Source organism: Nitratidesulfovibrio sp. HK-II (assembly GCF_003402415.2).
Classification (GTDB): Bacteria; Desulfobacterota; Desulfovibrionia; order Desulfovibrionales; family Desulfovibrionaceae; genus Cupidesulfovibrio.
In genome coordinates, this window is record NZ_AP036014.1 from 3,998,616 (window position 1) to 4,056,286 (window position 57,671).

45 protein-coding genes (2 of these 45 cut by a window edge) are annotated in these 57,671 nt (G+C 68.2%); 20 read left to right on the top strand and 25 right to left on the bottom strand.

The window, feature by feature from the left end; genetic code table 11:
- The 11 genes from RVX_RS16740 to RVX_RS16790 all read left to right on the top strand — a co-directional run.
- A protein-coding gene (locus RVX_RS16740; protein WP_116307551.1) for a TonB-dependent receptor plug domain-containing protein crosses the window boundary here: on the top strand, window positions 1-2,458 show its 3' portion. 116 nt of this gene lie to the left of the window's left edge; 2,458 of the gene's 2,574 nt are visible here — the last part of the coding sequence; its start codon lies beyond the left edge, outside the window; its stop codon occupies window positions 2,456-2,458.
- A gap of 61 nt (window positions 2,459-2,519) precedes the next feature.
- The gene (locus RVX_RS16745; protein ID WP_420192388.1) at window positions 2,520-4,361 is read left to right on the top strand and encodes an extracellular solute-binding protein; all 1,842 of its coding nucleotides are present in this window, start codon (window positions 2,520-2,522) and stop codon (window positions 4,359-4,361) included.
- A gap of 29 nt (window positions 4,362-4,390) precedes the next feature.
- Window positions 4,391-5,500: a microcin C ABC transporter permease YejB gene (gene yejB, locus RVX_RS16750; RefSeq protein ID WP_116307840.1), complete on the top strand. Its 1,110-nt coding sequence runs from the start codon at window positions 4,391-4,393 to the stop codon at window positions 5,498-5,500.
- Window positions 5,497-6,576: an ABC transporter permease gene (locus RVX_RS16755; protein ID WP_116307547.1), complete on the top strand. Its 1,080-nt coding sequence runs from the start codon at window positions 5,497-5,499 to the stop codon at window positions 6,574-6,576. The genes yejB and RVX_RS16755 overlap by 4 nt, the downstream gene beginning before the upstream one ends.
- The gene (locus tag RVX_RS16760; protein WP_116307545.1) at window positions 6,573-8,258 is read left to right on the top strand and encodes an ABC transporter ATP-binding protein; all 1,686 of its coding nucleotides are present in this window, start codon (window positions 6,573-6,575) and stop codon (window positions 8,256-8,258) included. Before RVX_RS16755 ends, RVX_RS16760 begins: the two co-directional genes overlap by 4 nt.
- A gap of 55 nt (window positions 8,259-8,313) precedes the next feature.
- The gene (locus RVX_RS16765; protein ID WP_116307543.1) at window positions 8,314-9,027 is read left to right on the top strand and encodes a MotA/TolQ/ExbB proton channel family protein; all 714 of its coding nucleotides are present in this window, start codon (window positions 8,314-8,316) and stop codon (window positions 9,025-9,027) included.
- On the top strand, window positions 9,011-9,451 hold the full coding sequence (locus RVX_RS16770) for a biopolymer transporter ExbD (RefSeq protein WP_116307541.1): 441 nt from the start codon (window positions 9,011-9,013) through the stop codon (window positions 9,449-9,451). Before RVX_RS16765 ends, RVX_RS16770 begins: the two co-directional genes overlap by 17 nt.
- Before the next feature lie 116 nt (window positions 9,452-9,567).
- The gene (locus tag RVX_RS16775; RefSeq protein WP_116307539.1) at window positions 9,568-10,371 is read left to right on the top strand and encodes an energy transducer TonB; all 804 of its coding nucleotides are present in this window, start codon (window positions 9,568-9,570) and stop codon (window positions 10,369-10,371) included.
- A gap of 188 nt (window positions 10,372-10,559) precedes the next feature.
- Window positions 10,560-10,955, top strand: a complete 396-nt coding sequence (locus RVX_RS16780; RefSeq protein WP_116307537.1) for a hypothetical protein — start codon at window positions 10,560-10,562, stop codon at window positions 10,953-10,955.
- Window positions 10,956-11,088: 133 nt separating this feature from the next.
- Complete coding sequence (locus RVX_RS16785) at window positions 11,089-11,406, top strand: hypothetical protein (protein WP_116307535.1); 318 nt, start codon at window positions 11,089-11,091, stop codon at window positions 11,404-11,406.
- A 120-nt stretch (window positions 11,407-11,526) separates the two neighbouring features.
- A complete protein-coding gene (locus tag RVX_RS16790; protein WP_216362354.1) occupies window positions 11,527-12,543 on the top strand; it encodes a DMT family transporter in 1,017 nt (338 codons plus the stop codon).
- Between the two features lie 265 nt (window positions 12,544-12,808).
- Here RVX_RS16790 and RVX_RS16795 read toward each other — a convergent pair whose 3' ends face one another.
- Entirely contained in the window at window positions 12,809-13,414 is a 606-nt protein-coding gene (locus RVX_RS16795) for a bacterioferritin (RefSeq protein ID WP_116307533.1), read from the bottom strand.
- Window positions 13,415-13,730: 316 nt separating this feature from the next.
- On the opposite strand from RVX_RS16795, the gene RVX_RS16800 reads away from it, so the two are divergent.
- A complete protein-coding gene (locus RVX_RS16800; RefSeq protein WP_230404746.1) occupies window positions 13,731-16,604 on the top strand; it encodes a PAS domain S-box protein in 2,874 nt (957 codons plus the stop codon).
- Window positions 16,605-16,717: 113 nt separating this feature from the next.
- Here RVX_RS16800 and RVX_RS16805 read toward each other — a convergent pair whose 3' ends face one another.
- Window positions 16,718-17,437 carry an HAD family hydrolase gene (locus tag RVX_RS16805; RefSeq protein ID WP_116307531.1) on the bottom strand — a complete coding sequence of 240 codons (720 nt, stop codon included), beginning with the start codon at window positions 17,435-17,437 and terminating at the stop codon, window positions 16,718-16,720.
- Window positions 17,438-18,035: 598 nt separating this feature from the next.
- Here RVX_RS16805 and RVX_RS16810 point away from each other — a divergent pair.
- From RVX_RS16810 to RVX_RS16820, 3 genes are all read left to right on the top strand, one after another.
- Entirely contained in the window at window positions 18,036-19,283 is a 1,248-nt protein-coding gene (locus tag RVX_RS16810; protein WP_172596635.1) for a sulfite exporter TauE/SafE family protein, read from the top strand.
- Between the two features lies 1 nt (window position 19,284).
- Entirely contained in the window at window positions 19,285-20,004 is a 720-nt protein-coding gene (locus RVX_RS16815) for a hypothetical protein (protein WP_116307528.1), read from the top strand.
- A gap of 387 nt (window positions 20,005-20,391) precedes the next feature.
- On the top strand, window positions 20,392-21,108 hold the full coding sequence (locus tag RVX_RS16820) for a superoxide dismutase (protein WP_172596634.1): 717 nt from the start codon (window positions 20,392-20,394) through the stop codon (window positions 21,106-21,108).
- A gap of 105 nt (window positions 21,109-21,213) precedes the next feature.
- Here the strand turns inward: RVX_RS16820 and RVX_RS16825 are convergent, their stop codons facing one another.
- From RVX_RS16825 to RVX_RS16845, 5 genes are all read right to left on the bottom strand, one after another.
- A complete protein-coding gene (locus RVX_RS16825) occupies window positions 21,214-23,955 on the bottom strand; it encodes a PEP/pyruvate-binding domain-containing protein (protein WP_116307525.1) in 2,742 nt (913 codons plus the stop codon).
- A gap of 135 nt (window positions 23,956-24,090) precedes the next feature.
- Entirely contained in the window at window positions 24,091-24,450 is a 360-nt protein-coding gene (locus RVX_RS16830) for a response regulator (protein ID WP_116307524.1), read from the bottom strand.
- 203 nt (window positions 24,451-24,653) lie between these two features.
- Complete coding sequence (locus RVX_RS16835) at window positions 24,654-26,354, bottom strand: PAS domain-containing sensor histidine kinase (RefSeq protein WP_116307523.1); 1,701 nt, start codon at window positions 26,352-26,354, stop codon at window positions 24,654-24,656.
- A gap of 420 nt (window positions 26,355-26,774) precedes the next feature.
- Window positions 26,775-29,525: a PEP/pyruvate-binding domain-containing protein gene (locus tag RVX_RS16840; RefSeq protein ID WP_116307521.1), complete on the bottom strand. Its 2,751-nt coding sequence runs from the start codon at window positions 29,523-29,525 to the stop codon at window positions 26,775-26,777.
- A gap of 174 nt (window positions 29,526-29,699) precedes the next feature.
- Window positions 29,700-30,173, bottom strand: a complete 474-nt coding sequence (locus tag RVX_RS16845) for a response regulator (protein ID WP_116307520.1) — start codon at window positions 30,171-30,173, stop codon at window positions 29,700-29,702.
- A 258-nt stretch (window positions 30,174-30,431) separates the two neighbouring features.
- Between RVX_RS16845 and RVX_RS16850 the strand changes: the two genes are divergently transcribed.
- From RVX_RS16850 to RVX_RS16860, 3 genes are all read left to right on the top strand, one after another.
- Window positions 30,432-31,550: a sensor histidine kinase gene (locus RVX_RS16850; RefSeq protein WP_116307518.1), complete on the top strand. Its 1,119-nt coding sequence runs from the start codon at window positions 30,432-30,434 to the stop codon at window positions 31,548-31,550.
- Window positions 31,535-33,001, top strand: a complete 1,467-nt coding sequence (locus RVX_RS16855) for a sigma-54-dependent transcriptional regulator (RefSeq protein ID WP_116307517.1) — start codon at window positions 31,535-31,537, stop codon at window positions 32,999-33,001. The genes RVX_RS16850 and RVX_RS16855 overlap by 16 nt, the downstream gene beginning before the upstream one ends.
- Before the next feature lie 400 nt (window positions 33,002-33,401).
- Window positions 33,402-34,133, top strand: a complete 732-nt coding sequence (locus RVX_RS16860) for a GntR family transcriptional regulator (RefSeq protein WP_116307515.1) — start codon at window positions 33,402-33,404, stop codon at window positions 34,131-34,133.
- A 142-nt stretch (window positions 34,134-34,275) separates the two neighbouring features.
- Here the strand turns inward: RVX_RS16860 and RVX_RS16865 are convergent, their stop codons facing one another.
- The 18 genes from RVX_RS16865 to fliR form a co-directional block, all read right to left on the bottom strand.
- On the bottom strand, window positions 34,276-35,304 hold the full coding sequence (locus tag RVX_RS16865; protein ID WP_116307512.1) for an Ldh family oxidoreductase: 1,029 nt from the start codon (window positions 35,302-35,304) through the stop codon (window positions 34,276-34,278).
- 281 nt (window positions 35,305-35,585) lie between these two features.
- Window positions 35,586-37,619, bottom strand: a complete 2,034-nt coding sequence (locus tag RVX_RS16870; protein ID WP_116307511.1) for a HAMP domain-containing methyl-accepting chemotaxis protein — start codon at window positions 37,617-37,619, stop codon at window positions 35,586-35,588.
- Between the two features lie 361 nt (window positions 37,620-37,980).
- The gene (gene larA / locus RVX_RS16875) at window positions 37,981-39,231 is read right to left on the bottom strand and encodes a nickel-dependent lactate racemase (protein WP_116307509.1); all 1,251 of its coding nucleotides are present in this window, start codon (window positions 39,229-39,231) and stop codon (window positions 37,981-37,983) included.
- 117 nt (window positions 39,232-39,348) lie between these two features.
- A complete protein-coding gene (locus RVX_RS16880) occupies window positions 39,349-39,810 on the bottom strand; it encodes a tripartite tricarboxylate transporter TctB family protein (RefSeq protein ID WP_116307506.1) in 462 nt (153 codons plus the stop codon).
- Window positions 39,803-41,347, bottom strand: a complete 1,545-nt coding sequence (locus tag RVX_RS16885) for a tripartite tricarboxylate transporter permease (protein ID WP_116307503.1) — start codon at window positions 41,345-41,347, stop codon at window positions 39,803-39,805. The genes RVX_RS16880 and RVX_RS16885 overlap by 8 nt, the downstream gene beginning before the upstream one ends.
- Window positions 41,348-41,410: 63 nt before the next feature.
- Window positions 41,411-42,373 (bottom strand): tripartite tricarboxylate transporter substrate binding protein, encoded by a 963-nt coding sequence (locus tag RVX_RS16890; protein ID WP_116307501.1) that lies wholly within the window; start codon window positions 42,371-42,373, stop codon window positions 41,411-41,413.
- Between the two features lie 334 nt (window positions 42,374-42,707).
- Window positions 42,708-43,871, bottom strand: coding sequence for a UxaA family hydrolase (locus RVX_RS16895; RefSeq protein ID WP_116307499.1), 1,164 nt, complete (start codon window positions 43,869-43,871; stop codon window positions 42,708-42,710).
- 4 nt (window positions 43,872-43,875) lie between these two features.
- Window positions 43,876-44,160, bottom strand: a complete 285-nt coding sequence (locus RVX_RS16900) for a UxaA family hydrolase (protein ID WP_116307497.1) — start codon at window positions 44,158-44,160, stop codon at window positions 43,876-43,878.
- Window positions 44,161-44,850: 690 nt separating this feature from the next.
- Window positions 44,851-45,267 (bottom strand): hypothetical protein, encoded by a 417-nt coding sequence (locus tag RVX_RS16905; RefSeq protein WP_007525195.1) that lies wholly within the window; start codon window positions 45,265-45,267, stop codon window positions 44,851-44,853.
- Between the two features lie 144 nt (window positions 45,268-45,411).
- Complete coding sequence (locus RVX_RS16910; protein WP_116307495.1) at window positions 45,412-45,741, bottom strand: hypothetical protein; 330 nt, start codon at window positions 45,739-45,741, stop codon at window positions 45,412-45,414.
- A gap of 396 nt (window positions 45,742-46,137) precedes the next feature.
- Window positions 46,138-46,914 (bottom strand): flagellar basal body-associated FliL family protein, encoded by a 777-nt coding sequence (locus RVX_RS16915; RefSeq protein WP_230404745.1) that lies wholly within the window; start codon window positions 46,912-46,914, stop codon window positions 46,138-46,140.
- A 280-nt stretch (window positions 46,915-47,194) separates the two neighbouring features.
- Complete coding sequence (locus RVX_RS16920) at window positions 47,195-47,575, bottom strand: chemotaxis response regulator CheY (RefSeq protein ID WP_043609287.1); 381 nt, start codon at window positions 47,573-47,575, stop codon at window positions 47,195-47,197.
- A gap of 31 nt (window positions 47,576-47,606) precedes the next feature.
- Complete coding sequence (locus RVX_RS16925) at window positions 47,607-48,404, bottom strand: FliA/WhiG family RNA polymerase sigma factor (RefSeq protein WP_116307492.1); 798 nt, start codon at window positions 48,402-48,404, stop codon at window positions 47,607-47,609.
- On the bottom strand, window positions 48,358-49,173 hold the full coding sequence (locus RVX_RS16930) for a MinD/ParA family protein (protein WP_007525213.1): 816 nt from the start codon (window positions 49,171-49,173) through the stop codon (window positions 48,358-48,360). Before RVX_RS16930 ends, RVX_RS16925 begins: the two co-directional genes overlap by 47 nt.
- Before the next feature lie 104 nt (window positions 49,174-49,277).
- Window positions 49,278-50,531 (bottom strand): flagellar biosynthesis protein FlhF, encoded by a 1,254-nt coding sequence (locus RVX_RS16935; protein ID WP_116307489.1) that lies wholly within the window; start codon window positions 50,529-50,531, stop codon window positions 49,278-49,280.
- Window positions 50,531-52,645: a flagellar biosynthesis protein FlhA gene (gene flhA, locus RVX_RS16940; RefSeq protein WP_116307486.1), complete on the bottom strand. Its 2,115-nt coding sequence runs from the start codon at window positions 52,643-52,645 to the stop codon at window positions 50,531-50,533. The genes RVX_RS16935 and flhA overlap by 1 nt, the downstream gene beginning before the upstream one ends.
- Window positions 52,646-52,700: 55 nt before the next feature.
- On the bottom strand, window positions 52,701-53,771 hold the full coding sequence (gene flhB, locus RVX_RS16945; protein ID WP_116307484.1) for a flagellar biosynthesis protein FlhB: 1,071 nt from the start codon (window positions 53,769-53,771) through the stop codon (window positions 52,701-52,703).
- A 76-nt stretch (window positions 53,772-53,847) separates the two neighbouring features.
- Window positions 53,848-54,642, bottom strand: a complete 795-nt coding sequence (gene fliR / locus RVX_RS16950; RefSeq protein ID WP_116307481.1) for a flagellar biosynthetic protein FliR — start codon at window positions 54,640-54,642, stop codon at window positions 53,848-53,850.
- Between the two features lie 281 nt (window positions 54,643-54,923).
- On the opposite strand from fliR, the gene RVX_RS16955 reads away from it, so the two are divergent.
- Both RVX_RS16955 and RVX_RS16960 read left to right on the top strand, forming a co-directional pair.
- Window positions 54,924-56,885 (top strand): SulP family inorganic anion transporter, encoded by a 1,962-nt coding sequence (locus tag RVX_RS16955; protein WP_230404744.1) that lies wholly within the window; start codon window positions 54,924-54,926, stop codon window positions 56,883-56,885.
- Window positions 56,882-57,671: the 5' portion of a hypothetical protein gene (locus RVX_RS16960; protein WP_116307479.1), read on the top strand. It continues 287 nt past the right edge of the window; only the first 790 of its 1,077 coding nucleotides appear in the window; its start codon is at window positions 56,882-56,884; the stop codon falls past the right edge of the window. Before RVX_RS16955 ends, RVX_RS16960 begins: the two co-directional genes overlap by 4 nt.

Consider the following 57,671-nt stretch of genomic DNA (forward strand, 5'->3'; position numbering starts at 1 on the left):
GCCGGGCGAAAACGCCACCAACCGCAATGCCACGATGCGGAACGGGACCCTGCACAACGCCACGGCGGCACAGGCCGACGATTCGGGCGTGTACCGGCTGGACCCTCTGAAGGTCACCGGCGAGCAGGAGCAGATGGGCAAGGTGGTGCTGGACGGCAAGCTGGTGAACAGCCTGCCCTCGCCGGGCAGGACAATCAACGACGCCTTGCGCACCCAGTCCGACGTGCAGTTCGACGAAAGCGCCTATTCCAGCATGCAGGGTGGCGAAATCCGCCCGCCGCGCGTCTCCATCGCGGGCAGCCGCCCTTATGAAAACAGCTACCTGATCGATGGCATCAGCACCGAAAACCGGCTCGACCCTTCCGGCGAGGACGAAACCACCGCCGACGGCACGGCCCCCACGGGCGAGGCTCAGTCGTTCTACATCGACACGGATCTTTTGGACAACATCACCCTGTTCAAGAACAACATACCGGCCGAATACGGCGGCTTCACCGGCGGCGTGGTCAGCGCCGACATCAAGAAACCTCGCACCGATGGCTGGCACGGCTTCTTCAAATACCGGCACACCCGCAACAACTGGGCGGAAATCAAGACCGAGGACAGCGAGGATCTGGACAGTTCATCGACCAGCGTGGACGAGCAGATATTCTTCCAGCGCCATGACACATCAATGGCGCTGGAAGGCCCCATCAATGACAACCTGGCCATCCTGCTGAACTACAGCATCAAGCATTCGATCATTCCGCTGAACACCACATGGGGCGACACCAAGAACCAGTACCGGACCAACGAGAACTTCCTGACCAAACTCGCCCTGACGCCCGATGACAGCCCCTTCGAGGGCACACTGACCCTCGGTTACGCCCCGTATTCCCGCGAAATGTACGTGGCCCTGCGCCGCGACAGCGAATTCGACGTGACCGGTGGCGGTTTCATTTCCGCCCTTGAGGGCACCTACGACTTCGGCCCCGTGTCGTGGAAGAACACGCTCGGCTTCACACGCTACGAATTGTCCCGCTACGGCAGCGGTGAGGAAAACTACACCTGGCGGCGCGCCTCCACCACCGGACAGGCCAGCCAGTACGCCACGTGGGCCAGCAATACCACCTACGCCATGGAAGGCTCGTTCGGCGACTACGAGCAGATGCAGGACGAGATCACCTGGAAGTCCGTACTGGAAGGCGATTCGTTCGAAACGGCCTTCTTGTCGCACGTGCTACAAACCGGTGTGGAGTTGAGAAACACGCGAGTAGCTACCGACGTAACCGGAAGCAAGTCATACTCCAGCCCCATCTTCCCCACCTCCGCCGCGCAGCAGGCATGGATCAACGCGGCTGACGGCGCCATCGCCGGGGAACAGTACGCATCGCGCCTGGCGGTGCTTGATCCGTACTCGCGCGAAACCTCGGCCAACGCCCTTGCCTGGTTCGGGCAGGACACCATCAAACTCGGGCGGCTCACCCTGCGGCCCGGCCTGCGCGTTTCCTACGACGATGTGAGCGGCAACGTGGACCCGGCGTGGCGTTCCATGGCCGACCTCGACGTGTTCGACGACGACGTGTTCCACCTCATCGGCGGGTACAACCGCTACTACGGCACGCAGATCCTCACCTACGCCCTGCGCCAGACCCAGGGCTACGACAGGTACTCGCGCACGCTCAGCGCCTCGGGCCTCAGCGACTGGACCCAGTACCAGACGGGCAGCAACAGTTATTACAACCTCGGCGACCTCAAGACCCCCTACGCCGATGAATTGACCGGCGGATTCACCCTGCGGCTGTGGGACATCCTGTTCGGCATGCGCGTGGAAGAACGCGAGCACCGCGACCAGATCCGCACGAAGACGGAAGACGACGGCACGAAAGTGCTCTTCAACGGTGGCGAGTCCGATTACTGGGGCATCACCTGGGAGGCGGAACGCGCTTTCACCAACACCCCTGTTGGCGACCATACCCTGAAAATCGGCATCACCCGGTCGCACACCAAGACAGACGGGACCGACTTCGACAGTTCATTTCTGGAAGGTGACACCTCCAGCGCCGTGGAGTGGGAAACCGTATACTTCAACGGCGCGCTCATTCCCCGCTCCAACCTGCCCGCGGGCAACTACAACCGCCCGTGGATAGGCACCCTGACCCACACCGGAAGTTTCTATGAGAACTACCTGCGCTGGTTCAACATCCTTCGCTACAAAGGGCCCGGAAAATCCCTCGTAAGCGACGGCTACTACTACGATGCGGACGGGCTGCGCTACAACGCCTACGAAGTGAAGACCTTCGGGGACAGCGTGACCATAGACACGGCTGTCGAATGGGACGTGTTCCGCAAGGAAGAACACACCCTCACACTGACGCTCGAAATCACCAACCTGCTCGATGCATACAGCCGGACGGACACCGACGGCGGCTACATCATGGGCCGCCAGTACTACGCCGGTTTCAAGTACTCGTTCTGACGCCATACGGCGAAGCGGCACGGGCGCGCCAGCGCGCCCGGCCGCCTTCGCGGAGAACACGATGACGCAATGTCTGCGCCGTTTCGCGGGGGCCCTGGCCCTCTGCCTGTTCTGGGCCACCGCCGCCGTGGCCGGGCAGCCCGTGCCTGCCCTGACCATTTCCGGCGCGCCCGGCCTGCCCGCCGACTTCGCCCACCTGCCCCATGTACGCCCGGACGCCCCCAAGGGGGGCACCCTGCGCATGGGCAGCATCGGCACATTCGACAGCTTTCACCCGTTCATCATGCGCGGCATGCCTGCGGCCCAGATTTCACTCACGTACGAAACCCTGGGCGAATCGAACCGCAACGAAGACTTCGCCATCTACGGGCTGTTGGCGAACAGCTTCGAACTGGCCCCCGACCGCACTTGGCTGATCTGCCGCCTGCATCCCGAGGCCCGCTTCAGCGACGGCAAACCCGTGACCGCCGACGACGTGGCTTTCACCTTCCGTGCCCTGGTGGAGCACGGCTCCCCCTTCTACCGCGACTACTACGCGCAGGTGGCTGGCGTGGACGTGCTGGATGCGCATGCGGTGCGATTCCGATTTGCCACGCGCGACAACCCCGAACTGCCCGTAATCGTGGCGCAACTGCCCGTGCTGCCCGCCCACTGGTGGCAGGGGCGCGATTTTTCCGCACCGCAGCGCGAGGCCGCGCCCGGCAGCGGTCCATACCGGGTGCGCGAACACCGCCCCGGCGCCAGCATCACCTACGAACGCGTGCCCGGCTGGTGGGGAGAGCGCCTGTCCATCAACAGGGGGCGCTACAATTTCGACGCGGTGCGCTGCGACTACTACCGCGACGTCACCGTGGCCCGGCAGGCCTTCCTGGGCGGCGAATTCGACCTGTGGTCCGAAAGCACCATCAAGGACTGGGCGGAATCCTACGATGTCCCCGCGGTGCGCGACGGGCGCATCGTCCGCGAGGAAATACCCCACGGCCGCACCGAGGGCATGTCCGGGTTCATCTTCAACACCCGGCAGCCCCGGTTCGCCGACGCGCGAGTGCGCAGGGCCGTGGCCATGGCCTTCGATTTTGAATGGACCAACAAGGCCCTGTTCCACGGGGCCTACCTGCGCTGCCCCAGCTATTTCACCAACTCGGAATTCGCTGCGCCGCCCCTGCCTGGCGAAGGCGAGCTGGCCCTGCTCGAACCGTTGCGGGACAAACTGGACCCGGCCGTGTTCGGCGAGATTTCCCGTCCCACCGCCGGAGACGGCAGCGGCGACATCCGCCCCCGCCTGCGCGAGGCCCTGGCCCTGCTGCGCGGGGCGGGTTGGGATCTGCGCGACGGCGTGCTGCGCAATGCCCGGGGCGAACAATTGCGCTTCACCCTGCTGCTGTCGTCCAAGGGACTGGAGCGGGTTGTCCTGCCCTACCGCCGCAATCTGGAACGGATGGGCATCGCCATGGACGTGCAGGTCGCCGACCAGACGCAGTACGTGGCGCGCATCCGCGCCTTCGACTTCGACATGATGTACGCCACGCTCCGCCAGTCCAACAGCCCGGGCAACGAGCAGCGTTCCTTCTGGACCTCGGCGGCCGCCGAACGCCCCGGCTCGCGCAACTACGCGGGCATCCGTGATGCCGCGGTGGACGCGCTGGTGGAGCGCATCGTGGCCGCGCCCGACCGGACAACGCTGACGGATGCGGTTCGCGCGCTCGACCGTGTCCTGCTGCACGGCGCCTACGTGGTGCCCGGCTGGTACAGCGACAAGCTGCGCGTGGCCCACTGGAAGACACGGGTGGCGCACCCGGCCACCCCGCCCAGGGGCGGCATGGACGTGCACACGTGGTGGGCAACCGATGCGAACCCTGCCCCCGGCGAAGGCACCACACCCCATACGGAGGCGGCGCGATGAAGACCACAGCCCGCGTCCCGTCGTCCGGCATGGCGGCCTACATCCTGCGACGCCTGCTGCTGGTGCTGCCCACGCTGCTCGGCATCATCACCGTGAACTTCTTCGTGGTGCAGCTTGCGCCGGGCGGCCCCGTCGAACAGTACATCGCCAGGCTGGAAAACGGCGGCGCAGGCTACATGGAACGCATCGGAGCGGCTCCCGCCAATGACGGCACGCATGCCGCAACCACGCAAACAGACGGATCGGCTCCAACCTACCGGGGTGCCGCCGGGCTCAGCCCGCAAGCCGTGGAGGCCGTGCGCAAGCAGTACGGCTTCGACCGCCCCATCGGCGAACGCTATCTGACCATGCTGGGCGACTTTGCCCTGTTCCGCTTCGGCGACAGCCTGTTCAAGGGGCGCGGCGTGCTGGAACTGGTGGGCGAAGCCATGCCCGTTTCGCTGTCGCTGGGGCTGTGGAGCACCCTGATCATCTACGCCGTGTCCATTCCCCTGGGCATGGCCCGGGCAGTGCGGCGAGGCAGCCGGTTCGACACCGCCTCGGGCGTGGCGGTCATCGCGGCGCATGCCATACCAGCCTTCCTGCTGGCCGTGCTGCTGGTGGTGCTGTTTGCCGGGGGCAGCTATTTCAAGTGGTTTCCCCTGCGCGGCCTGACATCGCCCCACTTCGCCGAACTTTCGGCCATGGGCAAGATGGCGGACTACGCCCACCACATGGTGCTGCCCATCGGCTCCATGGTCATCGGCGGGTTCGCGGGGCTCACGGCCCTCACCCGCAACGCCTTCCTTGACGAACTGGGCAAGGCCTACGTGGAAACGGCCCTGGCCAAGGGGCTGTCGCGCAAGGCGGTGCTGTGGCGGCACGTATTCCGCAACGCCATGCTGCTGGTCATCAGCGGCCTTCCCGCCGCCTTCGTACGGGTGTTCTTTACCGGGGCGCTGCTCATCGAGACCATCTTCTCGCTCAACGGCCTTGGCCTGCTGGGCTTCGAGGCGGCCATGCAGCGCGACTACCCGGTGATGTTCGCCACCCTGTACGTGTTCACGCTGATCGGTCTCGTCATGTCACTGGTGGGCGACGTGGTGTGCATGCTGGTGGACCCGCGCATAGACTTCGAACGCCGCGAGGTGTCCGCATGAGCGCCACGCGCCGCAGATGGGACGCCTTTCGGGTCAACCGCCGGGCATGGTGGTCGCTGATGCTGTTCCTGGCCATGTTCTGCGCCAGCATGGGCGCGGAATTCATCGCCAACGACCGCCCCCTGCTGGTCGTGGTCAACGGGCGGGTGTTCCTGCCCGTGCTGCGCGACCATTCCGAGCGGGAATTCGGTGGAGAATTCGACGCCCCGGCCGACTACCGCGACCCCGTGGTGGCGGATTTCATCAGCCGCAACGGGTGGGCCCTGTGGCCACCGGTGCGATTTGCCGACGCCACCATCAACTACGACGCGGGCACCTTTCCCGCGCCGCCCAGCCGCCACAACTGGCTGGGCACCGACGACCAGGGCCGCGACATACTGGCCCGGCTGCTGTACGGCTTTCGCCTGTCCGTGCTGTTCGGCCTTGCCCTGACCCTTGTAGGCGCGGCCGTGGGCATCGTGGTTGGCGCTGCCCAGGGCTTTCTTGGCGGCAAGGTGGACCTGATCGGCCAGCGGATGATGGAAATATGGTCCGGCATCCCCGTCCTGTACCTGCTGATCATCGTATCCAGCATGGTCCGGGTCACCTTCTGGACCCTGCTGGCGGTCATGCTGCTGTTCGGGTGGATGCGCCTGGTCCCGGCAGTGCGCCTGGAATTCCTGCGCGGGCGCAACCTTGACTACGTGCGCGCAGCCCGTGCCCTGGGCGTGCCGGAATGGCGCATCATGCTGCGCCATGTGCTGCCCAACGCGATGGTGGCCGTGGTCACCTACCTGCCGTTCTACCTGAACGGCTCCATCGTCACCCTGACCTCGCTCGACTTTCTCGGCTTCGGCCTGCCGCCCGGCTATCCGTCGCTGGGCGAACTGGTTTCGCAGGGGCGCGGCAACCTGCACGCCCCGTGGATAGGGTGTTCGGCCTTCGGGGTGCTGGCGGGCCTGCTGATGCTGCTGGTGTTCATCGGCGAAGGGGTGCGCGACGCCTTCGACCCCGCCGTGGCCGTACCCCGTGCGCGGCCTGACGCCCGCACGGCAAACGCCCGCAACGCGCAAGCCGCACAGGAAGGCACGGCATGATCACACCCCTGCTCGAAGTGCGCGGCCTGCGCATGGAATTCGGCACGGGTCCGGCCGCCCACCCGGTGCTGCATGGCGTGGACCTGACCCTTGAGCGCGGTCGCGTGGCCGCACTGGTGGGGGCCAGCGGTTCCGGCAAGTCGCTTACCGCCCGCGCCCTGCTGGGGTTGCTGCCCGCCGGGGCCCGCATCACCGGGGGCAGCGCGCTGTTCCACGCGGGCATGGCGGGCGGCGCGGCATCGCCCTCGCCAGCCCCGTGCGTTGATCTGCTGCGCGCGGGTGAAGCCCTGCTGCAAACGCTGCGCGGGCGGCGCATCGGCATGATCTTCCAGGATCCGCTGTCCAGCCTCAACCCGCTGCATACCGTGGAGCGCCAACTGACCGAACCGCTCGCCCTGCACCGGGGCATGCGCGGCCCGGCCGCCCGCGCACGGGCGCTGGAACTGCTGGACCTGGTGCGGCTGGACGCGCCGGAATCCCGGCTGCGCGCCTTTCCCCACCAGCTTTCGGGCGGACAGCGACAGCGCGTCGCCTTGGCCATGGCGCTGGCCAACGAACCGGACCTGCTCATCGCGGACGAGCCCACCACCGCCCTCGACACCACCGTGCAGGTGGAAATCCTGCGCCTGCTCGACGACCTGCGCGCCCGCCTGGGCATGGCCGTGCTCATCGTCAGCCACGACCTTGGCGTGGTGCGCAGCCTGGCGGACGCCATCCACGTCATGGACGACGGCCGCGTGGTGGAGGCCGCCCCGGCGCACACCCTGTTCACCGCGCCCACCCACCCGGTGACCCGCGCCCTGCTGGGGGCGGAAGGTCCGCCCGGCCCCGCGCCCCTGCCCGGCAACACCGATGGCGCGCCCGAACTGTTGCGGGCCGAGGGCCTTGGCGTTTCCTTCGCCCCGCGCGGCGGCCTGTTCCGTCGGCACCGGCCCGCGCCGCGCGCCCTTGCCGGTGTGTCGTTCCACCTGCGGCGGGGCGAATGCCTGGGGGTGGTGGGCGAAAGCGGGTCGGGCAAAAGCACGCTGGCCCTTGCCGTGCTGCGGCTGCTGGACGCCGAGGGTCGGGTGGCGCTGGACGGCCTGCCCCTGCACGACCTGCCCCCCGCGCGCCTGCGCCCGCTGCGCAGACGGATGCAGGCCGTGTTCCAGGATCCCTTCGCGTCGCTCAGCCCACGCATGACCGTGGGCGAAAGCATTGCCGAGGGGCTGGCCGTCCACGGCGTGGCCCGCGCGGAAGAACGGAGGCGACGCGCGCTGGCCTCGCTGGAAGAAGTGGGCCTGGATGCGGACTTTCTGTACCGGTACCCCGGCGAGCTCTCCGGCGGGCAATGCCAGCGGGTGGCCATCGCCCGCGCGCTGGCGCTCGAGCCGGACCTGCTGGTGCTGGACGAACCCACCTCGTCGCTGGACAGGGCGTTGCAGTTCCAGATCGTGGCGCTGCTGCGCCGGTTGCAGCAACGCCACGGCATGGCCTGTCTGTTCATCACCCACGACCTCTCGCTGGTGCGCAGTTTCTGCCACCGCATGCTGGTGCTGCGGGCGGGCCGGATAGTGGAACACGGCGCCTCGGCGGCCCTGTTCCAGAACCCCGCGTCGGACGAACTGCGGGCGCTGCTGGACGCCGCCCGGCTGTGCGACCCGACCGCACCCACCGGCCCGCCGTCCACAACGGCGGGGTGACGGCGGGCTGACCCCGGCGCGCGACTTTTCAGACAGTACCTTCAAGGAGATTCAGATGGATACCGGCATTATCGGAATGTACGCCCAAGCCACGCCCGTGGCCAAGACGGTGATGGTGGCCCTGCTCGGCATGTCCGTGGCCAGCTGGGGCATCATCTTCCGCAAGGCCCTGCTGCTGCGGGGCGCGGCCGAACGCATCGACGGCTGCATGCACCTGCTGGGCCGCATGGAAAGCCTGGAGCAGGCCATGTCCCGGTTTCGCGATTCCGGCGACAGGATGGCCTGGAGCCTGCTGCGCGCAGGGTACGACGAATATCGCCGCATGAGCGCGTGCAACGCCCCCGCCGCCCTGGTGGCCGACAACGTGCGCCGTTCGCTGCGCCACGCCGTGTCCGACGAGGGCGGGAGGCTGGGGGCCCAACTGCCCCTGCTGGCCACCACCGCCAACATCGCCCCGTTCGTTGGGCTGTTCGGCACCGTGTGGGGCATCATGGACGCCTTCCACGACCTGGCCGGGGCCAAGTCCGCCTCCATCGCCGCCGTGGCCCCGGGCATCTCCGAGGCGCTCATCGCCACCGCCGTGGGCCTTGGCGTGGCCATACCGGCGGCCATAGGCTTCAACCTGCACACCGCCGCCCTGAACAGGGTCAAGGCCCGGCTGGTGAACCTGGCGGGGGTGATCCTGAACCACGTCATGCACGACGTGGGCGCGGCGCTGGGCGGCAACGGCGCGCAACTGGCGGAGGCGGATGATGCGGGCGGCATCTGACGAGGACGGCGGCGTCGTTTCCGAGATCAACGTCACGCCCTTCGTGGACGTGATGCTGGTGCTGCTGGTGATCTTCATGATCACCGCGCCCATGATGCAGTCGGGGCTGGACGTCTCGCTGCCGCAGACCAAAACAGTGGACGCCCTGCCCACCGAAAGCGACCACGTGGTGCTGACCATCCGCGCCGACGGCAGCCTGCTGTTGGACGAGGACGCCGTGGCCGACGCGGACCTGGCCGCCTTCGCGCAGGAACGCGTGGTGACGCCGAACCGCCTGCTGTTTTTGCGCGCGGACGAGACCGTGCCCTACGGCCGGGTGGTGCGGGTGCTGGGTATGGTGCGCGCCGCCGGGGTGCAGAAAATGAACGTCATGGCCGAAGAGGAGCAGCCCGGGGGCGACCAGACGCCAGGGGCGCGGCCATGACCACACGCACGGTTGCGTCCGCATGCCGCGCGGAGGGCGGGACGAGGGGCGGCACATTCGTAGCCACTCGGGACAGCAGCGGTTCCGGAATATTCGACGGTTTCACGCTGTGGGCCGTGGTTGCGCACTGCCTGCTGGCGGCGGCGCTGCTGTTCGAGATGCCGCTGGATGCGGCCAGCGGGCTGGAAGGTGGCGGGCTTGGCGGCGGCAGCCAGATGATGGAACTTACCCTGGGCGGACCAGGCGGCAAGCGCGCGGCCCCGCCCCCGGCGGCGGTGCAGGCGAAGGACGCGGCCAGCGCGCCCACCCTCACGCCGCCACAGGCCAGGGAGGTGAAGCCCGACGCCAAGGCCGTCAGCGCCCGCAAGCGGGACAAGGCGCGCCAGCCCAAACCCGTTGAACGGCAGGCCCCGCCACCGGCTGCCGCGACGTCCCCGGCAGCGCCCCACCAGCCCGCCACCGAGGTGGACGCCCAGGGCAGCCCCACCGCGTCGGGCGAACTGGAAGGAACGGCCCCCGGCAGCGGCGGCACGGACAAAGGCGTGGCCTTCGGGGCCGGGGGCGGCACCGGGGGCGGATCATCCGGCAAATCCGGCCCCGGCGGCGAGGGATTCGGCACCGACGGGCAGGGCGGCGGCGATGGATACGACCGCAAGCCGCGCGCCCTGTACGCGCCGCGCCCCCCCTACCCGGCCGAAGCCCGCAGCAGAGGCGTGGAGGGCATGGTGGTGGTGCGCCTGCGCATCGACACCAAGGGGCGCGTGGTGTCCAGCCGCGTCGTGGGCGGCGAGGCCACCGAACTGTTCGCGGACACCACCCTTGACACCGTGGAGCGCTGGCGCTTTCGTCCCTGCGGCCGCGACGGCCGCGACGTATCCTGCGAAGTGGAGATGCCGGTGGTGTTTCAGATGGCCAGGTAACCGGGGCACCTTCACGCAGCAGGAAGCCTTGGCCCCCTATGCGGCCTTTCCCACGGATACGAGCGGGCACGAGCGGACACGTGCGGCACGTCACCGTCATCGCCGCGCCCGGCACCTGCGTGGGGCACGTTGCGCGCGGCCCTGTTTGCGGTATGGTGCTTCAACCATCCCCCGTCAGGAGGCCCGCCATGCCGCATGCGTCCCCCGACCCCGCCACCCCCCGCATCCACGGCCCCGAAGGCCCGCGACCGCGCAAGCCCCTTCTTCGCGTCCCGCGCCTTCCCCCTCCCCTCGGGCGGCTTGCGGCATGGGTTTCCGTGCTGGCCCTGCTGGCGTCGCCCGCCCTGCTCGCGGGCTGCGGCGACAAGACGCCGCCCGGAGAGACCGTGGTCATGCGGGCCTGCCGCATCTGCCACGGAGCGGAGCGCATCTGCGCGGACATCGGCAAGCTGGACCGGGCGGGCTGGGAAAAGACCGTGGACCGCATGATCACGGGCGGGGCCAACGTTGGGCCGGACGAGCGCGCCGCCGTCATCGACTGGCTGGCCACCCGCAAGCCGGGCGACAAGCCCTTGTGCCCATAGGTCCGCTGCCCCTCCCCCACGCGCTTGTCCTCATCGGCCCGCCCGATTTTCCCCTTTTCCGCATCCCCCCATTGCGCCCGGCGCGCGCCCGCGTGTATACTGGCGGCAATCCCCTTCAACCAAGGAGTTGCCCATGCCCCGCCTGTCCGCCTTCCGTGGCCGGATTCCGGCCGCCCTGCTCATCGCCGCCGCGTTCGTCGGCCTGGCCGCCCTGTCCTTCACCGCGCCAGCCAGCGCGCAGGACCCGGCGGGCACCGTCATGTCCGCCTGCTCCAAGTGCCACAACACCCAGCGCATCTGCGCCAACCTGGGCGTGAAGGACAAGACCGCCTGGAACACCACCGTCACCCGCATGATGGGCAAGGGCGCGCAGGTCAGCGAGGCCGATAAGCCCGCCGTGGTGGAATGGCTGGCCGCGCAGCAGGCTGGCGCAAAGCCCGTCTGTCAGTAACGCGACGCCTGCCCTGACGTGACGTGATGTGATGTGACGTGACGTCAGGCCCGGCGCACCGCCGCGCCGGGCCGGAGACGGCACCCTTGCCGCGCGCCCCCGTACGGCGTAGCAGGGGGCATGCCCACGCCGCAGCACGCCCCGCGCCTGTCCGCCGTCCCCGTCCTGACCCCGCGCATGCTGGCCCAAGGATCCCTGTGCGCCCTGGGCGCGGGCCTGGCCTGGGGGCTGGTGTTCATCGTGCCGCTGCTGCTGGGCGACTACCCGCCCGCCCTGCTCTCGTTCGGCCGGTACACGGCGTTCGGGGCCATCGCGCTGGTGCTGGGCCTGCGCGACCGCGTCCGGCTGCGCCAACTGGACCGGGCCGACTGGCTGCGCGCGCTGGAACTGGCCCTGACCGGCAACATCCTGTACTACCTGTGCCTTTCCGCGGCCATCCAACTTGCGGACGCGCCCCTGCCCACGGTGATCATCGGCACCCTGCCCATCATCATCGCCATCATCTCCAACCTGCGCGACCGGCGGCTGCGCTGGAGGCGGCTGGCCCCGCCGCTGGCGGCCATCGCCGCCGGGGTGCTGCTGGTGAACCGCCACGAAATCGGCCGCCTCGGCTTCGACCGGCCCATGGCCGACTACCTGACCGGCGTGGCGCTGGCCTGGGGGGCCGTGGCCTGCTGGACGTGGTATCCGCTGCGCAACAGCCAGTGGCTGGCGCAACGCCCGCACCTGGGGTCCGGGCTGTGGGCCACGGCGCAGGGGCTGGCCACCCTGCCGCCCGCGCTGCTGGGCATGGCCTGCGCCATGGCGTGGTACGCCCTTGCCGGAAACGGAGCCGTCGGCATGGCGGGCGGCGGGTTCGCCGTCCCGCTGGGCCCCCGGCCGTGGACCTTCGCGGGGCTGATGTTCACCTTGGGGCTGCTGGCCTCGTGGCTGGGCACCACCCTGTGGAACCGGGCCAGCCGCCTGCTGCCCGCCGGGCTCGCGGGGCAGCTGATGGTCTGCGAGACGCTGGCCGCCCTGACCTACGCCTATTGCTGGCGGGGCGAAGCGCCGGACCCCGGCAGCCTTGGCGGCGTGGCCCTGCTGATGGCCGGTCTGCTGCTGGGGCTGCGCGCCTTCCGGTCCGGACGGCCCTGACCCGGCGGCGTTGAGGGGCGACATCGGCAGGCGACACGGACTGGCGATATTGACGGGCGATATTGACGGGCGGCAACCCGGCCGTTCCAGCGCCCCGGCACGTGCCCCGGCCTCCTTGCCGCTTCGCCCGCCGCCCCTTGCGCTGCGGCGCGCCCCCCCTCGTCGGCCAACAAATCCGCCAGACGCGAAAACGGCGGCACGCATGCGTGCCGCCGTGTGGCGCAATGCAGGAAGACGGCCCTTGGGGCCGCAACCGCAGCCGGGGCTAGCCCGCCGCGGCGCCGCCCTTGCTGATCAGGAAGCCCTTGGTGGAAGGACCGGTGGAGGCGGAGGTGCCCGCGATCTTCGACAGGAAGGTGTCGCCCAGATTCTTCAGGTGCTCGCCCACGTTGTCGAAGTAGTTGAAGTGGGTCTGTTCCTCTTCGATGATGGTTTCGAACAGCTTCATGCTGATGCTGTCGCCGTTTTCGCGACACACCAGCAGGTACTGGTTGTAGAAGTCGATGGTGTCGTCCTCGAGCCCGGCGTCATAGGGAAATATGGTCCGCACGTCCTGGCCCTTGACCAGATCACCCGCGCGGTCGGTGCACGGTTCGCCGCCCAGTTCCTTGATGCGTTCCGCGAACATCTCGGCGTGGCGCATCTCGTCGATGGCGATGAGCTTCATGTTGGCCGCCAGTTCGCCGTAGTCCATATTGTCCAGCCCGTAGTGCTGGTTCATGTACTGGGTGATGGCGTTCAGCTCCATGGCGCGCGCCTTGTTCAGCACCTCGATGACCTTGGCCTTGCGGGCATCGCGCGGGGAGGGCGCCGCCGTGGGTTTGGCGGGCTTCGCGGGCTTGGCCTTTGCCGGTTTCGTCGCCTTGTTCATGCGTCCGCTCCTTTGCTTCGATTATGATTTTGCTGTCGCGGGGTTGGCCGCCTTGCCCCCGGCATACCACAGGCATGGCCCCGGCGCATCAATTTCGTGCGCGGGCGGCTCTGCCCGTATCCCCGTGTAGGGGGCGGGTGACGGGGCGGATCGGATTGCACCCCCGCGCGCCCCGATTCATCCCCCAGCACGACGCCGACACCCCACATCACCGCAATTTTCATGTCGCTCCGCGCGCGGTTTCGCGTATACTCCCCACACGCACCACCTTGCGCCGCGCACGGCGCGGCGCGCCACCCGCGCACGGGGAGCCGCCATGCCCAGCATGCATCATTTCGGGGCCGCATCCGCTGTCGTCCGGTTCGTCGCCCTTGCGATGGCGGTCTCCCTGTGCTGGCCGACCGCGCTGGCCCCGGCCGCGCCCTTGGCAACGGCCCGGATCGCAGTGCAAGCCGCCTCGCGGGCAACGGACAACGCCGCCCCCCAGCCTCCCTCGCCCCCCTCCGCCCCGTGGTGGAGCGACGTCGCCGACGACGCCGCGCTGGTCATACCCGCCGCCGCCCTGCTGTTGTGGCTGGCCCTGCGCCTGCACCAAGCCCGCCGCGCCCTGGGCCGGGCCGAAAGCACCCTGCGCAGCATCGTGCAGGTCACCTCGCCGCTGGTGGAGGAAGAGTTCTTCCAGATGCTGGTGCAGCAGCTGGCGCGGGGGCTGGGGGCGCGCTACGCCCTGGTGGGCGAGCTGCGCGACGACGGGGACTACCTGCGCGTGCTGGCCGCGTGGCTGGGCAACGCGCCCGCCGAACCCTTCGACTACGCGCTGCGCGGCACGCCCTGCGCGCAGGCCCTCAATGCACCCGACCTGTGCGTGTTCGCCGACGGGGTGCAGAACACCTTTCCGGAAGCCGAACTGCACGTTTCGCTGGGCATACGCTCTTACATGGGCCTCGGGCTGCGCGACGCACGGGGCAACGCCCTGGGTGTGCTGGCGGTGTTCCACGACCTGCCCATGGCCCTGCCATCGGGCGAGGGCACCGCGATCATGCGCATCCTGGCCGGGCGCGCCACGGCCGAACTGGAGCGACTGCGCGCCGGGCGCACCCTGCGCGAAAGCGAGGCCCACTACCGAAGCCTGTTCGAGAACAACCACGTGGTGGCCCTGCTCATCGACCCGGCCACCAAGGCCATCCGCGACGCCAGCCCCGCCGCCGCCGAATTCTACGGCTGGCCGCGCACCGTGCTGCGCACCATGCACATCTCGGACATCAACACCCTGCCGCCCAACGCGCTGCGGGGCGAACTTTCTTCCGCGGCTCGGGGCGAGAAGCAGCGCTTCCGCTTTCGCCACCGGCTGGCCGACGGCTCCACCCGCGACGTGGAATCCAACACCGGCAACCTGGTCCTGCACGGCGAGGCGCTGCTGTACTCCATCATCACCGACGTCACGGAGCAGCGCCGCGCCGAAGAAGCCCTGCGCCGCAGCGAACTGCGGCTGCGCATGCTGGTGGAAAGCGCGGGCGACGCCATCTATCTCATTGATGGCGCGGGCCGCATCCTGGACGCCAACCCCGAGGCGGAACACCAGACTGGCCACACCCGCGAACAGTTGCTGCGCATGAACCTGATCGACATCGACGAACGGTTGGACCGGCGCGCCTTCGCCCGGCTGCGCGCCAACCTGGAGAAACGGCGCAAGACCACGTTCGAAACCACCCACCGCACCCAGGGGGGAATCCCGCTGCCGGTGGAGATGCGTATGGCCCTGATGGAGGAAGAAGAGGGCGACCCGCTGCTGCTGGCCATCGTGCGCGACAGTTCCACCCGCAAGCAGGCCGAATGCGAACTGCGCCGCGCCAAGGAGGCGGCAGAGGCCGCCAACCGCACCAAAAGCGAATTCCTGGCCAACATGAGCCACGAGATACGCACGCCCCTCAACGGCATCATGGGCATGCTGCAACTGCTGCTGGAAGACCCTGCCGCCGCCATGCGCAAGATGTACGCGGGCGCGGCCATGCAGTCGTGCCGCCGCCTGGGGCTGCTGCTGGGCGACATCCTGGACCTTTCGCGCATCGAGGCGGGCAAGCTGGAATTGCACGACGAGCCGTTCGAGGCGCGGGCGGTGCTGGACGAGGTGCGCGGCCTGTTCGAGGGCCCGGCCGCCGAACGGGGCCTGGCCCTGCGGGTGGTCGTGGACGAGCGCATACCCCGCCACCTGAGCGGCGACGCCATGCGCCTGCGCCAGGTGCTGTTCAACCTGGTGGGCAACGCCGTGAAATTCACGGACGAGGGCGAGGTGGCGGTGGAGGCGTGGCGGGTGCAGGCCACGCGATCGCGGGGGTGCCGCGTGCTGTTCACCGTGCGCGACACCGGCATCGGCATTGCTGACGACCGGCTGGACGACATCTTCAAGCCGTTCGTGCAGGGCGAGACGGCCTCCACCCGGCGCTACCAGGGCGCGGGGTTGGGGCTGCCCATCGTGCGGCGGCTGGTGCGGCTGATGCGCGGCACCATCGCCGTGGAGAGTGCGCCCGGCCAGGGCACCGCCTTCAGCGTCAGCCTGCCCTTCCGGTTCGTGAACAAGGTGGAGGAGACGGCGACGGACCTGTCGACGGCGGACGTCATGACGCTGCGCGGGCGGTCCATCCTGCTGGCCGAGGACGACGCGGTGAACCGCCTGGCGGTTACACGTCTGCTGGAAAACATGGGGGCGCGGGTGACCACCGCCGACAACGGCGAACGCGCCGTGCAGGCCCTGATGGCCGCCGACTACGACTGCGTGCTCATGGACATCCAGATGCCGGTCATGGACGGAATGGAGGCCACCCGCAGGGTACGCGCGCTGGCACGGGGCGAAACGGCGCACCTGGCCGCGCCTGGCGGCGCGCCAGGCACAATGCCGCCGGACACAATGCCACCAGACGAGCCCCCGGCTGCGGAAAGGCGGCACGCCCGCGCAACCCCCGCCGCGCAGGGCTCGCCGGGCCTGGACCCGCGCACCCTGCGGACGCGCTCGACAACGCCCATCATCGCCCTGACCGCGCACGCCATGCGCGGCGACCGCGAACAGTTTCTGGCGGCGGGCATGGACGGCTACCTGACCAAGCCCGTGGAGGCGGCCACCCTGGTCAACGCCATCGCGCGGGCCATCCGCGAGCAGGGACTGCGGGAATACGACCCCGAGGCCACGGCCTGATCTTGCCCCGATATTGCCCAGACCCGGCCCAGGCATTGCCGATCTGGCGTTTCAGCCGCTGGCGTCCGCCCCGAAGGCCGCCAGCAGCCAAACGGATGATGCGGAAACAGGCCCTACAGGTGGCGGAGCAGGTCCAGCGGATGGGACAGCAGCACCGCCGCCCCACTCTCGCGCAGCTCCGCCTCGCCCCGGAAGCCCCACAGGCAGCCCACGGCCAGCATGCCCGCGCCGTGGGCGGTGCGCATGTCCACGTTGCTGTCACCCACGAAGGCCGCGTGCGCCGGGTCCACCCCCAGCGCGCGGGCCGTGGCGATGGCCGCCGCCGGATCGGGCTTGCGGGGCACGCCGGGACGAGCCCCGGCCACCACCGCGAACGGGCCCAGCGGAACATCGTCGCCCGCCGCATCCCCCATGCTGCCCTTCGCGCCTCCCCCGGCCTGGCCAAAAAAACTCGCCACCATCAAGCGGGTGAAGGCGTGCGGCTTGTTGGACAGCACACCCAGGGGCAGCCCGGTGGGAGTCAGCGCGGCCAGCAGTTCACGTATGCCGGGGTAGGGGCCGGTCTTGGCCGACCAGCGCGCGCCGTATTCCTCGCGCATGCGGGCCACCAGCGCGGCCACTGCCTTGTCGGCAGCGCCGCCGGGGGGGATGCCGGGCGGCAGCGCGCGTCGGAACAGGGTTTCCACGCCGTCGCCCACGAAGTGGCGGTAGGCGTCCACGGGGTGCGCTGCAAGTCCCTCGGCCAGCAGGCAGGCGTTGGCCGCGTCGGCCAGGTCCTCCAGCGTGTCCAGCAGGGTGCCGTCAAGGTCGAAGATAAGGGCGCGTATGGGCATGGGCCTCACCTACCGCGTCCGCCCCGGCCTGTACAGGCCGGGTGAACAGAGCGACCGGCGTGGAACCGGCCGCGCGGGACGCGCCAGTCGTTCGCGCCGCTCCGGGCTGAACGCCGGATTCCTTGCTGCCGTGTAAAGAAAGCTGACACCCCGCCCCGTCCGCGTGCCACCAACGCCAACCGCAACCACGAAAACGCACGGGCCGAAGTAGCAACATACTTGTTTCAAACAATTATTCATGAAAAATCGCGCATGTCACCCACCCTCCACCACACCGCAATGCGCAGTCGCCCCCGTTGGGCCGCCCCGCACCGCGCGCGCCCAAATGGTGGTATTGGCCGACTGACGGGCCACTGCAAAGATTCCGGACAGCCGCAGCCCACCGCCACCGCAGTCACACCCCAAGGGGCACGCCAAAACCTGACCACCCTTAACAAGAAATCATTCATTCCACCGGGATATCCGAGATATGCCAATCTCGTTCGTTTTGGCACAACCATTGCTCTCTCCGGTGCGTCCCACTGCGCCGCGAGGGGTGCATGGGGGCGGAGGCTGGGTAGAAGGGTATGCATCACGCATCGTGTTTCACGGAGGAACCATGAGCTTTCCAAGACAAGTCTTCGAATTCCTGAAGGCGAGCTCCATCGCCCACGCGCAGTGGGATATCGAGGTGTCCACGTCCATCATCAAGAACCGGAAGAAACTGATCATCCTCGGCATCCTGCTGCTGCCGATCCTGATGTTCAGCTTCGCCGAGGCGGGCTCCATGCTGGGCAGCAAGACCGCCTACGCGCCCGCGTTCTACTCCACCAAGATCTTCCTGGTCTCCATCGCGGTGGGCCTGGCCGCCGGCCTGATCACCGGCTGCATCGGCGCGGGCGGGGGCTTCATCATCACGCCGGCACTGATGGCCGCCGGGGTCAAGGGCATCCTGGCAGTGGGCACCGACCTGTTCCACATCTTCGCCAAGGCCATCATGGGCACCACGGTGCACAAGAAGCTGGGCAACGTGTCGGTGAAGCTGGCCATCGCATTCCTGGTGGGGTCGGGCGCGGGCACGTTCATTGGCGGGGCCATCAACAAGGGCCTGTACAACAAGGACCCGCTGCTGTCGGAAATGTTCATCAGCTCCATCTACGCGGTGCTGCTGGGCTTTCTGGGCTTCTACGCCCTGTTCGACTTCATCAAGTCCAGCCGCTCCGGCGGCGGCGGTGACGCCCACGGCGGCAGCAGCGGCGCAACCGGCCTGTCCGTCAAGCTGCAGGCCATGAACGTGCCGCCCATGATCACCTTCGACGAAGACCTCGTGCCCGGCGGCCGCCGCATTTCCGGCTGGATCGTCGCCGCGGGCGGCGTGGTGGTGGGCATTCTGGCGGCCATCATGGGCGTGGGCGGCGGCTTCATCACCTTCCCCATGTTCGTGTACATCTTCGGCGTGTCCTCCATGACCACCGTGGGCACCGACATCCTGCAGATCATCTTCACCGCCGGTCTCGGCGCCATCGCCCAGTACGCCATCTACGGCTACGTGTTCTACACCCTGGCCATGGGCATGCTGATCGGCTCGCTCCTGGGCATCCAGGTGGGCGCGCTGACCACCAAGGTGGTCAAGGGCATCCACATCCGCGGCTTCTACGCCATGTCGATCATCGCGGGCTTCATCAACCGCGTCGCCACCCTGCCCAAGAAGATGGTGGAACTGGAAATGATCTCCATGTCCAAGGACCTGGTGAACAACATCGAATTCGTGGGCAACATCGTGTTCTGGGTGGTTGTTGCCATCTTTGGCGCCTGGGTGTTCGGCAAGTTCTTCGCCAACATCGGCAAGCTGAGAGCGGAGGCGTAACATGCTTATCCATAGCAAGAGCAGTTTCATGAAGGGCCTGCTGCTGATGGGCTCCTTCTGCGCGGTCTTCTTCCTGATCTTCATGCCACTGTTCCCCGGTGACGGCGGCAAGGCCATGAACGGCCTGGAATACTCGGATGATCTGTTCAACAAGCTTTCCAAGGGTTCTTCCTACTTCATTCCTGAAGTGCAGAAGCGCGTCGAACCGCTGAAGGGCAAGGCCGTCGAGGTATCCTACTCCTCCAAGAAGGCCGCCGACGCCGCCAAGGTCTTCGCCGCCGCTGGCATCACCGCCACCGCCGACGGCGCAACCCTGAAGGTGCAAGGCGACCTGGGCACCCTGCTTGCCGCCGCTGTGCTCGACGCCGACGCCATGTACAAGAACGACGGCAAGGCCGTTGCGGCCCGCTACGCCGGGATGGACCACATGGTGGTCATGGAAGCGTGGTGGGAAGGCCTGAACCCCATGATCAAGGCCCTGCAGAAGAACAAGATGGTGGAAGAAGCCAACGTCGTGGACGCGGTGCTGAAGCGCGCCGTGGAGACCGGCTACAACTTCTACGGCATCCCGGCCGCCAAGGTCATGGACAAGATGGGCGTGATGGTCGGCCTGCTGATCTTCTACGTGCTGTACACCGTGTGGTACGGCTTCGCCATCTTCGAACTGTTCGACGGCATCGGCCTGACCATGAAGAAGTCCAAGATCAAGCAGGAAGCCTAGCCTCCTGCCCGAGACGGCAAACCAAGGCCCCTTCGCCCCTGGCGGAGGGGCCTTTTCGTTTTCCTCGCCCACGCCCACCGCTGCGTCCACCAGGCCGGACCAGCCCGGGCCCCATGCCCCGGGCCCGGACCACCGCCCTCGGCCGCCGTCCGCTTCGCACGGCATCCACCTGTTGCGACGCACACGTTTCGTGCTATGGTGGTGGTACTTGCCCGCGTTTCCATCGCTCCCGCAGGCTCCCGCCCCGCGACCTTGCACATCTTTCCCACGCGGGCCCTGGCATTCCGGCCCATGCGGGGCCGTCCGCGCCCCGATCCGCCCTGCCGTCCAGCCTTCCGGCCCTGCCGCCCGGCAGAGCGGCCCACCATCATCCACAAGGAGAACGCCATGCCGTCCAATTTCACCCGTCGCTGCTTCATGTCCCTGTGCGCCTCCGCCGCCGTCGTGGCGGCGGGCACCCGCCTGCTTGGACCCACCGTTGCCCACGCCGCCGACGCCCCCGACGCCTTTCCCATGCCGCCGCTGCCCTACCCTGAAAACGGGCTGGAACCCGCCATCAGCGCGCGCACCATCTCGTTTCACTACGGCAAGCACACGGCGGCCTACTACGGCAACATGAACAAGGCCGTGGCAGGCACCCCCATGGCCAGCATGAAGCTGGAAGAACTGGTCAAATCCGTGGCGGGCGACCCGGCCAAGGCCGCGCTGTTCAACAACGCCGCCCAGTCCTGGAACCACACCTTCTACTGGGCGGGCATGAAACCCGGCGGCGGCGGCAAGCCCCCGGCCAAGGTGGCCGACGCCCTGTCCGCCGCCTTCGGCTCCGTGGACGCCTGCGTCACCCAGCTTTCCGACGCCGCCAAGACCCAGTTCGCCAGCGGCTGGGCCTGGCTGGTCAAGGGCCGCGAAGGCGGCAAGGACGTGCTGAAGGTGCTGAAGACCGGCAACGCCGACACCCCCCTCACCCAAGGCTATACCCCCATCCTCACCATCGACGTGTGGGAACACGCCTACTACCTGGACTACCAGAACAAGCGCCCCGACTACGTCCAGGCCTTCTTCGACAAGCTGGTGAACTGGGACGAGGTGGCCAAGCGGTTGTAGCATTACGCTCTTTAAGGTTTTTTAAAGAACAAACCGGGGAGGGGACCTTTTAAAAAAGGTCTCCCTCCCCGGTTCCTTCTTCTCAACTCTTCAACTTCTCAAAAGCTAGGCAACTGGCGCAATCCTCGCCAGGTCGGCGGCGATGCGGTCGCGGATGGGGCCGAACACGCGTTCGTTGTGGGCCACCATGTCGATCTGGCGGGTGTGGATGAGCAGGTAGCCCACGCCGCGCACCAGGGTGAGGATGCGGTCCTTGGGCAACCCTTCGAGGGAGGCGAACAGGGCGTCGTCCTTGACGTCGGCGCGGAAGCCGCGCGCCTCCAGCACCTCGCCCACGAAGCGGGCGCGCAGGGCGCGGCGGTCGGCGCTGGCGGCGCCGCCCTTGAACTGGAAGGTCACGTAGTTCTCGTGCGGGTTGTCGGCGGCCATGGCTTCCACGGTGCAGAAGTGGTAGCCAAAGCGCGCCTGAAGGTTGCAGTAGTCGCGCGAGATCATGAGAAAGTTGCGATTGGCCAGGGTGGTGGCGGCGGTGGGCTCCAGGTCCGGGTTCACGGTGGATTCCAGCATGACGGACAGGAACCCGCGTGCGTCGGTGGCGGGCGGCCCGGCCCAGGGCACGGCGGTCATGCCTTCCCACAGGGCCAGCATGGGCGCGGAGGCGATGTCGGCCAAGTCCACCACGGGGCCGGGCACGGGCTTGCGGAAGCCGCCGTCGATGTCCAGCAGCCAGTACTGCAACTTGGTGCCGTTGACCCGCAACTGCTTGCCCAGCCGCTGGGCCGCGGGGGACGTGGCGTCGGGCGCGCCGAACAGCACCTCCACGGACTTCTCGTGGCAGAAGCGGGTGATGTCGTGCAGGGTGCGGCAATGGGCGGGGGCGAACCGGGGCGATTCCGGGTCCAGCAGATGCAACGGCAGGATGAGCTGCGCGGCGGCGGCCAGCGCGCCATGCACGGGGCTGCCCTCCATCAGGTTGCGGCGCGGGGCGTGGCCCAAAAGGTCTTCGATGCGGCCGGGGTGCACGCGGCGGTTGTCGGCATCCACGGTGACGATGCCCGCATGCTCCAGAAGCTCCGTGGCGCGAGGCAGCCCGAACAGGGCGGGCACGCCGTACTCGCGGGCCACACTGGCCAGGTGCCCGGCGGCACCGCCCGCCTCGGCCACCACGGCGGCGGCACGGGACAGCAGCGGCGCCCAGCGGGGCAGAGCCCGCTCTATGACCAGCACCCCGCCGTCGGGGAAGGACAGCAGGTCCATGTCCTTGCGCACCACGTGGGCCAGACCCGCGCCCGCGCCGGGGCTGACCGGGGTGCCGCCCAGCAGCAGCACCGGCGGGCCGGATTCACCGCAATTGTAGCCGCCCGGCAAGGGGCCGGTTTCGGTCGTCCCGCCGGGATGGGCGTCCGGCCCTTGCTCCCCTTCGGCCCCGCCCGTCGGGACGCATTCGCCCTCGGGCAGTTCATCGTGGCGCGCCTCGCGCAAGGGGCGGCTTTGCAGGATGGTCAGCACGCCTTCGGGGCATACCGCCCATTCGATGTCCTGCGGCTCTCCGTAGAACACCTCGAACCCGGCGGCCAGCGCGGCTATTTCCAGGGCGCGGGCATCGTCGATGCACGGGGCGTCCACGAGGTGGGCGGGCATGTCTTCCAGCCGCACGCCCTCGATGGGGTCGCGCACGAAGCGCTGGGGCTTGGACGCGATCTGCCGCACGGCCACCTGCATGGGCACCTCGCGCGAGACCACGAACACGTCGGGGCTGAAGCTGCCGTCCACCACGGCCTTGGGCAGGCCGGGCACGGCGTTGATGACCACGGTGTTGTCGCGCAGGTCCAGCGGGTTGCGGCTGTAGGCCACGCCGCCCGCCACCGCGTCCACCATGACCAGGCAGCCCACGCACATGGGCACGTCCTCGTCGGGGATGCCGCGCGCCAGGCGGTAGGTCATGGCGGTGACGCCGTACTTGCTGGCCACGATGTCCTTGAAGGTGTCCAGCACGTCTTCGGGCGGCACGTTAAGTTCCGAGCGGTACTGCCCGGCGAAGGAGGCATCCAGCGAATCCTCGCCCACGGCGCTGGAACGCACGGCAAAGCGCACCTCGGCCCCCATGCAGGTTCCGGTGCCGGGATGGGGAGCGTGCAGCGGCCCGGCCAGGCGCTCCACCTGCGCGGTGACGGCGGCGGCCAGGTCGTCGGGCACGGGCGCGGCCAGGATGAGCTGCTGGATGGACGCCGACAGGGCGAACACCTCGTCGAGCCGCGTGGCGTCGGCCGCCTGCACCCGCCGGTCGATCTCCTCCTGCAGGCCGCCCGCCTCCATGAACCGCTGGTAGCCGGTAGCCGTGACCACGAAGCCGTCGGGCACGGTGATGCCGAGGCGGCGGCGGATTTCGCCCAGGTTGGCCATCTTGCCGCCGGTCTGGTCGGCCAGGTCCACGCCGGTTTCGGCAATGGGCAGCACCAGCGGCCCGCCGCCCGCGCGCACGTGGGGTGCCACCACGGCCTCGATGCCCGCGCGGATCTCGTCGAACTTCGCTTCCAGTTCGGGCCAGCGGTCGTCGGACAGCACGTTCAGGTGCCGGACGATCTGGAACACGCTGGCGCACGCGCGGGTGCACGCCCCGCGCACGTAGGTCATGCCGAAGGGGCGCACCCCGCGCAGGGCGTCCTCCATGTCGGCCATGATCTCGAGGGCGCTCTTGTTGGCGGACAACAGCAGCCGGAACCGCGAGCAGCGCTCGCGGTACAGCGCGCGCAGCCGTTCGGTTTCGGCGTCGGGCACGCCGTCGCCCGGGGCAGGTGCGTCCTGCCGCCGGAACAGCGCGCCAAGTGTGTGGAAGAATCCGCCCATATGCTGCCCGCCGTGGTCTGCGTCGTGGCCTGAACCGTGATGTGGCCCGTGACCGGCCTCATGGCGTCCGCCGCCAGCCGGAATGCCGCCGGTTCGCTACGTCCCCGTCCGTGTCCCCTGGGCCGTCCTGCCCGCTCAGGCGTGGCGCACGGCCTCGCCCAGCTTGAAGATCAGCTCGTTGATGGCCACGGGTTTGAGCATGTAGTCGAACGCGCCCAGCTCCATGCCCGTCAGGGCCGCGCCCAGGCTGGCGTGCCCGGTCAGCAGCACCACCGGCACCTCGGGCCGCAGGGCCTTGATGCGCCGCAGCGTCTCCAGCCCGTCCATGCCCGGCATCTTCACGTCCAGCACCACGGCGTCGTAGCCGCCCTGCTCCACGCGCGACACCGCGTCCGTGCCGTTGTCCGCCGTGTCCACCTCCATGCCGCGCCGCGCCAGCCGCTTGTGCATGAGGTCCAGGAATTCCGTCTCGTCATCCACGATGAGAATCTTCATGGCTCCGCCCCGTATGGTTCCCCAAAAATTCTATGCTTCGCACCGGTGGAACGCGGGGCTCTGCCCCGCACCCCGCAAGGGGCCATGCCCCCTTGACCCCTTCCAGGGTTGTCCCCCCGACCAAAAAGTTTGGGGGGATGGGGGTCCGGGGGAAGGAGACCCTTTCCAAAGGGTCCCTTCCCCCGGTCAAATCGGTGCAGGCTCTACCGCAAGTTGAGCAGGGTATCCTGCGTGAAGGCGGGCGGCGCGGTGGGCAGGAACACGGTGAAGGTGGCCCCGTTGCCGGGGGTGCTTTCCGCCACGATGCGGCCGCCGAGTTTTTCCATGATCGAATAGCAGATGGCGAGGCCGAGGCCGGTGCCTTCGCCTGCCTTCTTGGTGGTGTAGAACGGATCGAAGATATGCTCGAGCACTTCGGGCGCGATGCCGCCGCCGGTGTCGCTGACGGCCACGAACACTTCGTCGCCGCGCTCGGTGGCTCCGGTGCGCACGGTGATGGAGCCGCCCTGGCCCACGGCGTCGATGGCGTTGTCGAGCACGTTCAGGATCACCTGCTGCACCTGGGCGGTGTCGGTGGTGATGGCGGGCAGGTCGGCGTCGAAGTCCTTGATGATGGTGATGCTGCGATGCAGGGCCTCGCTTTCCAGAAACTTCACGGTCTGCTCGGTCAGCACGTTGAGGGGCACGTCTTCCTGCATGGGTTCCATGCGGCGGCCAAAACCCAGCATGCGGTGGGTGATGCCCTTGGCCCGGTCCACGTGCTGCTCGATCTTGTTGGCGGCCTCCTCGATCTCGGCGTGGTGGGCCATGCGGGCGGCGTCCTCTTCGGACAGCAGGTCGCGGATCCACCCGGCGTTCTCGCGGATGAGCATGAGCGGGTTGTTGACCTCGTGCGCCACCCCGGCGGCCAGCTTGCCGAGGGCGGCCATCTTGCTGGACTGCATGAGCGAGGCGTCGAGCCGGGACTGCCTGCGGTCGGCCTCGATGACCTTGTTCACGATGACCCGGGTGGTGAAGAAGGTGCCCAGGCAGATCACCGCCACCCCGCCCAGCAGGAACAGCACCACGATGAACTGGGTCTGAGCCAGTGGGGAGAGGGGCTCGCGCGGGTCGTCCATGACCACCAGCAGCCAGGGCATGTTCTCGAGCCAGGTCATGCCGGTGATCATGGGGCGGCCGTCAGCGTTGGCCACGGTGTCCACCACCACCCCGCGCTTGGCCCTGTCGGGCATGGTCATGCGCAGGCCGGGTTTGGTCATGATGGCGCCGTTGTTGCGCGAATCGGATTGCAGGGTGCCGTCGGTGCCCAACAGGAAGGCGTCGCTGTTGGTGCCGGAGTAGGCGCGGTGCAGCATGGCGCTGACGGCGGCGGAATCGATGGTGGCGCGCAGTATCCACGCCCGGCCGTTCTCGCGGCGCATCACCGCGATGATGAAGTGCGGAAAGCGGCGAAAGCCCGTGAACACGTCGCTGACGTACTGGCCCTTCAGCATCACCTCGTGGAACCACGGCTCGTCGCGGTAGTTGGCGGCCTCCAGCGAATAAGGCCCCACGTAGGCCACGTGTTCGCCCTGATCGTTGATGACGCCGAGGTCCACGTAGGAGCGGGCATTGGACTGGATGACCCCGAAGATGGTCCCCAACTGGGCGGAATCGGAGAGTTCGCGAAACGAATGGGTCCAGGCCAGGCTCTTGATCTGCGAGACGCGCTCGGTAAGGAAGGTGTCCAGCGCGCGGCGCTTGCTTTCGGTCACCGCCTCGATGCCCGAGACCATGCGCTCGTGGTAGGTCTTGGAAAACTGGAGATGGATGAAGAAGCCCAGCGCGAAGAGCGGCACGAGCGAAAAGGCGAGCATGGCGAAGGTGAGCCTGCGCCGCAGCCTGGTGTATCCGCCGATGTCCATCCAGCCTCCGTGAGCGGGCCGCCCGCCAAAGGGGCGTCCGGAAAAAGGCCGCCTCGAAAGAGGGGCATGGGGGCGGGGAAGAAGGGACCGCCGCGTCCCGGCTGCGCCTGCCCTTCGCGAAGGGCGCACCTGCCGCACGTGTCTCGCTGGCGACACATCCGCTTCACCAGCGGCACGCCGATGCACCGGAGCGGCAACCTCACGCCCCTCGCGGTGCATCCGTGGAACACGGGCCGCGCAGGGGTCACCCCATGTGCGACAATTACCCGATCATCCTGAATTTTACAATCTCCGGAACCGCCCATTCCGGGAACACCCGTTTCGCCGGGCCGCCTGCGTCAGGAATATGTCCGGCAGCAGCGGGAACCGGGGAGAACCGGGGGGAACCAGAGGGAACCCGGAGGAACCTGACAGCCCCGCTCAAACCGGGGCGGCAGGGTCCACCGCCCGGCGCGGCCGGGCATCATCACCAGACGAGGCCTGGTCGGCCTCTTGTTCTCGTTCGGCCGCGCCAGCCTCCTCCAGCAGGCGGCGGCAGTCGGCCAGCATGGCCGCGCGCCGTTCGGCCAGTTGCGGCCCGTCGTTCATGATCATGTCCAACTGGCGGGTATGGATGGTCATGTACCCGGCCACCAGCAGCATATGCAGGGCCTCCGCCTCGGGCAGGTTCTCGATGCGGGCCGACAGCGCGTCGCGCCGCACCGTGCAGACAAAGCCGAATTCCTCCAGCAGCCCGGCCACGAACTCCACCCGGCGCACCCGGCGCTCGATGTTGGCGGCCCCCCCGCGCAACTGGAAGACCACGTAGTTCTCGGGGGTGCGCTCGCCCACCAGCGACTCTACGGCCACGAAGTGGAACCCGAAGCGCGAATGCAGACTGCAGTAATTGCGTGAAACCATGAAATAATTGCGCTCGGTGAAGAACGCGGTCTGCGCGGCCGGGTCCAGGTGCGGGTTGGCCGTGGCCTCGAACATCACCGACAGAAAGCCTTTGGCGTCCACCGGCGGCGGCCCCTGCCACGGCACCGCGTTCATGCCGCGCCACAGGGTGCGCATGGGCACCGAGGTTATGCGCGCCACCGGCACCAGCGGGCCGCTGACCTCGCCGTCGAAGCCGTCGTCCAGGTTGACCACCCAGAACTGCTTGGGCACGTCGCACTGCAACTGCTTGACCCGCTGCGGCGCGTGGCGCTGCTGCGAACCGAAGCGGAACATCTCGGCCACGGCCTTTTCGTGGCAGAACCGCCCCAGGTCGTGGAAAGTGCGGCAGTTGGCGGACTTGAAATCGGGCGAATCCGGGTCCAGGGTCAGGGGCAGCATGTGGTGGGCGGCGGCATCCAGCGCCTGCAACACCGGGCTGCCGGGCATGAAATTGCATTCGTGCGGGGCCGATTCGATAAAGGATTCGATGCGGCCGGGGTAGATCACGCCCACGTCGCCGTGCACGGTGACCATGGCCCCCTGTTCCAGAAGGTCCAGCGGGCTGCCCTGCCGGAACGGGCCGAACACGGCGGGCTTGCCGAATTCGCGCGCCACGGCGGCCAACTGGCTGGAAATGCGCCCCCGCTCGGCCACCACGGCGGCGGCACGGTCCATCAGCATGCCCCAGTCGGCCAGGTCGCGCGCCACCACCAGCACCGCGCCATCGGGAAAGGCGCGCACGTCGTCCAGTTTGCGCACGATATGCACCGGCCCGGCCACCACGCCCGGTCCGGCAGTGATCCCGCCGTCCAGCAGGGCCGGGGGCGGGCACTCGATCTGGGCGGCGTCCTCGGCCTCCGATTCGGCGTAGCTTTCCGGCAGGTGGGCGCGGGGGGCGGGCAATGGACGGGCATGCAGCAGGGAGACGGAACCGTCCGGCTCCAGCAGCCAGTCGATTTCCTGGGGCAGGCCGCAGCGCTCTTCCACGGCCAGGGCCAGCTCCGCCACGGCGCGGGCCGCAGCGTCATCCAGCACCGGGGCGGAAGCGCCATGCGCGATGCTGCGCAGCCGCACCGAGCCGCCCGCGCGGCAGACGTGGTAGGCGTCCACGTCGTGCGCGCCGTCCTCCACGGCCTCGGACAGGCCGCGCGCGGCGTAGACGTGCACCGAGGTGTCGCGGGCGTGCAGGGGGTTGCCGGTGTAGGCGATGCCCCCGGCCACCGGGGCCTCCACGGCAAAGCAGCCCACGCACACGCAGGTGCCCGCGTCGCGCAGGCCCCGGTTGCGGCGGTAGGCGATGGCCTGGGGCGAATACTTCAGGGCCAGGGTGGCGCGCAGCACGTCCAGCACGCGCTGCCTGTCGGCCTCGGGGTCGGTGTCCGCGAACAGCGGGATGGACGGCCCCCACAGGGTCATGCCGCCCGCATCGTCGTCCGTGTTCTCGCCAGCGCCCGTCGAACCCTGCGGCCACACTCGCCCGCGCAGCAAGAGGCGCATGTCGCGCCCCTGCGCGCCGGGCCGCGCGGCCACGCGGGCCCGCAGCGCGTCCAGCGCGTCCAGCACCGCCCCGGCCACCTCGGCGGGCACATCCGCCTTCAGGATCAGCCCGGCGATGGAAGGCGAAAGGTCCAGCAGGTTGTCCGGCCGGATGCCGCCGGACGCCTGCACCCGCCGCCCGATCTCCTCTTGCAGGCCCTGATGGCGGAACAGCCGCTGGCAGGCGGACGCGGTGACGATGAACCCGTCGGGCACGCCGCCGCCCGGCATGCCGGAAGTGGTCGACATGTCGGACGCGCCGCGCGGGGCCAATGCCGCGCGCAGCGCCCCCAGCCGGGTCAGGGCCGGGTCCGCAAGGTCGGGCAGGGCAAGATCCGGATGGCCGAACGGCAGGGCCAACGGACCATCCATGGTGGCCGGGCGGCCATAGACGATGGCCGAAACCTCGGCCTGGATGGCGTCGAAGCGGGCGGAAAGCTCGGGGTAACGGCCGGGGGCCAGTTCGTCCAGCTGGCGGATGCACTGGAAGACCTGGGTGGTGATGCGGGTGCACAGGGCGCGCACCGTCTGCATGCCGAAGGGATGGACGCAGCACAGGGCCAGCTCCATCTCGGTCATCACTTCCTGCAGCTTGGCCCAGGCGTTGAGCACCAGCTTGAAGCGGTGGTAGCGCGCCGCGAAGGCCTCTTCGGCGGCGGCGCGTTCCTCGTCCCGCCGCTTGCGGCGGAAGGGGAGCCAGCAGAACAGCCCCATGGCGGTGTTCCTAGAGCAGAGTATGTTCGCGAAGCGCCCCGAGCCACGGAGAAACACGGTTTCGCCCGCGTCTGCACGGCGGGCCGGGCCGGGGCGCGGACGGCGCATGACGCCGACCGGGCATGTGCAACAGGTACGTGAAGGCCGGAATGTCCCGGCTGCGCCGCGGGGCCCCTACGCGCCCTTGCGCGCCGCAGCCCTGCGGTCCAGCTGACACTGGGTGTAGGCGTCTTCTATCTTGAACAGCAGTTCGTCGAAATCGGTGGGCTTCATCAGGTAGCCGAACGCGCCAAGGCGCATGCCCTCCACCGCCACCTCCATGTCGGCGTGGCCGGAAAGCATGATCACCTCCACCCCCGGAAACTCGGCGCGAATGCGTTCCAGCGCACGCATGCCGCCCATGCCCGGCATCTTCACGTCCATGACCACCACGTCGGCCCCCTGGCGGGCCAGGTGTTCCAACGCTTCTTCGCCGCTGGCGGCGCGCGCTGCGGCAAAGCCGCGCTTGCCCAGGCGCAGGGCCAGCATCTCGGTGCTTTCGGGCTCGTCGTCCACCAGCAGTATGCGGGGCAGCGCGCGCGGTTCGCCCCGGCCCGAACCGGAATGGGCGTCGCCGGATGGCGCGTCGGAAGTCGGCGTGTCGGTCATGAAGCCTCCCGGCAGCAGAGTGACGGCACGAAGGCCGCCCGCCCTGCATTTCTACCGCTCTTTGGCATGCGCCACAAGGTGGCTGGACGCATGGCGGCGCCACTCTCCCGTCGGCGGCGTGGGCGCGCGGCAACGGCAGCCGCGCCCACGCCGCCCCCCTGCATCTCGTTGTTCCCGCGCGGGATTTGGGCTAGAACCGCCTGACACACACGCTTCAACCCCGCGCTGCGGCACACGGGCCTCGGCCCCGGATACCCTATGGTGAACTGGATACTGCCCAGGGTGGTGCGCTTTCGCCCCAGCCTGCGCGTGCGCATCGGCCTGCTGCTGGCCGCGCTGGCGGCCACCTCCATGGCCGCCGCCGCGCTGCCGCTGCTCATGGCCAGCGGTCGGCTGTCCCTGCCCACGCCCTTCGGCACGTGGACGGCCAACCCGGCCACCGACGCCCTGGGGCTGATGCTGGTCATCCTGTTCCTGGCCGGGCTGCTGGCCGTGGTGGTGTTCCGCCAGGTGCTGGGGCCCATCCGCCGCCTGGCCCTGGAAGGGCTGGAGGATGCCGACGCCTACGGCAACGAGGTGGAGGTGCTGGACCGCCGCCTGCGCCACCTGCTGGACACCATGCACCGCACCCAGGTGCAACTGGAAGAAAGCCACGAAACCCTGCGCCAGACCGAAAAGCTGGCCCTGGTGGGCAAGCTGGCCGCCGGGGTGGCCCATTCCATCCGCAACCCGCTGACCTCGGTGAAGCTGCGCCTGTTCGCGCTGGAGCGCAGCCTGAAGCTGGGGCCGGACCAGCAGGACCAGCGGGAGGACTTCGAGGTCATCGCCGCCGAAATCCGCCATCTGGACGCCATCGTCACCAACTTCCTGGAATTCTCGCGCCGCCCGCGCCTGCGCATGCAGCCCGTCAGCCCGTCCGACGTGGTGGACATGACCCTGCAACTGCTCAAGCACCGCCTGGAATCGTTCAACGTGGCGGTTGCCGTGCACCGCGCCGAACGCCTGCCCGAGGTGGACGGCGACGCCGAGCAGCTCAAGGAGGCGCTGGTCAACCTCATCCTGAACGCGTGCGAGGCCATGGGCTACGACGGCACGCTAGACATCACGGAAGAAAAGGGCATCATCAATCCCCTGGGCCGGGCCGTGGTCATCCGCATAGCGGACAGCGGCCCCGGCGTGCCCCCGCACATCCGCGACGAGGTCTTCCAGCCGTTCTTCAGCACCAAGGAAGAAGGCACCGGCCTCGGCCTGCCCATCGCCCGGCGCATCTTCGAGGAGCACGGCGGCTGGCTGCACCTGCATTCGGCGCACGGCAAGGGGGCCACCTTCGTCATCGTGCTGCCCGCCCGCAAGGACGACTCATGGCTAAGATCCTGATCGTCGACGACGAGCTGCAACTGCGCCAGAGCTTCCAGCGCCTGCTGGCCGGCGAGGGGCATGACGTGCGCGCCGCATCCACCGGCGAGCAGGGCATAAAGCTGGTGCGCGAGGAATTGCCCGACCTCGTGATCATGGACGTGCGCATGCCGGGCATGGACGGCCTGACCGCCCTGCGCGCCATCCGCGAGATAGACGCCCGCCTGCCGGTGGTCATCATGACCGCCTATTCCACCACCGAGACCGCCATCGAGGCCACCAAGCTGGGGGCCTTCGACTACATCCTGAAGCCGTTCGAGATCCCGGACATCCTCGCGCTCATCGAGCAGGCCGTGGAAGCGGGACGCCGCATGCGCGCCCGCGTGGACATGATGGCCGATGGCGCGGACGGCGAAGGCGGCGGACAGGCCCCGCTGGGCGAGGCCCTGGTGGGCACCAGCCGGGCCATGCACCAGGTGTACAAGGCCATCGGCCGGGCCGCGCCCACCGATGCGCTGGTGCTGGTGCGGGGCGAATCGGGCACCGGCAAGGAACTGGTGGCCCGCGCCGTGTACCAGCACAGCCTGCGCGGTCAGAAGCCGTTCCTGGTCATCAACTGCGTGGCCATTCCGGACACGCTGCTGGAAAGCGAGCTGTTCGGCTACGAGAAGGGGGCCTTCACCGGGGCCACCAACCGCCGGGTGGGCAAGATAGAGCAGGCGGGCGGCGGCACCGTGTTCCTGGACGAAATAGGCGACATGCCCATGGGCATCCAGGCCAAGCTGCTGCGCCTGCTGCAGGAAAAGCAGATCGAACGCCTGGGCGGCAGGCAGCCCATCCCGGTGGACGTGCGCATCATCGCCGCCACCAACACCGACCTGGAAGCGGCCGTGGCCGACGGGCGCTTTCGCGAGGACCTGTACTACCGGCTGAAGGTGGTCACCCTGTGGCTGCCCCCCCTGCGCGAACGCCGCGAGGACATCCCCCCGCTGGCCCGGTACTTTCTGGCCCGCTTCTCGCGCGAGATGGACATGCCGAACCCCGGCATCACCCCCGAGGCGCTGGCCTACCTGGAGGCGCAGCCGTGGCCGGGCAACGTGCGCGAGCTCGGCAACACCGTGCACAAGGCGCTGGTGTTCAGCCGGGGCGGCCCGCTGGGCGAGCCGGACCTGATGCAGGCGCTGGAGGCCAGCCGGGGCATCCGGCCCGGCAGCGGAGGCCCGGCCTGCGACCTTTCGCTGGCGGCCGACCAGACCATGCAGGAGCTCATCCGCCGCACCCTCAGCGAAAGCGACGGCGACAACGTGTTCGACGCGCTGATGGACCACGTGGGGCGGCTGGTGGTGCGCGAGGCGCTGCACCTCACCGGGGGCAACCGCACCCGCGCCGCCCGCCTGCTGGGGCTTTCGCGGCCCACCCTGCTGGCCAAGATAGAAAAGTACGGGCTGCGCATCGAAACCCAGGTATCCTGACGGGGCGGCGCGTCCGTCCTTCCGGATGCGTCACGGGCCGCGGGTCCATCGCCCCGTGGGGCGCAGGCCCGGCGGGGGCATGGCCTGACCTGCCTGACCTGCCTGACTGGCCTGACGGGCCTGACGGGCCTGACGGGCCTGACCTGCCTGACTGGCCTGACGGGCCAGCCCGAAGGTTTCGCGACAGATCACATCCGCCTTGCGCGGTTGCCCGGACAACCAATATCGCTGAACGGCCCGCCATGCCCCGCGCCGCGCGGATTTCGCCGTTATCACCCCCTTGTGCTGCGTCCGTTTCTCGGATAGTTGCAAGACAGCGATGAAACAGGTCTGTTATCTTATATTTTTTGCAAGACATGCCCAACAACAGGAAGCCCTCGGCTTCCAGAAGCACCCATAGATGCACATGCCCGTAAAGCCCGCCTTCAACCCCCTGTACCAGCAGGTCAAGGAATCGCTGCTCCGCCGCATCGCCGCCGGTGAATGGGCGCCGGGCAGCTTCCTGCCCAGCGAACCCGTACTGGCCGAAGAATACGGCGTCAGCCACGGCACCCTGCGCAAGGCGCTGAACGAGCTGACCGCAGAGCGCCGGGTGGTGCGCTACCAGGGCAAGGGCACGGCCGTGGCCACCTTCGACGCGGACGAGGCGCTGTTCCGCTTCTTTCGCATCGTCAGTTGCGAGGACAGGCGCACCCTGCCCATTTCCGAAGTGCTCGGGGCCGCCCCCGGCAAGGCCGACGCCGAAGAGGCGGCGGCGCTGGACATTGCCCTGGGCGCGCCAGTGCTGCGCATAGAACGCGTGCGTTCGCTGGACGGCGTGCCGCTGCTGAACGAACACATCACCCTGAGTTGCGCGCGCATGCCGGGCATCGAGAACATTCCCGTGGGTTCCCTGCCAAACACCCTGTACGACTTCTTCCAGAAGCGCTTCAACGTCACCATCGCCAAGGCGGACGAAAGCATCACCGCCCTGGCCGCCGACAAGACCGACGCCGAACGCCTGGGCGTGCCGGTGGGGCACCCGCTGCTGGCCATCCGCCGCGTGGCCATGGACATCGAGGACAACCCCGTGGAACTGCGCCACACCCGCTGCGTGACCGCCAACTTCCACTACCGCACCAAGCTTTCCTAGCCGGACCGGGCGCGCCGCCTGCCCCGGCCGGCCGCAAGAACAGGGAACGGGCCTTCCGCAAGGAAGGCCCGTTTTTGTGCGCCCGCGTTAGACGGGGGGTGGGCAGCATGTGGCCAAAGCGCGGGCCGTTGCCGGATTTTTTTCACGCGCCGCGCGCGCGGCGCACCAGGTCCTCGTGCAGCGACCAGGGCACGGCCACGCCTTCGCGGTGGGCCTCACGTTGCAGTTCGAAGCGCCGCGCCCCCGGCAGGCGGGTGGACGGCTGGTCCAGCACGTGGCCCAGCAGCGCGGCGGCCCGCCCGGCGAAATCCGCACCGAAGGCATCGGGTGAGACGAGCAGCATGCATTGCCCCGTGCGGGGCGGGGGGCCTGCCGCGTCCAGGAACGAGGAGGCCTCGTAGGCATGGTTGCTGCCGGTGAGCGACCCCGCCAGCAGTTCCACCATCAGGGCCAGCGCGGCCCCCTTGGCCCCGCCGAAGGGCAGCAGCATGCCGCCCAGGGCCGCCCGCGCGTCGGTGGTGGGGTTGCCGTCGCCGTCCACGGCCCAGCCTTCGGGGATGGATCTGCCCTCGCGCGCGGCGGCGACGATTTTGCCGCGCGCCACGGTGCTCAGCGAAAGGTCCATGACCAGCGGGTCCGGCTCGGAGTCATCAGCCGGGCCGCTGCCGGGAGCAGGACAGGCAAAGGCCAGCGGGTTGGTGCCGAGCGAGGCGCGGTTGCCGCCCCACGGGGCCATGGCCGCCGGGGTATTGGCGAACAGCAGCGCCACCAGACCCTGCCGGGCGGCCCGCTCCACATGCAGCCCGGCCACCCCGCAGTGGTGCGAATTGGTCACCCCCAGCGCCGCGCAGCCCATGCGCCGGGCAAGGGGGATGGCGGCGGCCAGCCCGGCCTCCATGGCCGGATAGGCGAAACCGCAGCCCGCGTCCACGCGCACGGTGGCGGGCAGCGGGGTTTCCACGCGGGGCACGGCGTCGCCGCGCACCTTGCCCGCCGCCACCTGGTCGGCATACTGCGGCAGGCGCGCCACCCCGTGCGAGGCAATGCCCATGCACTCGGCGGCCACCAACGCCCCGGCCACCGAGGACGCGGCGGCGGGCAGCACGCCCGCCCGCGCCAGCACGGCGCGGCACAGCGCCGCGAGGTCGTCGGGCTTGAGAACCACGGTCATGGTTCCTCCTCTGACAGGTTGAACCCGGGGCTGATCCGCCGGGTTGCTGCCCCCGCCATGCGACAGGATTCAAGGGCGTCTCTAAAGCAGAATGTTCGTTCGTTGGCGAGGAAAACGAGCCTGCCACGAAAGAAGTATACTCTTCGGTATTCGACTGGAGTGGCAAGCGACGTTTGACCGCTCTGCGCAGATGCCCGTAACGCTCGCAGATTCGCGTAACGGGCACGCTCCGCGCCCTTCGGGTCGGTCCAACGGGCGAAAAGACTGTTTGCAGGCCGCCCCTACGTGCGCAGGCGGTGCAACGCCTGCTCCAACTGCGCGGCCATTTCCGACAGCTCGCGGATGGCCACGGCCGACTGCTGCATGCCGCCCGCCGTTTCCGCCGCGATGTCGCTGACCGACTGTACCGTGCGGCCGATCTGCTCGCTGGCGGCGGACTGCTGCTCGGCCGCCGTGGCGATGCCGTTGACCTGCGCGGCCGAGTCTCCCACGATGCGCACGATGGCGTCCAGCGCCTGGCCGGATTCGTGCGCGGACCTGGTGGCCTCGCCCACGGCGGACACGGAATGCTCCACCGCGTCCACGTTGCGCCGGGCCACGTCCTGGATGCCCCGCACGCTGCCGCCCACTTCCGCCGTGGCCTGCATGGTGCGTTCGGCCAGCTTGCGCACCTCGTCGGCCACCACGGCAAAGCCGCGCCCGGCGTCACCAGCCCTTGCCGCCTCGATGGCCGCGTTCAGCGCCAGCAGGTTGGTCTGGTCCGCGATATCGGCGATCATCTCCATGACCTTGCCGATGGCCTCTGCCTTCACGCCCAGTTCCTGCATGTTGCGGCGCACCGCGTCGGAGCCTTCCGCCACCTTCTCAATGGCGGTCACCGTGCGGGCCACCACCCGCGCGCCGTCTTCCGCGTTGCGGCGCGAATCGTCGGAGCTGCGGCTGGTGGCGGCGGCGCTGGCGGCCACCTCGCCCACGGCCGCGTTCATCTGGGTGATGGCGGCCAGGGTTTCGGCCATGCGCTGCTGCTGCACCTCGGCCCCCGCGCCCACCTGCTCCGCCTGGGCGGCCAGTTCCTCTGCCGCGGCGGCGATGCGCGCGGAAATGGCGTGGGCCTCGTCCGCCACGGACTGCATGGTCCGGTTGGCAGCCTCCACCCCCGAGCGCGCCTCGTCCGCCTGCTCCATGGCCTGCCGGGCCCGTTCCGATTCCTCGCGGGCCCGGCGTGATTCCTCTTCGGCGCTGGCCAGGTGGGCCTTCAGCGATTCCACCATGCCCACGATACGCCCATACACCCCGATGTGCGGGCTGCCGTCGTCGATGGCGTAGTCGCCCTCGGTGACCCGGCGGGCGATGTCGGCCAGTTCGCCGGGGTCCTTGCCGAGCTGGCGCACGGTGCCGCGCGGCAGGGCCACGGCGATGCATGCCCCGATGACCATGGCGGCAAAGGCCACCCCGGCCAGCAACCACGTGGCGGTGCGCACGGAGGCGGCGGACGCCGCCGAGGCATGTTGCAGCGCCTCGGACGCGGCGGCCTGGGTGGCGGCCACCACCTCTTGCTGACGGTCCAAGGCCTCGTACTTGGCCAGCATCTGGCGTGAGAAAATGCCGAACAGGCCGGAATAGTTGCCCACGTACCCCATAAGCTCCTGCACGGCGTCCTGGGATGGCGCGTCGGGCTGGGCGTCGCGCGCCGCCTGGAAGGCCTTGCGGGTTTCGGTCAGCCGGGCACGGATGGCGGTGCGCAGCTCTTCTGTGGGGGTATCCATGAACTGCCCGGTCAGCACGCGCACCTCGGCGAAGGCGGCGGACCCGGCATGCAGCATCTGATAGCCCTTCAGCCGCCCCGCGTCGGGGGTGGCCTGCAGCACCCCGGCAAGCTTGCCGTCCAGCGCGGCCGCCGTCTCCACCACCTTGGCGGCGTTGGCGTCGATGCGCTGCTGCATGGCGATGGCCTCGTTCTGCGAGTTCACCAACTGGGCGAAGGCGGTCTTGAAGTTCTCCAGGTTTTCCAGCAGCCCCTTGCCGTCTGCCTGCATCCAGTCGTGCGCAAGTCCTGCGCCCGCCGCCTCGATGACGGCGCGGGCGTCATCCAGCCTTGCGTCGGTGGCGGCGGCGTGGGCCTGCTCGCCGCGCAGCATGAAACGCCCCATGGACGCCTCTGCCGCCGAAAGATGGCGCATGGCCGTTTCTATGGACGTGGAATAGGTGCCGTACACGACCATCTCGTGCATTCCCCGCCAGCCGATGGCGCCCACGATGGCCGTCAGCAGGAGCACTGCCATGAATCCGAGATAGAGTTTGGTCTTCAGGAGCATGCCGCCCTCCGGAGCGTGTCTGGTGTTCTGCCTTGCGGCCAGAGGAGCACGCCCGCGCGATCCGGCGCGGCCCGCTCCTGCTTCGGACCCGTTCCCCCGTCTCTCGCCGCCGCCCGACGCGGACACGGCGTCAAATTTCCCAACCCGCCCGGCTGCCGCGTTTCCCCCAGTGGCAGTGCCGCATTCCACAAGGCCGCATGCCCCCCGGCAATCCGGCCTTGCCTTCGCTACCCGCGCGTTCCGCCCCCCCTTGGGTCTTCCCATTGGCGGGCGGGGGCTGTTCCGTCGCGGCCCTGCTCCATGGCGAAACCGCACTGGCTCCCCGCCCGCCGGTCCAGGAGGGGACGGAAATCGTCGCTGGCTATTTCCGGTAAAAAAACGACGAGTTGGCGTTCTTCACCACGGCCACGCGCGGACTCTGCATCCCCGCCAGCCAGGCGTTCACGGTTTCCTGCATGTCGCCGGGCGTCAGCAGGCATTCGCGCAGCCGGTCGGGGGCAAGGTCGGAATGCACCACCACCTCGAAGCGGGTGGTGGCCCGCGCGAACAAAAAGCCCTTGTGCGCGCCCATGCGGAACGCCCCGGACTCGAAGTCCTTCTTCAGCGCATGCGCGCACGGAAAGCGCCGCACGTAGTCGTGGTACGTCTCGTCGCCGATGCCCTGCCCGCATTTGGCCACCAGCAGCACCTTCGCGCCGGGCGCGGCGCACTGCACCGCCGTGTTCAGCCCCTTCTGGGCCTGGTACAGGCAGATGTCCTTGGGCGCGCCCCCGCACGAGGCAATGACCACGTCGTAGGGCTGGTCGTAGGCCAGCCCGTACACCTGCGCCGTGACCTTGGCCGCCGCGCGCATGACCAGCGGCGGCCAGCCCGCCAGTACGGCCACCGGCCGCTTGGCCGCGTCCAGCACCACGTTGACGGCCAGCGCCACCCCGGCCAGTTCACCGGCCTCGTCCAGGTCGAGCCGCACGGGGTTGCCCTCTATGATCCCCACGGTGGCGGCCGGGTCGCGCATCAGGCGGTGGTTGGCCTCGATCATGGCCGCCGAGGCGCAGCCGATGGCCACGCCCTTGGCCCCCCCGGTGAAGCCCACGAACTGGTGCGCGTCCACCATGCCGATGACGATCTTCAGGTCCGCCGCGCCGTAGGCGGCATTGACCTCCACCGGAGTGCCGCGCGCCGTGGAGCCGAAGCTGCGCACCGGGGAATGCTCCGCGTCGTGGGCCACCACCCGGCAGCCGCGCAGGTCTTCCGGCAGCACGCGGGCAAGCTGGGCCTCGTCCGCCGGGGGATGCAGGCCGCCGCCCACCACGACAACCACGTCTTCCGGCTTCAGGGCCGCATAGGCGGCGAACAACCGGTCCAGCATCGGCGGCAGCAGCAGGCGCACCGGCACGGGCCGCGTTTCGTCGGGCACGGCGATGGCCACGGTGCGCGGGGCCGGGCGGTCTTCCAGGCGCAGGCAGCCCAGCGGGTCGTCCAGTGCGGCATGCAGCGCGGCCAGCGGATCGGCCAGCGGCTCCACGGGATTGGGCTCGAACACATCCACGTGGACGCCCTCGGGCAGGTCGAGGGGCACGTAGCCGTGCCCGTATTTCAGATCGATGCGCATGAAGTGGAACCTCTCGCGGATGATGTCGACTGCAAACCGAATTCCCCCCGGCGCACGCAACCCTTCCGGGAATGCGCACGGCGGGGGGACGGAGCGAACAACGCCGTGCGGATGGCGCTAGAAGAGCATGCCTTCAGGAGTGGGGACGCCCAACAGCATCGCGAACCCTATCCAGACGAACAGGCACAGCACCACGGTAAACGCGGCGGAGGCCAGCGCCCTCTTGCGCGTGGTGCCACCGGCGTCGCTCAGCACCATGGACATGCCGAACAGGTACAGGGCTGAGGCAAGGTAGAAACCCAGCAAGGGAATGATGGCGACGTAAGCGATGGCCCCGGCGGAGATCATCACCACCCGGCCCACGGCCACGGGTTCTTCGTCCTGCGGCGCCTGCCCGCCCTTGCGGCCCTTCAGCATGCCAAGGCCGCACAGGTAGATGCCCCCAAGGGCCATGAAGATGATGAGCATCCGGGGGAACAGCAGGCTGACCCCTTCAAGGTCGCCGCTCTGGGCGTGGAACACGCCGGCGATGACCAGCACGGCAAGACCGGAGGCGATGTCGGCAACGCTGCTACGCATGGGTGGATTCCTCCTTGGGCCGCGCAACGTCGCAGCCGCAGTCGCGCCGCTTGCGCTTCCAGTCCAGCAGGAAGGGGGTCGCCAGTGAAAGCAGGGTGAGCAGGATGAGCAGGACGGCGATGGGGCTTTCGAGGAACACGTTGATCACCGAGCCGCCCGAGGCCTTGGACAGGTGCACGCACTTGCCGAGGTTTTCCTCGATCATGGGGCCAAGGATGATGCCGAGGGCCATGGCCCCGGTATCCAGCCCCACCCGACCCGAAAAGTAGCCCAGAAAGCCGAAGATGATGACGATCCACACATCCAGCATGCTGTTGCGGATGGCGTACGACCCGATGACCGACAGCACCACGATGGCGATGGCCACGAAGGTCAGGCGGATGCTGAGCAGCTTGGTCATGATGCGGGCCAGCAGCAGGCCGATGGGGATCATCAGCAGGTTCACCGCGAACTGCGACATGATGAAGGTGTAGGCCAGGTCGCCCGTGGCGGTGAACACCTTGAAGCCGGGCTGGATGCCCTTGGCCAGCAGCGCGCCCAGGATGACCGCCGCCACCGCGCTGCCCGGAATGCCCAGGGTCAGCATGGGGATCAGCGAACCGCCGATGACCGCGTTGTTGGCGCTTTCGCTGGCGGCCACACCCTCGATCACGCCCGTGCCGAAGCGTTCGGGATTCTTGTCCCAGCGCTTGGCCTCGTTGTACGAGATGATCGAGGCGATCTCGCCGCCCGCGCCGGGCAGCATGCCCACGAGGGTGCCGATGATGGACGAGCGCATCAGGTTGACCTTGCACCGGCCCAGCAGGGCGCGCACCACTTCGCCAAAGGCCCCGGGCGCGGGCCGGTATTCGGCGATGAACGGCTTGTAGCTGCCGATCAGGTACAGCACCTGTGAGAAGGAGAACAGGCCGATCATGGCGGGGATGACTTCGATGCCCTGCACCAGCGGGTAGTACCCGAAGGTGAAGCGCGGCACCCCGGCGTTGGGATCGATGCCCACGGTGGACACCAGCAGGCCCATGGCCCCCGACAGCAGACCCTTGACCATGTTGCCCGACGACATGACCGCGATGGTGGACAGCCCGAAGATGCACAGCCAGAAATTCTCGGGGCCGCCGAACTGCAGGGCGAACCGGGCCAGCGGCGCGGCCAGGAACAGCAGGAACACGGTGCCGATGATGCCGCCGAACACCGAGGACAGCAGAGAGGTGATGAGGCCGATGTCGGCCCGCCCGGACTGGCACAGGGGCCAGCCATCGAAGGTGGTGGCCACGGACGAGGGCGTGCCGGGCGTGCAGATGAGGCACGCGGAGTTGGAACCGCCGTAGATGGCGCCCGCGTAGATCGCCCCCAGCATGATCAGGCCGCTGGTGGCATCCATGGCGAAGGTGGCCGGCACCATGAGGGCAACGCCCATGGTGGCGGTAAGGCCCGGCAGGGCCCCCACGATGATGCCCCCCGTCAGGCCCGCGACCATCAGCAGAATGTTCAGCGGCTCGAACAGGTGCCCGATGGCCGGTCCGATAAATTCCATCATTGTGAAGCTCCTTGGTACGGGCCGGGGAGGGATGGCACCCCTCCCCGGCGGTATCAGGCCAGGCTACTTCAGCAGGCCAGCCTTTTGCAGCATGGTTCTGGCGAACTCGTTCTGGGTGCGCACGTATGCGGCAAAGGCCTCGCCATCCATGTATTCGGTGGGCTGGCCCGCCTTCTTCATGTCGGCGATGTATTCGGGGTCGTCGCTGATCTTCTTGAAGGTTTCGCGCAGGTAGTCCAGCTGGGCCTTGTCGATGCCCTTGGGGGCGACGAAGGCGCGGCGGATGTCGGACACCACGTCGAAGCCCTGTTCGCGCAGGGTGGCCACGTCGGGCAGGAAGGCGTTGCGCTTTTCGGCCGCCAGGCCGAGCACGGTCATTTCCTCAAGGCTGCGCATGACGTCGTTCAGGTTGCCGAACATGACGTCGATCTCGCCGCCCAGCAGGGCCGCGTTCTGGTCGGCGGCGCCTTTGTAGAACACTTCGGTGACGGGGAAGTCGAACTTGCCCTTCACGTCCAGGAACATCAGGTGGTGGCCGCTGTTGGGGCCCACCAGGCCCACCTTGAGCTTGCCGGGGTTGGCCTTGGCGAACTCGAAGACGTCCTTGACCGACTTGAGCTTGCTGTCGTTGCGCACCACCACGGCCTGCGGATCGTTCACGACCTGGCAGATGTAGGCGTAGCTGTCGATGGAGAACATGGCCTTCTGGACCATGGGCTGCAGCACCAGGTGCGGCACGTTGATGCCGCCGATGGTGTAGCCGTCGGGACGGGAGTTGGCGATTTCGCCGAAGCCGATGGCGCCGCCGGCGCCGGGCTTGTAGACGAACACCCACTGCTGATCGGAGTACTTGTTCCAGTACTTCTGCATGATGCGGGCCTGCACGTCGCTGGACCCGCCCGCCGTGAAGGCGATGATCATGTTGATGGGCTTGTCGGGATACTTGGCATAGGCATCACCGGCAACCGCAAGGCCGAGGACGAGCAGCGCCGCAAGGGCCAGCCGCGCAAGGAAACGCACTTTCATGTAGGGCTCCTTTTTCGGTCTTCGAAGTTCAAGGCACCTGTCGATGCTCCCCCTCGGGGGGAGCGAAATTCTGGCAGCGCCCGTACGAACCGGCCCTACGAAAGGTGGGGATGAGTGGCGACGGTTTCCATGCATGCGATGCTGCGCCGCCCCACGGGATCACGCGCGAGGCGGTCCCGTCCCTTGCTGGTTCGCTGTCAAGCCATTCTCCTGATCACTCCGCGCGCTACCTGTCGGTCGCATGTATTCCATGCATTCCGCGGCCCCGCCCCGGCCTGCCACCGGCCGGGGCGGGGCACCCCCTCCGCGACCGTCGCGGAGGGGGCGGCGGAGGCTAGGCGCTTTCGTACAGACGGGTAAGGACGAATTCGCGGTGGCCCAGCACTTCGGCGGCCGTGTTGCGGCCGTTGGCGGTGCGGATGGCCATGTCGAACAGCTTGTCGCCCGCGCCGTCCATGGTCAGCTCCTTGCGCAGGATGCCGGAAACGTCCACGTCGATGTGCTCGCTCATGGTGCGCACGGTGCGCGGGTTGGCGCACAGCTTGACGACGGGAAGGATGGGGTTGCCGATGACGTTGCCCTGCCCGGTGGGGAACAGGTGCACCACGTACCCGGCGGCGGCGCACAGGGTGACCATTTCGGCCGCGGCGGACGAGGAGTCCATGAACCACAGGCCGGGGCCGGTGGGGGCTTCGGCCTTGTCCAGGCAGCCCACGACCGGAGCCTTGCGGCCGATCTTCTGGATGTTGCCGAGCGCCTTTTCCTCGATGGTGGTCAGGCCGCCCTCGATGTTGCCCTTGGTGGGCTGCGAGTCGGAAAGGTCGCTGGTCTTGTGGTCGTCCACCAGCTTGGCGTAGCGGTCGAAGAAGAACTGGAACTTGGCGCGCACGTCGTCGTTGACGCAGCGCTCCGCCACCAGATGCTCGCCGCCGGTCAGTTCGGTGGTTTCACCGAACAGCAGGGTGCAGCCCTTGGCGTACAGCTTGTCGAAGGTGTTGCCCACGGTGGGGTTGGAGGCGATGCCGGACGTGGTGTCCGATTCGCCGCACTTGGTGGACACCCACAGGTCGCTCACCGGGCATTCCACGCGCTGCAGCTCGGTGGCCCAGTGCATGAATTCCTTGGCCTTGCGCGAAGCGTTGCAGATGGTGTTGTGGTCGCCGTTCTGCTCGATGGAGAAGCCCGCCACCGGCTTGCCGGTCTTGGCGATGCCTTCCACGATGCGGTTGGTCCACTGGGGCTCGATGCCTATGACCACCACGGCGGCCACGTTGGGGTTGCTGCCCACGCCGATCAGGGTGCGGAAGTGCAGTTCCAGGTCTTCGCCAAACTGCAGGCGGCCGTAGGGATGCGGCAGGGCCAGGGTGCCCTTCACGTTGTTGGCCACCGCTTCGCTGGCGGCGTTGGAAAGGTCGTCCAGGGGAAGAATGACCACATGGTTGCGAACGCCCACGCGGCCGTTTTCGCGGCGGTAGCCGAAGAAGGTATCAGCAGTCATTTCCCTACCACCTCTTGGTCTTGACGTTGTGCACATGCAGATGTTCGCCCTTCTTGATGGGAGCGACCACCTTGCCGATGTCGGTGCCGTACTTGATCACGGTGTCGCCGACGGAAAGGTCCTTCAGGGCCAGCTTGTGCCCGATCGGAATATCGTTGAGCACCTTGAAGCCGATGGTCTTGTCCTCGGCCATCACCCAGCCGGTCAGTTCCTGACCCGCCTTCACCCCTTCGACAACCACGACGCCGACGGAATCGCCGTCTTCGTGAACCAGAAATTGAATCGACATGGAGTTCCTCCTTGGGGAGCGTTGTTGAGGCATGTGTATGATGTCTTATGCAAGACTGTCAACGCGAAACTTGGGCTTTTTTGCGCAAGCAACGCGGATCATTTACAACACGCCGTCATTCCATGTATTTTTATGCGTCCTCCCGGAAGAAGACTGCGCAAATGCCCCTCTGCGCTTTCGCCTTCATGAGTAATATGCCGGTTTTCATGAGCGGGCGCTACACAGATTGAGCAATCAGTGAAATTTTGGACATGGAAGGCCGCCCGATTCATGTATTGATTGTATAATCAAACATGAGCACGGCACAGCGTGATTGCCGCCCCTGCCCTTTGCTGCGCCGGACACCGCCATCCGCTGGCCGCTGAAAGACTCCGGCCCCGCGCGCCACGCGCCATGCGCACCGCGAGGCAACAGACCGGCCATCCGACCTGAACCGACAGGCGGATCGGGTCACGTTGCTGGGACACGGAACAGGCGGCGTAGCCGCAGGAGAAAGGGGGCGGCAGGAGGGCTGGGAAGGGCATGCGGGCGACGCGCGATACGGACTCCCCGCGTCAGTCTGGTCGGAGGGGGGCTGCCGAGAGGCCGGAACGGCGCTGATACAGGCCCCCGGCGCGCTGCCGAGGCGAGAGTGCGAAGCGAGGAGGTACGAAACGAAAATGGCGGGGGGGGGAACTGCGTGGGGAGGGGCTACCCGGCCTGGGCCAGGATCAGTTCCACCTCGTCCACCGAAAGGCCCGTGGAGCGGGCGATCTGTTCCAGGCTGTGGCCCTTGCGGTGGCCATTCAGGATCACCTCGCGCAGGAACTGGGGCGAACGGCTGATGCCTTCGGCCTGCTCCAGCAGGCGGCGCAGGGTCTCGGCCCGTTCCTCCAGCCGCTGATCCAGATGCCGCAGCTGCTCCTGCCGCTGGGCGAAGGTGGCCACCAGTTCCTGCTCCAGTTCGGCGTTCTGGCGCAACCGGTCCAGCAACTGGTTCTGGTTGGCCTGAAGACGGTTGAGCAGCGCCTCGGACCGGCGCAGCCGCAAAAAGAACGCCAGCAGCACGCCCAGCAGCGCCAGTTCGACCGCGCTGACGAGAAGAATGATCCAGAGGGAGATGGTCATGCGGGTTCCGGTTGGGGTTTCCCGTGGCGGGGCCGCCGGGCGTGCCGCCCGAAGGCGGGCGGAGTTTTCGGCACGATGCAACGAGGGACTCACCGAATGCCGACGCCTGGGCAGGGACGGCCCACGGGTCCGGCTGTCCGGCCGTCAGACCTTGATGTCCAGGATGTTGCCGGACCACGGATCGTCATCGGAATCCGGGGCGTCCGCATCCTCTTCTTCGGCGGCGCGGGCCTTGCGCCGCGCCAGCAACAGGGCGCGGCGCCGCTGACGGTTGCGCTCGCGCTCGTCCACGACCGCAGACTTGCCGCTTTCGTCGGTCTTCTGCACCTGCGAGCGGTCATGCCGCAAGGCCTCGGCCGCGGCCTGCTGGGCGGCCGACTGGGCCATTTCCGGGTGGGCCTGCGCCTCGTGAACCACGCGTTCGGCGTGGCCCAACTGGGCGATGACGACGGGAAGCGTCGGGTCGACGGACACGGCGGATCCTCCATTGCCGCATGAAGCCCCGCGCGACGCACCTGCGCAAGGTGGCGGCGGCTGACGGCGAAACCCGCTGCCGGGGCGGGTCGGCTGTCGGCGGGGGCGGCGGACTGGCGCGTCACCCAAAATCGGGCGGCGCGCAAAGCGCTGCTTCCAAATTAGGATTTTCGTTCGCTGGCAAGGAAAACAAGCCTGCCATGAGGGAGCATGCTTCAGCCGTTTGGCGAGCTTGCGAGCCTTACGGATGAGGACCGCAGCGCGCCCTTCTTGTATTCGACCGAGCCTTAGCCGTTAGGCGAGCGCATAGCGCGAGTCTTACGGATAAGGACAGCAACGCCATGGCAGGCGAAGTTTGACGCCGCCAGCGGGCGAAAAGACAATTTGGAATCGGCCCTACTTGACCAGGTAGTTCTCTATCAGCAAATCCTCCAGCTTACCGATGCTGAGGTATTCGTTCATGATGGCCAGAATGTCCTTCTTCAGCGTTTCGGCGTTGGCCGCATCGGTGAGGTAGGTCAGCGACTTGTTCTTCAGATAGTAGTACACGGCGTCGCGGACGACCACCTTCTTGGCCTGCGCCTCGAACACCAGCTTCTGGTTTTCGGTGGGCGCCGAGAATTTGACGACCAGGAACCGGATGTTGCCCTTGGCGTCCTTCTGCTCCACCCAGAACGGCTCCCAGCTCAACACGGTCTGGGCGGGCTTGGCCGGTTCCGGCGGCGGGGCGGCCTGCTGGGGCACCACGACCTTCTGCACCTCGGCGGACGGCGGGGGCGGGGCCTCCTTCTTGCGCGTCAGGAACCAGATGGCGCCGCCGCCCACCAGCAGCAGCACCAGCGCGGCCGCGACAATGAGCACCAGCTTCCTGTTGCCGAGCAGTCCGGAGAGATCGAATTTCTTCTTTTTGGGGGCGTCGCCCCCGGGCGACAGGGAAAGGGACTGGGCGGAGGGAGGCGGAGGGGGCGGGGCCTTTTCCTCTTCCGGCATCAGGAAGGGGGCGTCCTCCAGGTCCAGTTCCACCTTGTCTTCCACCGGGGACCCCAGCGCATCGGCGTCGAGCTGCCCGGCGTCAAGTTCCGCCTTGCCCGCCTCGCCGGGCGCAAGAACGCCCCCTCCGAGCGGGTCGGGGGCATCGGGGGCTGCGGCGGTGACGAAGGGCATGAGGAGCATGGTCTGGTCCCTGGGCGCGCGGCCCGCGCGTGGGCGACGGACCTTGAGACGCCGGGGTCTGGGGGCGGCCGGATATCGGATGCCCGGGCATCAGGCCGAAGAACGACGGCGCATGGCCCTGCCGACGGAAGCCGGTACGCCCGAACGGACAGGACCGCCGGTACTGGCCAAACTGGCCAGCCCAACGGAGACGAGGCGGCGCGCGTTCCGCGGCCCGTGCGGCACGGCAAACGGGCGCAAGCCCGCCGGATGGCGGCACGCGCCCGGAAGGAACGACGGCCTACGGGAAGATCTTGTCGATCTTCTGCTTCATGGTCTCGGCGGTGAAGGGCTTGACGATGTAGTTGGAAACCCTGGCCTGCACCGCCTCGATGACGTTCTCCTGCTGGGCTTCGGCCGTCACCATCAGGAACGGCATGTCGGCGAATTCCTCGCTGGCGCGCACCTTGCGCAGCAGTTCGATGCCGGTCATCTTGGGCATGTTCCAGTCGGAGATGACGAAATCGATGCGGTCCTTGTTCAGGACCTCCCACGCGGTGGTGCCGTCGTCGGCCTCGACCACGTTGGTGAACCCCAGCTGGCGCAGGATGTTCTTGATGATGCGACGCATGGTGGAGAAGTCGTCCACCACGAGGACACGCATATTGGTGTCGTAGGGCATTGTGCGTACTCCTGGCGAACGGACGCCGCACTCAGACGGCGCCATGTTCTCCGTAGTGGTTTCTGAATTCCTTGCGCAGCCTGTTGAGCGCCTGGGAGTGCAGCTGCGAGACGCGCCCCTCGGTGATGCCCATGACCTCGGCTGTTTCACGCATGTTCAGTTCGTCGCTATAATATAACGACAATACCAGCTTCTCCCGGGGTGTCAATTCGTCGATCAGCGCCGCCACCCGCTCTATGAGTTCCTGCGTCGCCGTGGTCTGGAACGGTTCGCCCTCTCCCTGCACGGATGCATCGGGCGCCAGCGAGTCCTGTATGGCGTCGAGCGAGAGGCACAACTGGTTCTGCAACGCCTCCAGGCCCAGCCGTACATCTTTCTGGTCCAGTCCCGTGGCGTCCTGCAATTCCGCTTCGGTGGGGTGGCGTCCCTTTTCGTGCTCGATGCGCTGGATGGCCTCGTCCAACTGCCGCACCCGTTGCCGCAGGCTGCGCGGAAACCAGTCCAGCCGCCGCAACTCGTCCAGCATGGCCCCCCGGATGCGGCTTTCGGCGTAGGTCTCGAAGCGGATGCCGAGCTGCGGCCGGAACTTGCCCAGCGCCTCCATGAGGCCCAGGGTGCCCGCGCTGATCAGCTCGTTCAGCTCCACGTTGCGGGGCAGCTTGGCCTTCAGGCGCAAGGCCAGAAACCGCACCTTGGGCGCGTAGTGCCGGACTATCCGTTCCTGGTCGGCGCGCGGGAAGTCGCCCCAGGCGACGGCCCCGGACTCCAGCGCCTCCCACGGGTTAGTGCCGGAAGAGGAGCTTTTTCCAGAAGAACTTGATGTTTCCATCCAGGCTCGCCGCCACGTCCCACGTTTGTACCGTTCGGGCCACCTCGCGCACCGCCGCGCAGGCCGGACTGTCCGGCGCCATGACGCAGAAGGGTCGCTGGTTCACCACCGCCTTGCGCACCGCCGGGTCGCGCGGGACGAAGCCCGCGAGGTCCAGCGACACGCCGGAAAGAAAATGGTCGCAGGCCTTGTACAGCCGGGTGAACATGTCGCGCGCGGTCTGCGCGTCGGGCACCATGTTCACCAGCACCTTGAAATGCTCCACCCCGTGGTTGAGCTTCATCACCTTGATCAGGGCGTAGGCGTCGGTGAGGGACGTGGGCTCGGGGGTGAGCACCACCAGCCGCTCCTGCGCCGCCAGGTTGAAGTACAGCACGTTGTCGTTGATGCCCGCGCCGGTGTCCACGATCAGGTAGTCCACCGCGCCTTCCAGGGCGTCCATTGCCTCCAGCAGTTCCAGTTTCTGGCCGGTGGAGAGCGAAAGCATCTCGCTCATGCCCGACGACGCGGGCAGGATGCGGAAGCCGTAGGGCGTATCGCACAGGATTTCGGAAAGATTCACGCCTTCGTGGAACAGGTGGAACAGGTTCAGCCTGGGGGTCAGGCCCAGCACCACGTCCACGTTGGCAAGGCCCAGGTCCGCGTCCAGCAGGACCACGCGCTTGCCCTCCTGCGCGAGGCAGCAGGCCAGGTTGGCGGCGATGTTGGTCTTGCCGACGCCACCCTTGCCGGAGGTGACGGAGAATACCAGGGGAAGATCGGGGCTCATGCGATGCAAGCTCCAGTGGGTGCGTGCGGTGCCGGGCGCGCCTTGTTTCCGCGCCCGTGGATGCCGTGTGCCGTCGGGGCTGCCGCCGGCCTCGGGGCCGTGGTTCAGGGCCTTGCGCCGACGGCGGGCCGGGCGTCGGTTCGGATACCGTCCCGCCGGATACCGTCTGGCCGGATATCGCCTGACCGGACACCCTCCGGCCTTGCGCCGCCGGACCCCAACGGGGACGGCGTCGCGGGCCGGGGTTCGGCCTGCTGGCGCGGGGCGGTTTCCGCCGGGGCCTCGCCGGGCAGCTGCCGCTTGAACAGCAGACGCCACAACGCCGCATCGCTTGCGGCAACCAGCGAATTGCGCATGCCGGGTCCGTAGGAAAGGGCCGACACGGGCAGGCCGCAAGCCGCCGCCACGTTCACCAATGCCCCGAAGGTACAGGCTTCGTCCAGCTTCGTCCAGACAAGGCTGCCCGCCCCCTCGAAGGCATAACGCGCCAGCAGCGCGGACATCTGGGCCGGGCCGTGATGCGGCGGCAGCACCAGGTGCACCGCCACGCCGGTTCCCGCCCCCGCTCCCGAAAGTCCCAGGATGGCCAGTTGGCGGGCCAGGCTGCCGTCGCGCGCAACGCCGGGCAGGTCCACCATGATGCGGGCGGCGTCGGGGTTCTCGCGCAGGATGGCCGCGAATTCGGCGGCGGTGGAGGCCTCGCGGTACACGAGGCCGGAAAGTTCCGCGTAGTGCTTCAGCAAAAGCCGCCCGTGGCCGCGCCCGCAATCGGCGTTGACCAGCACGATCTTCAGGTCCGCCCTCTCGCGGCGCAGGGCCAGCGCCATGCGCAGCATGGCCGTGGTCTTGCCCGCGCCGAACGGACCGGCGAACACCTGGGCCCGCTGCGGCCACGCCGCAAGGCTCCACCCCCGCACGGGCACGATGTCGGCCAGGGCTTCCAGCACGGAGGCGTCGGGGCTGGCCGCCAGCCTGCGGTGCAGGGTCATGGCCACGCCGTCGTCAACGCCTTCGCGCGTCAGGTATTCCAGGGCCACGCGCTGGCGGGGGGTCAGCTCTTCCATGCGCAGGGCGGGTTTCATGAGCGCGAACAGGTGTTCCTTCATCTGCCCCCATTCGCGGTGCCATTCCTCCCATCCGGGGGGGACGGAACCGCCGGGGCCGGCGGAAGGACCGGAGGCGGACCGGGCCGCGCCGGGCGCGGCCGCGTGCTCGACGCCCACGGACATCTCGTGCCACGCGCGTTCCCCCTCGCGGCATTCGCGCGAGGAAAGAATCACCGCGTCGGGGCCGAGTTCGGCCTTTACCCTGGCCAGCACCGCCGTCGCGTTCCGGCCTGTGTACGTCTTGATCTGCATTACTCGAACACCACGCTACCTACGGACTGAAGCCGGATGTCGGAAGGTATCTCGGCCTGTGAAATCACGGGGACGTTGGGGAGAAAGCGCATGAGCAGCTGGGCGAGGTGCGGCCTTGCCACGGGCGAGGCCAGGATGACGGGCTGGCCGTCGGTGTTCACGGCGCGCTCCACCGCGTTGTTCACGCGCTGGATGAGCCGCTGCGCCAGGGCCGGGTTGAGCGCCAGGTAGTTGCCGCCGTCGGTCTGGCGGATGGCTTCCTGCACGGTCTTTTCCACGGCCTGATCCAGGGTGACGATGGGCAGGCCGCCTTCGCTGTCCATGTACGGCTTGACGATGGACCGGGCCAGCCGTTCGCGCACGTACTCGGTCAGGGTGTCGGCGTTCTTCACCGCCGGGCCGTAGTCGGCCAGGGTTTCCGCGATGGTCAGCAGATCGCGGATGGAAACGTTCTCGCGCACCAGGTTCTGGAGCACCTTCTGCACCGTGCCCAGGGGCAGGATGCCGGGCACCAGTTCCTCCACGGCCTTGGGCGCGTGCTTGGCCAGGTTGTCCAGCAGGCCCTGCACCTCCTGGCGGCCCAGGAAGTCGCCCAGGTGGCGCTTGAACACCTCGGTGAGGTGGGTGGCGATGACCGTGGACGGATCGACCACGGTGTAGCCCGCCAGCATGGCTTCTTCCTTCTGTGATTCGGGTATCCACAGCGCGGGCAGGTTGAAGGCGGGCTCGCGCGTCTCGATGCCCCGGATGCGGTGCTTGGCGTTGCCAGGGTCCATGGCCAGGAAATGATCCACCAGGATCTCGGCCGAGGCCACCTGGTTGCCCTTCACCAGCACGCAGTACTGGCCGGGCTTCAGCTGCAGGTTGTCGCGCAGGTGCAGCGAGGGCACCACCACGCCCATGTCCAGGGCGAACTGGCGGCGGATGGAGCGGATGCGCGAGAGCAGGTTGCCGTTCTGGTCCTCGTCCACCAGGGGGATGAGGCCGTAGCCCACTTCCAGCTCCAGGGTGTCCAGGGGCAGCAGGGTCTGCACTTCTTCCGGCGTATCCAGCGAATCACCCTTCTTCTTGCCTTTCGCGCCCTTGCCGCCCTTGGCCGCGGCTTCTGCCTCGGCCTCCTGCTTGTCGCCCACCAGGCGCGACACGCCGTACAGGCCCGCGCCAAAGGTGAGGAACGGCAGCGTGGGCAGGCCGGGCACCATGGCGAACAGCACCAGCACGCCGGACACCAGCTTGAGCGCCCGCGAGTTGTACGACAGCTGGCCCACGAATTCCTCGCCCATCTTCGCTTCCGCCGCCGCGCGCGACACGATGAGGCCCGCCGCCGTGGAAACGATGATGGAGGGAATGGTGGCCACCAGGCCGTCGCCGATGGACAACAGGGTGTAGGTGGTCAGCGCGTCGCGCCACTCCATGTCCTTCTGGAACACGCCGAGCAGGATGCCGCCGATGACGTTGATCATCGTGATGAACATGCCCGCGTTCACGTCCCCCTGCACGAACTTGCCCGCACCGTCCATGGCGCCGTAGAAGTCGGCTTCCTTGCGGATGTTGTTGCGGCGGGTGGTGGCTTCCTCTTCGTCGATGAGCCCGGCGTTCAGGTCGGCCTCGATGGCCATCTGCTTGCCGGGCATGGCGTCCAGGGTGAAGCGCGCGGCCACTTCGGCGATGCGCGTGGTGCCCGCGGTGATGACGATCTTGTTCAGGATGAACAGGATCATGAAGATGACCGCGCCGATGACGTAGTTGCCGCCCACCACGAACTCGCCAAAGGCTTGGATGACCTTGCCCGCCGCGTCGGTGCCTTCGTCGCCGTGCAGCAGGATGAGCCGGGTGGAGGCCACGTTGAGCGCGAGGCGCAGCAGGGTGGTGACCAGCAGCAGGGAAGGAAAGATGGAGAATTCCAGCGGCGAAAGCATGAACATGGAGGTGACCAGGATCACCAGCGACAGCGAGATGCTGAGCGAAAGCAGCATGTCCAGGAAGAACGTGGGCAGCGGCACCAGCATCACGAACAGGATCGTGACGACGCCGCCCGCCAGCAGGATGTCCCCCTGCTTGGCGAAGCGCTGGTAGTCGATCTTCGGTGCGTAGCCTGTTTTGACGGCAGCCATGTTCTTGACACCTGTCGGGGTTGTCGTGGTCTCGCGCAGGGTTGTCGGCGGGGCCCTACGATGCCCGCCCCGCCTTGAATTTCCACAGGCCAGCCAGCACGGTGGCCACGGCCTGGAACAGTTCGGCGGGGATCATGTCGCCGACTTCCACAGCTTTATACAAAGCCTGTGCCAGCGGCTTGTTCTCGCGAATGGGCACGCCGTGTTCGCGGGCCACTTCCTTGATCTTCTGGGCCAGGTTGTCCGCGCCCTTGGCCAGCACGATGGGGGCGGGGGCCTCGGTGGCGTCGTAGCGCAGCGCGATGGCGAAGTGGGTGGGGTTGGTGATGACCACGTCGGCCTTGGGCACGTCCTGCAACATGCGCTTGGCCATCATCTGCATCATCTTGCGGCGCTGCTGCGAACGGACCACGGGGTCGCCCTCGGCCTGCTTGCGCTCGTCCTTGGTTTCGTCCTTGGTCATCTTCAGGTTTTCCTCATAGCTCCAGCGGGTATACCAGAAGTCCGCGATGGCTATGATGAACATGGGAACAAGGGCGTAGCGCACCATGTCCCATCCCGTCTGCAGCATGTACGCGCTCACCCCCTGGGCGTCGGAATAGTACAGCGGCAGAAAGTTGTGCATCTCACGCCGGATGATGAGATACGGCGCAACGCCGATGAACAGGGCCTGCAACAGGCTCTTGCCGAGCCGGATGAACGTCTCGGGCGAGGCGAACATGCGCTTCATGGCGGCCAGGATGTTGAAGCGCGACCAGTTGAACTTGAAGACGTCGGTGGTCCACAGCTTGCCCACCTGCAACCGCAGCACCAGCCACGCCGTGAACCCGATGAACAGCATGATGGGCAGCAACATGGCCGCCAGTTCCCCGGCGATCCACATGAGCAGGTCGATGACGTTCTGCTGGTTGGGGTTGAACCCGAAGGCGTTGCCCAGGAAATGCCGGAAGATGGTCTGCATGTCCTTGGCCAGGAAGTCGATGTAGCACAAAAGGCCCACCGAGCCCGCCAGAATGGTCAGGGCCTTGGTGAGCTCTTGCGATTTCGGGACGTTGCCCTTTTTTCGTGCTTTGTTGCGCCGTTTCGGCGTCGCTTTTTCTGTTCTGCTCGGATCGCTCTGCGCCATGGCGCCACTCCGTCAGGGTTCCGTCCGCCCCCCCTTGCGGGGAAAAGGCGCGGAAGGTGGTCAGCGGTTCAGCCGCTCAACGGTTCAGCAGGGGGCTGGCCGCCCGCAGCAGATGCAGCATCATGGGGTCCATGCCGATGATGAACTCGCGGATCTTGTCCGCCATGATGGTGAACAGCATGCCGATGAAAAAGAAACCCACGGCGATCTTGAGCGGAAAGCCGATCATCAGCAGGTTCATCTGCGGGGCCGCACGGGCCATGAGCGCCAGCGCCAGCTCCACCAGAAACAGCGAGACCAGCACCGGCGCGGCGATCTTGACGGCCAGCACGAACATGGAGCCGGAAAGGGCCAGCACCTCCTTGACCAGCGGCGCGCCCAGCAGCAGGCCGCCGGGGGGCACCAGCTCGAAGGTGCGCACGAAGGCCCGCAGCATGTACAGGTGGCCGTCCAGCACCAGGAAGGTGAGCATGGCCACCATGTACAGGAAGTGCGAGGTGATGCTGACGTTGGCCCCGGTCAGCGGGTCAGCCAGGGTGATCATGGTGAAGCCCATCTGGGTGGCCAGCAACTGGCCGCCGGTCTGGATGCCCGCGAACAGGAAATGCACGGTCATGCCCAGCATCAGGCCCAGGACCAGTTCCCCGGCCAGCAGCACCACCAGCGAAAAGGGGTGCGCGGGCATCTGTCCGCCCGGCAGGGACACGTGCGGCCACAGCGCCAGGGTGAACACCAGGCACAGCGCCGCCTTGACCGGCATGGGGGCCGCCTCGCCCCCGAAGAAGGGCAGCAGGAACAGCACAAGGCTCACCCGCATGAAGGTGAGCAGCAGGCTGAGCATGGCGGCGGCGTCGAGGGCGAACAGATCCATGGCCGCGCCACAGCAAGATGCGGGCCACGCCCCCGGATGCGGCGCAACGCCCGAGACCGGCGCGGCGGGCCCGCGAAGAACCTGGGCGGAAAGGGGCCGCATCGACGGAAACCCGTCGCTTCCGGGGGTGCTGTATCCCTTGCGGGGGCCGTGCGTTCCTGCGTCATCAGTCCCGGCATGCTCGGCGCTGGACACAACGTCCCTTCGGAGGCATCCTGCGGGCATGCTCGGCATCTCCCTGCATTCCGACCGGGAACACCCCCGCCCCCAACGGTGAAACCATGCCCCAGACGCCCGACACGCCAGAGGCCCCCACGCCACGCCCGGCCCCCGCAACAGGGTCCACCCCGCCGCCCCCCTCCGGCCCCGCCTGCCCGGTGCCCCCGCGGGGCCTGGGCGACAGGCTGCTCTGCGCCGCCCTGCCCTTCGTGGAAAGCCTGCGCGGCTATTCCCTGCAGGCGCTGCGCGCCGACGTGCTGGCCGCGCTCACCGTGGCCGTGGTGGCCCTGCCGCAGTCCATGGCCTATGCGGTCATCGCCGGGGTACACCCCAAATACGGGCTGTACGCGGCCATCGTGCCGGTGATCGTGGCCGCGCTGTGGGGGGCCTCGCGCTATCTCGTGGCCGGGCCCACCAACGCCATCGCCATGCTGCTCTTCGCCACCATGGCGGAAACCGTGATCAACGGCGCTCCCCTGTCCACGCTGCCCGAAGAAACGCGCATGGCCTACGTGTTCGGCGTGGCCATCCTGGCCGGGCTGCTGCAGGTGGGCATGGGGCTGGCCCGGCTGGGCGAGTTGGTGCACTTCATCTCCCATTCGGTGATGGTGGGCTTCACGGCCGGGGCGGCCGTGCTCATCGCCGTGGGCCAGCTCAAGAACCTGCTGGGGGTGAGCATCGGGCAGGCCCCCACGTTCATCGGCCTTGTGCTGTCCACCCTGCGCCACCTGCCCCAGACCAACCCCTGGGCGCTGGGCACGGGGCTGTTCGCCATGGCCGTGGCCCTGACCATCGCGCGGGTGCACCGCCGTCTGCCCGCCGCGTTCCTGGCCGTGGCGGCGTCCGGCTTCGCGGCGTGGGCGCTGGACCTTTCCGCGCACGGGGTGAAGGTGGTGGGAGCCATACCCGCCGGGTTGCCGCCCTTTTCGCTGCCCCCCGCGCCCGACGCGCAGGTGATGCGCGACCTGTTCATGCCCGCCCTGGCCATAGCCCTGCTGGGCGTGGTGGAGGCGCTGTCCATCGCCAAGACCCTTGCGGGCGCGCGGGGCGAGCAGGTGGACGGCAGCCGCGAATTCGTGGCCCAGGGGCTGGGCAACATCGCGGCCGGGTTCTTTTCCGGCATTCCGGGCAGCGGTTCGTTCACCCGCAGCGCCGTCAATTTCGTGGCCGGGGCGCGCACCCGCTTCGCCGGGGCGCTTTCCGGCGTGATCACCCTGCTGGCGGTGCTGCTGCTGGCCCCGCTGGCCGCGTACATTCCCATCGCCGCGCTGGCGGGCATCCTGATGATCATCGCCTGGGGCATGATCGACAAGCACGGCATCGCCCTTGCGCTGAAGGCCACCCGCGCCGACCGCACGGTGCTGCTGGCCACCTTTGCCGCCACCCTGCTGCTGGACCTGGAAAAGGCCGTGTTCGTGGGCGTGCTGCTGTCGCTGGTGCTGTTTTTGCGCAAGGTGTCGCACCCGCTGGTGACGCGCATGGACACCTGCGACAGCCCGGAATTGCAGGGGCTGCCCGCCGGGCCGTGCTGCCCCAACCTGGCCGTGTACTCCATAGAGGGCACGCTGTTCTTCGGGGCCGTGGACGAGTTGGAGCAGCGACTGTACGAGTACGAGGATTTCGGCCACCGCGCGGTGATCCTGCACCTGCGCCAGGTGCACTGGGTGGACGCCACGGGGGTGCACGCCTTCCAGCAGTTTCTGCGCAAGTGCCAGCGGCGCGGGGTGGCCCTGGTGCTGAGCGGGGTGAAACCCGCCGTGCGCACGGTGTTCGAGCGCGCGGGCCTTGTGCCGCAACTGGGCGCGGACAATATGGCGGAAACCCTGTCCGACGCGCTGGCCCTGTGCTACCGCCGCTACCTGAAAGGCGCGGTGTGCGACGCCTGCAAGGCCTCCAACAAGGGGCGCTGCCGCCGCGAACATCATGCGGGGAACGCCGGTGGCCCGGATGGGGCGGTCGGCCCAGCCGTGGCCGCCGAGGCGGCCAGCGTCTCGGACCGCCCCGGCGGAGTTGGCCGCGCATGAGCGAGCGCATCCGCCATGCGCCCGGTTCAGGGGCCACGGGGCTTTCCGGGGGCTTCGGCGACCGGCCAGGCCAGGATCCGGCCCGCGCGGCGCGTTTTCGGCGCGCTCACCGGCCCGGCGACACGGTGCGCGGCGTGTTCCTGCGCCCGGTCGGGCAGTCCTCCGCCTTCGCCGCGTCCCCCGCATTCGGCGCGAACCCCGGCGGGCTGGGCTGGGCGGACATCGACGGTCAGGTCCTGCTGGCCTCCATGCCCTCCTTTCCGCAGCCCGGCACGGAACTGCTGTTCCTGGTGGAGCGGCTGGAACCGGACATCGTGCTGCGCCTGCTGGCCGAGGGCGACGAGGCGGGCGCACCGCCCCCTTCGCCCGCCCGACTGGCCGCCGACTACGCCGCCGCGCGCGACCGGCTGGACGTCCGACTAGCCGGGGTGTTGTTTCCGGCGTGGATTCCACCCGGCGCACCGGAGCGGCCCGTTACCGCCGCCGCGCGTCACGGGGCCTTTGCCGCTCACGTGGCCGATAATGCGGACACCGCCGGCCTGTTCCTGGCCTGCCAGCGCGCCCGGCTGGCCCTGCTGCCCACGCTGCGTGCGGCGCACCCCGGCGTGGTGCTGCTGCACCTGCCGTGGCTGTGCCCCACGGCTCGCGCGCTGGACTGCGCCATGGTGCCGCCCCGCGCCGAAGGCGAGGGCCTTGTCAGAATACTGCTGGGCGGTGTGCCCGCCCCCACGCCCGAAGCGTGCCCCGACGTCGACGGTCCGCACGCCGGAGCATCCCCCCCGCTTC

Coding starts and splice junctions, on each gene's coding strand:
- RVX_RS16855 (WP_116307517.1), top strand. CDS start 31,535: ATGGCTAAGATCCTGATCGTCGACGACGAGCTGCAACTGCGCCAGAGC.
- RVX_RS16845 (WP_116307520.1), bottom strand. CDS start 30,173: ATGACCGACACGCCGACTTCCGACGCGCCATCCGGCGACGCCCATTCC.
- flhA (WP_116307486.1), bottom strand. CDS start 52,645: ATGGCTGCCGTCAAAACAGGCTACGCACCGAAGATCGACTACCAGCGC.
- RVX_RS16755 (WP_116307547.1), top strand. CDS start 5,497: ATGAGCGCCACGCGCCGCAGATGGGACGCCTTTCGGGTCAACCGCCGG.
- RVX_RS16760 (WP_116307545.1), top strand. CDS start 6,573: ATGATCACACCCCTGCTCGAAGTGCGCGGCCTGCGCATGGAATTCGGC.
- RVX_RS16935 (WP_116307489.1), bottom strand. CDS start 50,531: ATGCAGATCAAGACGTACACAGGCCGGAACGCGACGGCGGTGCTGGCC.
- RVX_RS16835 (WP_116307523.1), bottom strand. CDS start 26,354: ATGGACATCGGCGGATACACCAGGCTGCGGCGCAGGCTCACCTTCGCC.
- RVX_RS16885 (WP_116307503.1), bottom strand. CDS start 41,347: ATGATGGAATTTATCGGACCGGCCATCGGGCACCTGTTCGAGCCGCTG.
- RVX_RS16825 (WP_116307525.1), bottom strand. CDS start 23,955: ATGGGCGGATTCTTCCACACACTTGGCGCGCTGTTCCGGCGGCAGGAC.
- RVX_RS16860 (WP_116307515.1), top strand. CDS start 33,402: ATGCACATGCCCGTAAAGCCCGCCTTCAACCCCCTGTACCAGCAGGTC.
- RVX_RS16890 (WP_116307501.1), bottom strand. CDS start 42,373: ATGAAAGTGCGTTTCCTTGCGCGGCTGGCCCTTGCGGCGCTGCTCGTC.
- RVX_RS16900 (WP_116307497.1), bottom strand. CDS start 44,160: ATGTCGATTCAATTTCTGGTTCACGAAGACGGCGATTCCGTCGGCGTC.
- RVX_RS16865 (WP_116307512.1), bottom strand. CDS start 35,304: ATGACCGTGGTTCTCAAGCCCGACGACCTCGCGGCGCTGTGCCGCGCC.
- RVX_RS16850 (WP_116307518.1), top strand. CDS start 30,432: ATGGTGAACTGGATACTGCCCAGGGTGGTGCGCTTTCGCCCCAGCCTG.
- RVX_RS16840 (WP_116307521.1), bottom strand. CDS start 29,525: ATGGGGCTGTTCTGCTGGCTCCCCTTCCGCCGCAAGCGGCGGGACGAG.
- yejB (WP_116307840.1), top strand. CDS start 4,391: ATGGCGGCCTACATCCTGCGACGCCTGCTGCTGGTGCTGCCCACGCTG.
- RVX_RS16745 (WP_420192388.1), top strand. CDS start 2,520: ATGACGCAATGTCTGCGCCGTTTCGCGGGGGCCCTGGCCCTCTGCCTG.
- larA (WP_116307509.1), bottom strand. CDS start 39,231: ATGCGCATCGATCTGAAATACGGGCACGGCTACGTGCCCCTCGACCTG.
- RVX_RS16770 (WP_116307541.1), top strand. CDS start 9,011: ATGCGGGCGGCATCTGACGAGGACGGCGGCGTCGTTTCCGAGATCAAC.
- RVX_RS16765 (WP_116307543.1), top strand. CDS start 8,314: ATGGATACCGGCATTATCGGAATGTACGCCCAAGCCACGCCCGTGGCC.
- RVX_RS16955 (WP_230404744.1), top strand. CDS start 54,924: ATGCCCCAGACGCCCGACACGCCAGAGGCCCCCACGCCACGCCCGGCC.
- RVX_RS16930 (WP_007525213.1), bottom strand. CDS start 49,173: ATGAGCCCCGATCTTCCCCTGGTATTCTCCGTCACCTCCGGCAAGGGT.
- RVX_RS16920 (WP_043609287.1), bottom strand. CDS start 47,575: ATGCCCTACGACACCAATATGCGTGTCCTCGTGGTGGACGACTTCTCC.
- RVX_RS16815 (WP_116307528.1), top strand. CDS start 19,285: ATGCTTATCCATAGCAAGAGCAGTTTCATGAAGGGCCTGCTGCTGATG.
- RVX_RS16805 (WP_116307531.1), bottom strand. CDS start 17,437: ATGCCCATACGCGCCCTTATCTTCGACCTTGACGGCACCCTGCTGGAC.
- RVX_RS16895 (WP_116307499.1), bottom strand. CDS start 43,871: ATGACTGCTGATACCTTCTTCGGCTACCGCCGCGAAAACGGCCGCGTG.
- RVX_RS16915 (WP_230404745.1), bottom strand. CDS start 46,914: ATGCTCCTCATGCCCTTCGTCACCGCCGCAGCCCCCGATGCCCCCGAC.
- RVX_RS16780 (WP_116307537.1), top strand. CDS start 10,560: ATGCCGCATGCGTCCCCCGACCCCGCCACCCCCCGCATCCACGGCCCC.
- RVX_RS16870 (WP_116307511.1), bottom strand. CDS start 37,619: ATGCTCCTGAAGACCAAACTCTATCTCGGATTCATGGCAGTGCTCCTG.
- RVX_RS16800 (WP_230404746.1), top strand. CDS start 13,731: ATGCCCAGCATGCATCATTTCGGGGCCGCATCCGCTGTCGTCCGGTTC.
- RVX_RS16810 (WP_172596635.1), top strand. CDS start 18,036: ATGAGCTTTCCAAGACAAGTCTTCGAATTCCTGAAGGCGAGCTCCATC.
- RVX_RS16785 (WP_116307535.1), top strand. CDS start 11,089: ATGCCCCGCCTGTCCGCCTTCCGTGGCCGGATTCCGGCCGCCCTGCTC.
- RVX_RS16790 (WP_216362354.1), top strand. CDS start 11,527: ATGCCCACGCCGCAGCACGCCCCGCGCCTGTCCGCCGTCCCCGTCCTG.
- fliR (WP_116307481.1), bottom strand. CDS start 54,642: ATGGATCTGTTCGCCCTCGACGCCGCCGCCATGCTCAGCCTGCTGCTC.
- RVX_RS16830 (WP_116307524.1), bottom strand. CDS start 24,450: ATGAAGATTCTCATCGTGGATGACGAGACGGAATTCCTGGACCTCATG.
- RVX_RS16880 (WP_116307506.1), bottom strand. CDS start 39,810: ATGCGTAGCAGCGTTGCCGACATCGCCTCCGGTCTTGCCGTGCTGGTC.
- RVX_RS16905 (WP_007525195.1), bottom strand. CDS start 45,267: ATGACCATCTCCCTCTGGATCATTCTTCTCGTCAGCGCGGTCGAACTG.
- RVX_RS16795 (WP_116307533.1), bottom strand. CDS start 13,414: ATGAACAAGGCGACGAAACCGGCAAAGGCCAAGCCCGCGAAGCCCGCC.
- RVX_RS16925 (WP_116307492.1), bottom strand. CDS start 48,404: ATGGAAACATCAAGTTCTTCTGGAAAAAGCTCCTCTTCCGGCACTAAC.
- RVX_RS16820 (WP_172596634.1), top strand. CDS start 20,392: ATGCCGTCCAATTTCACCCGTCGCTGCTTCATGTCCCTGTGCGCCTCC.
- flhB (WP_116307484.1), bottom strand. CDS start 53,771: ATGGCGCAGAGCGATCCGAGCAGAACAGAAAAAGCGACGCCGAAACGG.